The 57,671-nt window shown below is 30.0% G+C and carries 50 protein-coding genes (2 of these 50 only partly in view); 21 read left to right on the top strand and 29 right to left on the bottom strand.

The genetic code is table 11. The annotated features are described in order from the left end of the window. The 3 genes in view from AABJ49_RS03070 to AABJ49_RS03060 are tightly spaced (at most 30 nt apart) and all read left to right on the top strand, a layout consistent with a single transcriptional unit that may run on beyond the window. Positions 1-2,366, top strand: partial view of a DEAD/DEAH box helicase family protein gene (locus tag AABJ49_RS03070; RefSeq protein ID WP_338376038.1) — the 3' portion only. Its footprint begins 262 nt before the window's first position; the window shows 2,366 of its 2,628 coding nt (coding positions 263-2,628); its start codon lies off the left edge, out of view; it ends in the stop codon at positions 2,364-2,366. Between the two features lie 30 nt (positions 2,367-2,396). Beyond that, a complete protein-coding gene (locus tag AABJ49_RS03065) occupies positions 2,397-3,029 on the top strand; it encodes a hypothetical protein (protein WP_338376037.1) in 633 nt (210 codons plus the stop codon). Between the two features lie 8 nt (positions 3,030-3,037). Then, positions 3,038-4,882: a hypothetical protein gene (locus tag AABJ49_RS03060; protein WP_338376036.1), complete on the top strand. Its 1,845-nt coding sequence runs from the start codon at positions 3,038-3,040 to the stop codon at positions 4,880-4,882. A gap of 55 nt (positions 4,883-4,937) precedes the next feature. On the opposite strand, the gene hemF is transcribed toward AABJ49_RS03060, so the two are convergent. The 8 genes from hemF to hemA all read right to left on the bottom strand — a co-directional run bounded on the left by hemF (position 4,938) and on the right by hemA (position 12,930). Beyond that, the gene (hemF, locus tag AABJ49_RS03055) at positions 4,938-5,840 is read right to left on the bottom strand and encodes an oxygen-dependent coproporphyrinogen oxidase (protein ID WP_338376033.1); all 903 of its coding nucleotides are present in this window, start codon (positions 5,838-5,840) and stop codon (positions 4,938-4,940) included. 103 nt (positions 5,841-5,943) lie between these two features. Continuing rightward, entirely contained in the window at positions 5,944-6,495 is a 552-nt protein-coding gene (locus AABJ49_RS03050) for a transposase (RefSeq protein ID WP_338376031.1), read from the bottom strand. A 51-nt stretch (positions 6,496-6,546) separates the two neighbouring features. Then, complete coding sequence (gene hemE / locus AABJ49_RS03045; protein WP_338376029.1) at positions 6,547-7,572, bottom strand: uroporphyrinogen decarboxylase; 1,026 nt, start codon at positions 7,570-7,572, stop codon at positions 6,547-6,549. A 42-nt stretch (positions 7,573-7,614) separates the two neighbouring features. Further along, positions 7,615-8,271, bottom strand: coding sequence for a uroporphyrinogen-III synthase (locus tag AABJ49_RS03040; protein ID WP_338376028.1), 657 nt, complete (start codon positions 8,269-8,271; stop codon positions 7,615-7,617). Positions 8,272-8,274: 3 nt separating this feature from the next. Beyond that, a complete protein-coding gene (locus tag AABJ49_RS03035) occupies positions 8,275-8,982 on the bottom strand; it encodes a TrkA family potassium uptake protein (protein WP_338376026.1) in 708 nt (235 codons plus the stop codon). An 11-nt stretch (positions 8,983-8,993) separates the two neighbouring features. After that, complete coding sequence (locus tag AABJ49_RS03030; protein WP_338376024.1) at positions 8,994-10,736, bottom strand: potassium transporter TrkG; 1,743 nt, start codon at positions 10,734-10,736, stop codon at positions 8,994-8,996. A 9-nt stretch (positions 10,737-10,745) separates the two neighbouring features. Further along, positions 10,746-11,669, bottom strand: coding sequence for a hydroxymethylbilane synthase (gene hemC / locus AABJ49_RS03025; protein WP_338376022.1), 924 nt, complete (start codon positions 11,667-11,669; stop codon positions 10,746-10,748). A 4-nt stretch (positions 11,670-11,673) separates the two neighbouring features. Next, entirely contained in the window at positions 11,674-12,930 is a 1,257-nt protein-coding gene (hemA, locus tag AABJ49_RS03020) for a glutamyl-tRNA reductase (protein WP_338376020.1), read from the bottom strand. Positions 12,931-13,159: 229 nt separating this feature from the next. Between hemA and AABJ49_RS03015 the strand changes: the two genes are divergently transcribed. The 6 genes from AABJ49_RS03015 to AABJ49_RS02990 are packed head-to-tail and all read left to right on the top strand — an operon-like array spanning position 13,160 to position 19,269. After that, positions 13,160-14,032 carry an AraC family transcriptional regulator gene (locus tag AABJ49_RS03015; protein WP_338376018.1) on the top strand — a complete coding sequence of 291 codons (873 nt, stop codon included), beginning with the start codon at positions 13,160-13,162 and terminating at the stop codon, positions 14,030-14,032. Between the two features lie 18 nt (positions 14,033-14,050). Then, positions 14,051-15,088, top strand: coding sequence for a ferrochelatase (gene hemH, locus AABJ49_RS03010; RefSeq protein WP_338376017.1), 1,038 nt, complete (start codon positions 14,051-14,053; stop codon positions 15,086-15,088). Next, positions 15,088-16,440 carry an MATE family efflux transporter gene (locus AABJ49_RS03005; RefSeq protein WP_338376185.1) on the top strand — a complete coding sequence of 451 codons (1,353 nt, stop codon included), beginning with the start codon at positions 15,088-15,090 and terminating at the stop codon, positions 16,438-16,440. Before hemH ends, AABJ49_RS03005 begins: the two co-directional genes overlap by 1 nt. Beyond that, on the top strand, positions 16,430-16,972 hold the full coding sequence (locus AABJ49_RS03000) for a CopD family protein (RefSeq protein WP_338376015.1): 543 nt from the start codon (positions 16,430-16,432) through the stop codon (positions 16,970-16,972). Before AABJ49_RS03005 ends, AABJ49_RS03000 begins: the two co-directional genes overlap by 11 nt. Before the next feature lie 16 nt (positions 16,973-16,988). Then, complete coding sequence (locus AABJ49_RS02995) at positions 16,989-18,458, top strand: ATP-binding protein (protein ID WP_338376014.1); 1,470 nt, start codon at positions 16,989-16,991, stop codon at positions 18,456-18,458. 28 nt (positions 18,459-18,486) lie between these two features. Next, positions 18,487-19,269, top strand: coding sequence for an enoyl-CoA hydratase-related protein (locus tag AABJ49_RS02990; RefSeq protein ID WP_338376184.1), 783 nt, complete (start codon positions 18,487-18,489; stop codon positions 19,267-19,269). 55 nt (positions 19,270-19,324) lie between these two features. Here AABJ49_RS02990 and AABJ49_RS02985 read toward each other — a convergent pair whose 3' ends face one another. The 8 genes from AABJ49_RS02985 to AABJ49_RS02950 form a co-directional block, all read right to left on the bottom strand. After that, complete coding sequence (locus tag AABJ49_RS02985) at positions 19,325-20,203, bottom strand: T9SS type A sorting domain-containing protein (protein ID WP_338376012.1); 879 nt, start codon at positions 20,201-20,203, stop codon at positions 19,325-19,327. 45 nt (positions 20,204-20,248) lie between these two features. Next, positions 20,249-20,902 (bottom strand): HD domain-containing protein, encoded by a 654-nt coding sequence (locus AABJ49_RS02980; protein ID WP_338376183.1) that lies wholly within the window; start codon positions 20,900-20,902, stop codon positions 20,249-20,251. A 66-nt stretch (positions 20,903-20,968) separates the two neighbouring features. Then, positions 20,969-21,958, bottom strand: coding sequence for an acyl-ACP desaturase (locus tag AABJ49_RS02975; RefSeq protein WP_338376010.1), 990 nt, complete (start codon positions 21,956-21,958; stop codon positions 20,969-20,971). A gap of 4 nt (positions 21,959-21,962) precedes the next feature. Then, on the bottom strand, positions 21,963-22,697 hold the full coding sequence (locus AABJ49_RS02970) for a lysophospholipid acyltransferase family protein (RefSeq protein ID WP_338376008.1): 735 nt from the start codon (positions 22,695-22,697) through the stop codon (positions 21,963-21,965). Positions 22,698-22,794: 97 nt separating this feature from the next. Then, positions 22,795-23,238 (bottom strand): hypothetical protein, encoded by a 444-nt coding sequence (locus AABJ49_RS02965; RefSeq protein WP_338376006.1) that lies wholly within the window; start codon positions 23,236-23,238, stop codon positions 22,795-22,797. Between the two features lie 112 nt (positions 23,239-23,350). Next, positions 23,351-23,761 (bottom strand): BrxA/BrxB family bacilliredoxin, encoded by a 411-nt coding sequence (locus AABJ49_RS02960; protein ID WP_338376004.1) that lies wholly within the window; start codon positions 23,759-23,761, stop codon positions 23,351-23,353. Positions 23,762-23,863: 102 nt separating this feature from the next. Further along, complete coding sequence (locus AABJ49_RS02955; RefSeq protein WP_338376002.1) at positions 23,864-25,003, bottom strand: lycopene cyclase family protein; 1,140 nt, start codon at positions 25,001-25,003, stop codon at positions 23,864-23,866. A gap of 35 nt (positions 25,004-25,038) precedes the next feature. After that, complete coding sequence (locus AABJ49_RS02950) at positions 25,039-27,291, bottom strand: TonB-dependent receptor (RefSeq protein ID WP_338376000.1); 2,253 nt, start codon at positions 27,289-27,291, stop codon at positions 25,039-25,041. Between the two features lie 82 nt (positions 27,292-27,373). On the opposite strand from AABJ49_RS02950, the gene AABJ49_RS02945 reads away from it, so the two are divergent. The 4 genes from AABJ49_RS02945 (at position 27,374) to AABJ49_RS02930 (ending at position 33,340) form a co-directional block, all read left to right on the top strand. Then, on the top strand, positions 27,374-28,021 hold the full coding sequence (locus AABJ49_RS02945; RefSeq protein ID WP_338375998.1) for a metal-dependent transcriptional regulator: 648 nt from the start codon (positions 27,374-27,376) through the stop codon (positions 28,019-28,021). Between the two features lie 2 nt (positions 28,022-28,023). Further along, positions 28,024-28,842, top strand: a complete 819-nt coding sequence (locus AABJ49_RS02940) for a ZIP family metal transporter (protein ID WP_338375996.1) — start codon at positions 28,024-28,026, stop codon at positions 28,840-28,842. A gap of 39 nt (positions 28,843-28,881) precedes the next feature. Then, a complete protein-coding gene (locus tag AABJ49_RS02935; protein ID WP_338375995.1) occupies positions 28,882-29,289 on the top strand; it encodes a hypothetical protein in 408 nt (135 codons plus the stop codon). Positions 29,290-29,899: 610 nt separating this feature from the next. Next, positions 29,900-33,340 carry a T9SS type B sorting domain-containing protein gene (locus tag AABJ49_RS02930; RefSeq protein ID WP_338375994.1) on the top strand — a complete coding sequence of 1,147 codons (3,441 nt, stop codon included), beginning with the start codon at positions 29,900-29,902 and terminating at the stop codon, positions 33,338-33,340. Between the two features lie 17 nt (positions 33,341-33,357). Here the strand turns inward: AABJ49_RS02930 and AABJ49_RS02925 are convergent, their stop codons facing one another. The 4 genes from AABJ49_RS02925 to AABJ49_RS02910 form a co-directional block, all read right to left on the bottom strand. Beyond that, a complete protein-coding gene (locus AABJ49_RS02925; RefSeq protein WP_338375993.1) occupies positions 33,358-33,480 on the bottom strand; it encodes a FeoB-associated Cys-rich membrane protein in 123 nt (40 codons plus the stop codon). Then, the gene (feoB, locus tag AABJ49_RS02920; protein WP_338375992.1) at positions 33,480-35,597 is read right to left on the bottom strand and encodes a ferrous iron transport protein B; all 2,118 of its coding nucleotides are present in this window, start codon (positions 35,595-35,597) and stop codon (positions 33,480-33,482) included. The genes AABJ49_RS02925 and feoB overlap by 1 nt, the downstream gene beginning before the upstream one ends. Before the next feature lies 1 nt (position 35,598). Further along, a complete protein-coding gene (locus AABJ49_RS02915) occupies positions 35,599-35,832 on the bottom strand; it encodes a FeoA family protein (protein WP_338375990.1) in 234 nt (77 codons plus the stop codon). Between the two features lie 88 nt (positions 35,833-35,920). Next, positions 35,921-36,616, bottom strand: coding sequence for an SCO family protein (locus AABJ49_RS02910; RefSeq protein WP_338375988.1), 696 nt, complete (start codon positions 36,614-36,616; stop codon positions 35,921-35,923). 121 nt (positions 36,617-36,737) lie between these two features. Between AABJ49_RS02910 and AABJ49_RS02905 the strand changes: the two genes are divergently transcribed. Genes AABJ49_RS02905 through AABJ49_RS02895 form a run of 3 tightly spaced genes read left to right on the top strand, consistent with a single transcriptional unit; the run spans position 36,738 to position 45,039 of the window. After that, positions 36,738-40,130, top strand: coding sequence for a T9SS type A sorting domain-containing protein (locus AABJ49_RS02905; protein ID WP_338375986.1), 3,393 nt, complete (start codon positions 36,738-36,740; stop codon positions 40,128-40,130). Positions 40,131-40,132: 2 nt separating this feature from the next. After that, the gene (locus tag AABJ49_RS02900) at positions 40,133-42,952 is read left to right on the top strand and encodes a M4 family metallopeptidase (RefSeq protein ID WP_338375984.1); all 2,820 of its coding nucleotides are present in this window, start codon (positions 40,133-40,135) and stop codon (positions 42,950-42,952) included. 11 nt (positions 42,953-42,963) lie between these two features. Beyond that, a complete protein-coding gene (locus tag AABJ49_RS02895) occupies positions 42,964-45,039 on the top strand; it encodes a M13 family metallopeptidase (protein ID WP_338375982.1) in 2,076 nt (691 codons plus the stop codon). A gap of 55 nt (positions 45,040-45,094) precedes the next feature. Here the strand turns inward: AABJ49_RS02895 and AABJ49_RS02890 are convergent, their stop codons facing one another. The 4 genes from AABJ49_RS02890 to AABJ49_RS02875 are packed head-to-tail and all read right to left on the bottom strand — an operon-like array spanning position 45,095 to position 48,328. Then, positions 45,095-45,955, bottom strand: a complete 861-nt coding sequence (locus tag AABJ49_RS02890; RefSeq protein WP_338375981.1) for an SDR family NAD(P)-dependent oxidoreductase — start codon at positions 45,953-45,955, stop codon at positions 45,095-45,097. Between the two features lie 15 nt (positions 45,956-45,970). Next, positions 45,971-46,321, bottom strand: coding sequence for a hypothetical protein (locus AABJ49_RS02885; protein WP_338375979.1), 351 nt, complete (start codon positions 46,319-46,321; stop codon positions 45,971-45,973). A gap of 3 nt (positions 46,322-46,324) precedes the next feature. Beyond that, the gene (locus tag AABJ49_RS02880) at positions 46,325-46,801 is read right to left on the bottom strand and encodes a DUF6265 family protein (RefSeq protein WP_338375976.1); all 477 of its coding nucleotides are present in this window, start codon (positions 46,799-46,801) and stop codon (positions 46,325-46,327) included. Further along, entirely contained in the window at positions 46,802-48,328 is a 1,527-nt protein-coding gene (locus AABJ49_RS02875) for a carbon-nitrogen hydrolase family protein (protein ID WP_338375974.1), read from the bottom strand. It abuts the gene before it with no gap. 210 nt (positions 48,329-48,538) lie between these two features. On the opposite strand from AABJ49_RS02875, the gene ssb reads away from it, so the two are divergent. Then, positions 48,539-48,871, top strand: a complete 333-nt coding sequence (gene ssb / locus AABJ49_RS02870) for a single-stranded DNA-binding protein (protein ID WP_338375972.1) — start codon at positions 48,539-48,541, stop codon at positions 48,869-48,871. A 75-nt stretch (positions 48,872-48,946) separates the two neighbouring features. Further along, complete coding sequence (locus AABJ49_RS02865; protein WP_338375970.1) at positions 48,947-49,387, top strand: HRDC domain-containing protein; 441 nt, start codon at positions 48,947-48,949, stop codon at positions 49,385-49,387. On the opposite strand, the gene AABJ49_RS02860 is transcribed toward AABJ49_RS02865, so the two are convergent. The 4 genes from AABJ49_RS02860 to AABJ49_RS02845 all read right to left on the bottom strand — a co-directional run bounded on the left by AABJ49_RS02860 (position 49,384) and on the right by AABJ49_RS02845 (position 53,870). Further along, positions 49,384-50,283: a histone deacetylase gene (locus AABJ49_RS02860; RefSeq protein ID WP_338375969.1), complete on the bottom strand. Its 900-nt coding sequence runs from the start codon at positions 50,281-50,283 to the stop codon at positions 49,384-49,386. The genes AABJ49_RS02865 and AABJ49_RS02860 overlap by 4 nt on opposite strands. A gap of 8 nt (positions 50,284-50,291) precedes the next feature. After that, complete coding sequence (locus tag AABJ49_RS02855) at positions 50,292-50,978, bottom strand: HAD family hydrolase (RefSeq protein WP_338375967.1); 687 nt, start codon at positions 50,976-50,978, stop codon at positions 50,292-50,294. A gap of 63 nt (positions 50,979-51,041) precedes the next feature. Next, positions 51,042-53,096, bottom strand: coding sequence for a methionine--tRNA ligase (gene metG / locus AABJ49_RS02850; RefSeq protein WP_338375965.1), 2,055 nt, complete (start codon positions 53,094-53,096; stop codon positions 51,042-51,044). 147 nt (positions 53,097-53,243) lie between these two features. Next, on the bottom strand, positions 53,244-53,870 hold the full coding sequence (locus tag AABJ49_RS02845) for a metallophosphatase domain-containing protein (protein ID WP_338375963.1): 627 nt from the start codon (positions 53,868-53,870) through the stop codon (positions 53,244-53,246). Positions 53,871-54,070: 200 nt separating this feature from the next. On the opposite strand from AABJ49_RS02845, the gene AABJ49_RS02840 reads away from it, so the two are divergent. The 3 genes from AABJ49_RS02840 to AABJ49_RS02830 all read left to right on the top strand — a co-directional run bounded on the left by AABJ49_RS02840 (position 54,071) and on the right by AABJ49_RS02830 (position 56,126). Further along, on the top strand, positions 54,071-54,967 hold the full coding sequence (locus tag AABJ49_RS02840) for an LD-carboxypeptidase (RefSeq protein WP_338375961.1): 897 nt from the start codon (positions 54,071-54,073) through the stop codon (positions 54,965-54,967). Positions 54,968-55,043: 76 nt separating this feature from the next. Further along, positions 55,044-55,403 (top strand): YraN family protein, encoded by a 360-nt coding sequence (locus AABJ49_RS02835; RefSeq protein WP_338375959.1) that lies wholly within the window; start codon positions 55,044-55,046, stop codon positions 55,401-55,403. A 63-nt stretch (positions 55,404-55,466) separates the two neighbouring features. Then, the gene (locus AABJ49_RS02830) at positions 55,467-56,126 is read left to right on the top strand and encodes an aspartate kinase (RefSeq protein WP_338375957.1); all 660 of its coding nucleotides are present in this window, start codon (positions 55,467-55,469) and stop codon (positions 56,124-56,126) included. Here AABJ49_RS02830 and mfd read toward each other — a convergent pair whose 3' ends face one another. Further along, positions 56,127-57,671, bottom strand: partial view of a transcription-repair coupling factor gene (mfd, locus tag AABJ49_RS02825; RefSeq protein ID WP_338376182.1) — the 3' portion only. Its footprint extends 1,767 nt past the window's final position; 1,545 of the gene's 3,312 nt are visible here — the last part of the coding sequence; its start codon lies off the right edge, out of view; the stop codon is at positions 56,127-56,129.

The raw sequence follows: 57,671 nt of genomic DNA, 5'->3' as shown, positions 1-57,671 counted from the left end.
CATTTGATTTGAATAAACCAAATGTTGTAACTTTTTCTACTTATCAATCCTTACACTCTTTTTACAAAAAATTTGATTCGCCTACGGAATATTATGCTTTTTTTGAACGTGAGAATATAGAAGTTTTAATATTGGATGAAGCACATCATTTAAAAAATGAATGGTGGAAATGTTTATATCAATTAAAAGAAGAGAAAAAATTAATTGTAATTGCTTTAACAGCAACTCCACCTTATGATAGTGATGCATTAGAAGTTTCGAAATATTTTAAACTTTGTGGCAATATCGACGATGAAATAGCAGTGCCAGAATTGATTAAAGAAGGGGATTTATGTCCTCATCAAGATTATGTGTATTTTTCGAAACCCAGAGATTTAGAGATAAATTTCATTTTTGAATACCGAATGAAAATTTCAAATTTCATTGAAGAATTGAAACAGAATCAAGTTTTCATTTCATATATAAACTCACATCGTTTTATAACTCGAACGGAATATTGCCTTGATGAAATTTATAATAATCCTGAATATTTTTCTGCTATTTTAATATTCTTAAATGCTATACAACAAGAAATTCCAAAAGAAAAATTGTTAGTTTTAGGATTTGAAGAAAAAGAAAAAATAGAGTTTCCAGAATTTTCTAACAACTGGGCAGAGCTGTTATTTCAAAATTTATTAGTTTCTGATAGACTATCCTTGGTTGATGACGAAGAATATTTATCATCTTTAGAATTAAAATTAAGAAGATTAAATGTTTTTGAAAATAAAAAAGTAGATTTAATAGGAGGAGATTATTTATACAAGTCTTTAGCCAATAGTCCAAGTAAATTGGAAAGTATTACTAAAATAATCGAAAAGGAATACCATCATCTAAAAACAGACTTGAGAGCTGTAGTTTTGACTGACTATATTAAAAAAGAGTTCAAAAACATCAAAGAGGAAGATATAAAATCAATTGATAGATTGGGAGTAATTCCAATTTTTCATCATTTAAGAAGTAATGGAATTCCTAAAAAAGAAATTGCGGTTTTAACAGGAACATTAGTTATTATTCATGCTTTAACCATTGCTGCTTTTGAACAATTTGAAAATACAGATAACTATAGTTTTTTACCTTTGGATACAGATGCTGAATTTGTTGAAGTTATTCCTAAAACAGGTGCCAATCATATAGTAGACACAATTACAAAATTGTTTGAAAAGGGAAACATTAAAATATTAATTGGCACCAAATCCTTATTAGGAGAAGGTTGGGATGCTCCATCCATAAACACTTTGATTTTAGCGTCTTTTATTGGTTCATTTGTGTCCTCTAATCAAATGCGAGGAAGAGCCATTCGAACCCAAAAAGGAAATTTTAATAAAACAGGTAACATTTGGCATCTAGTCTGTCTTGATCCAACAGATCCAAATGGTGGAAAAGATATTGAAACTTTAAAAAGAAGATTTGATGCTTTTGTTGGGATTTCAAATTCGGAAACTCCCTATATAGAAAGCGGTATTGATAGACTTGATTTACCTAACAATTTTGAAGAAATTTCAATTGAAGATTTAAATAAAAAATCTCTTTTTGAAGCGAATAATAGACACCTTTTAAAAAACAAATGGGAAACTGCAATTCATAAAGGTACAGGAATTTCAAGAGAAATAAAACAATATTATGAAGGAAAGCAACCCTATATTGTTGAGAAAAAAGCCGCTTTTAAGGATGTCGTAAGTTATGGAATGCTTGAAATATCAGTAGCCGTTTCATTTTTTCTACCTCAATTTTTAATAAAAAATCTTCAAATTCTGATATCAAAAGGAATACTAGCATTTATCTATACACTTCTAGGTTCTTTAGCACTTACCTTTGGTTATAAATCTTATGTAGCCATAAAAAATTATATCCAATTTGGACTTTTACACAAGGATTTGGAAAATATTAGCAAGGCATTATTAGATAGTATGATTGATTTGGATATAATTCAAACAGAAAAGTCTAAAATAAAATTGACAACTCAAATTCAACAAAGAGGAGAAGTAGTTTGTTCAATTCAAGGAACTTCTGAAATAGAAAGTTCTTTATTTATCAATTCCTTACATGAAATAATTGAACCAATCAAAAATCCACGCTACATTATCATAAAAACAAATTGGTTAAGGGATAATTTTGAAATAGAAAATTACTATTCAGTTCCTCAATTGTTTGGTGATAAAAAAGAACGTTGCAATGTTTTTTTATATTATTGGAAGAAAAATGTAAGTTCATCAAAAGTGGTTTATACTAGAAATGTCAAAGGAAGAAAACTTCTTATAAAAGCTAGAATGTTACATTTATCAAATGCTTTTGAAAAAACCACAAAAAAAGCAGTCATTTGGAATTAAATTTGATAAAATAAATTATATTTTTGAGCGATGAAAAAATTTAGTCTTTTATTACTTTGTATTTTGGTTACCAGTTGTTTTCAAGTAACTGAAAAAATTAACCATAAAGCAGATCAAAGTGGTGATTATAGTTTGGTAATAGATTTTTCGGATTCTTGGATAAAGACAAGAGCTGCTATAATGTTAGGTGAAGTTGACGGTGAGAAAATACCCAGTGAAGCCGAAATGAAGCAAAAACTAGCTCAATTTAGAAGTGATGCTTCCAAAATAAAAGGAGCTACAAAAATTTCTACTTCCTATGACTTTAGCAATTATGTTTTTAAGTTAAATTTTACCTACAATTCTATTGAAACTTTAAATGCAGTTTTAAACACTATAGATAAAGAAACAAAACTTGATCATTTTAAAGAATCAAATGGAAAATTTGAACGCATTGCTTCTTATCCAATTCCAGAAAAATTAAAAGAAAAGAAAGATAAAAAAGAAGATTTACAAGAAGCAAAAATTACGGCTGTTTATAATTTTGATAAAGAAGTAAAAACGGTTCAAAATGCCAACAGTAAACTTTCAAAATCAAAAAAAACTGTTTTTTTGAAACATAATGTTTGGAATGTTTTAAATGACAACAGCCTGATGAATAACACAATTATTTTTACACCTTAATATTTAACATGAAAAAATTCTACGCTCTATTACTGTTACTACCCTTCTTTGTTTTCAGTCAAAACAATAAAGAAAATTATGATTATTTTGTTCAGTTCAACACCACACAATTTGCTAAAAAAGTAAATATAGATAGTTTGTTTAGTCACAAAATATTCAAAAGTTTCAACAAACAAAATTCAGATTTCAAATTAAAAGATTTTGTTTCTCTTTTGGATAAATCTAAAAACGCAACTATTCACGGAACATTTAAAGACAGTATTTCTTATACGCAAATTACGCTTCCAATTGTTGATGAAAAGAAAACTACAGAATTAGTGCAGCGTATGATTCAAAAAAATCAAGATTCAAAAAATGATAAAATTGTAAAAAAATCAAACTATTCAATGTATTCTCCAGCAAATGAAGATTACTCATTGGCTTGGAATAAAAAAGTTTTAGTTGTGTATATCAGTTATGAATCAAATCCAAGAAGTTATAACCCATATGGAAACGCTTATGAATTCGAAGAAACTGTTTATGATGAATCTTATGATGAAGAAGCAATTGAGGTTGAAGAAGTAATGATTGAAAGTACAGAAATAGTAGAAGAAGATTATGATGCTGTTGAAGTTGTTGAGGTAGAAGGAGAAGAAATGGAAGAAGACTATGATGATTATTATGACGATGAGTACTTCAAAAAAATGAGAGAAGACAACGAAAAAAGAGTAGCAGAAGAAAGAAAAATTAAACATGAAAGACAAGCCAATGAAATTGCTAAAATGTTTAAAAAAGGATTAGATATACCAACTTCTTTAAAAGTAAATAAGGATGCTGATATTTCTGCTTGGATGGATTATCAAGCTTTGACAGGGAAAATGACTTCATTATATGCTTTTTTTGGGAAAATGACTCCAAATGCGATTCCTTATGAGTCAACTTATAGTATTAAAGGAATGAACATGGATATGTTTTTTGAAAATGACAAAGCTAGAGTTACGCAAACACTTGAATATACAGATCCTTTAGCTAATGTGATGAAAAAAGTGATTTCAAGAGAACCAAACGAGAACATTTATAAGTATTTTCCAAAAAATGAACCTTTAGGATATTTTACTTATCACATGAGTACAGCAGAAATTCTGAAAAACTATCCAGCTATTATTGAGCAATCATTTTCTGCTTTGCCTATCGAAAAAGAAGGAATTGATATTGTAATGGATTTGATGACAACCATTGTTGATGAAGAAGCTACTGCAACCTTAATGGATGGAGATTTTGCCATGTTTTTTCATGGTATGGAAAAGTTCAAATACACTTTCAAAACAGTTGAATATGATGATGATTATGAAGAAATTGAAGTGGAAAAAACCATTGATAAAAACAAACCCGTATTTTCATTAATCTTAACATCAACTCATCCTAAAATGGCTGAAAAATTGATTAAATTAGGAATAAAGAAAGAAGTTTTAGTAGAAGAAAACGGAAATTATAAAATTAAAGGAACAAATGAATTTGGAGATATGTTTATCATGAAAGAAGGTGATGTCCTTGTCTTTACAAATGGATTAAACTACTTAGCTAAAGGTTCTCCATCTGATTTTTCTAAAAAAATGGCAAAAGAATCTGCGGATTATTATTTTTCAGGAAACTTCAACATCCAAGATTTTATTAAAAGTTATATGTTAGTAGAGGATTTTGGAAGAGAAACTGCAAAAGCGTTGCGTGTAGCAGATCAATTTAGAAATATTGAAATGAAATCTTCGAACAAATTTGATGGTAATAAAATGACAGTTGAAATGAATATGAATTCTAATTTTTCAAATAAAAACATCATTTTACAGACTTTAGATTTAATTGATTACATGAATTAATCTAAAAAGAAAATAAATAAAAAAGAGCAGTAGTTATTAAATTACTGCTCTTTTTTTAAACCCATTCTATAGGATTCATAAGTATTTTGATTAGCTTTTCTTCTTCACTTCCTTTTTCAGGATGATGGTCGTACACCCATTGCACATGTGGTGGTAGACTCATCAAAATACTTTCAATTCTTCCGTTAGTTTTTAGTCCAAAAAGTGTTCCTTTATCGTGAACCAAGTTGAATTCTACATAACGACCACGACGGATTTCTTGCCAATTTTTTTGAATATCTGTATAAGATAAATCTTTGCGTTTTTCAACAATTGGTAAATAAGCAGAGAGAAAACTATTTCCAACTTCAGTCACAAAGTTAAACCAATCTTCCATTTTCATGTCATCAGTTTCTTTGCAATAATCGAAAAATAAACCACCTATTCCACGAGCTTCATCACGATGTGCATTCCAAAAATAAGCATCACATTGTTTTTTATATTTTGGATAAAAATCAGGATTATGTTTGTCACAAGCTGTTTTACATGTTTGATGAAAATGAGTAGCATCTTCTTCAAATAAATAGTAAGGTGTTAAATCTTGTCCACCACCAAACCAGCTATTGATTACATTTCCATGATCATCATACATTTCGAAATATCTCCAATTGGCATGAACTGTTGGCACCAGTGGACTTTTGGGATGAATTACTAAACTCAAACCACAAGCAAAAAAATCAGCTTCTCCAACGTTGAACAATTTTTGCATAGAATCAGGTAATTTTCCATGAACAGCGGAAATATTTACACCACCTTTTTCAAAAACATTTCCGTTTTCGATAACGCGTGTTCTTCCACCACCACCTTCAGGACGATTCCATAAGTCTTCTTTGAAATAAGCTTTTCCATCAAGAGTTTCTAAACCTTTGCAGATTTGATCTTGTAAGGTTTGTATGTATGCGTAAAATTTATCTTTCATATTCCTTTCTCCTGCAAGGTTTTAAAAACCTTGTAGGTGTTTTTTATGTTATTTCTTCTTAAAATATACTGCAAGGTTTAAAAACCTTGCAGGAAATTAAACTCTATTCAAAAGTATATTTTTCTGTTAATTTATCATTTCTTTCATTATGACAAAAAATAAAAGTATCCTTTCCTCCAAATATATCAAGAACTGTTTTTCGTTCAATTTTAGTTTCTTTTTCTGATAAAATAGTTTGATATGAAGAAAACACAAATTCTTTAAAATCCATATCTAAATGATGTTTAGGATTCATATGAACATAAATTATTAAGTTCTTCAAGTATTCTTCATTTTCTAATCGAATTCTTTTAAAATGTTTTTCAAAAAGACTTCCTGTTCTACCAATATGTTTGTTATATGCTTTAGCGTAAGAGTTAAAAAAATTAGAAAAACTTTGTGTATCAATATCAGGTTCAGAATTTATTTTTATAACCAAATGAAAATGATTATCCATTAAACAATAAGCATAAATTGAAATTTGATCCTTTAAATATAACTTTAATTGTTTTAAAAAATATCTTTTATTATCATTGTTAGAAAATATACTAGTAGCATTTATTCCTTTGTTATAAATGTGATAAAACCTTTCTTTTTCTAATATTTCTAACTTCATTTATTAACTCACTATACCTACAAGGTTCTGGAAACCTTGCAGGAAATCAAACTACTGTTTATATTCCTTCACAGCTTCCACAAAAGCCTTAGCATGATCTACTGGAATATTTGGTAAAATTCCATGACCTAGATTTACAATGTAATTATCTTTTCCAAAATCATCTATCATTTGATGTACCATTTTCTTGATAACTGGAATTGGAGATAACAATCTTGATGGGTCAAAATTACCTTGTAAGGTTTTCTTTCCACCAGTTAAATATCTTGCATTTCTTGCTGTAATAGTCCAATCAACTCCTAATGCTGATGCTTTTGATTTTGCCATTTCGTCTAAAGCAAACCAACATCCTTTTCCGAAAACAATCACTTTTGTTTCTGGTGCTAAAGCTTCTACGATTTGGTTCATATAATTCCATGAAAACTCTTGATAATCTGCTGGAGAAAGCATTCCACCCCAAGAATCAAATACTTGAACCGCATTTACACCATGTTTTACTTTTTCTTTCAAATATAAAATGGTTGTATCTGTGATTTTTTGCAACAATAAATGAGCAGCAACAGGATTTGTAAAACAAAAACCTTTGGCTTTATCAAAACTTTTAGACCCTTTTCCTTCAACAGCATAACAAAAGATTGTCCAAGGTGAACCAGCGAAACCAATTAAAGGAACTTCATTTTCAAGTTTTTCTCGAGTCATGTCAATAGCATCCATAACATACCCTAAAGTTTCATTGATGTCAGGAATAAAAACGTTATCAACATCAGATGCTTTGCGAATTGGATTTGGTAAAACTGGTCCGATTCCGTCTTCTAATTCCACATCAATTCCCATGGCTTGAGGAATTACTAAAATGTCTGAAAACAAAATCGCAGCATCAGGTTTGATGATTCTAATGGGTTGAACCGTAATTTCAGAAGCTAATTCAGGCGTTTTACATCTGGTGAAAAAATCATATTTTTCTTTGATGGCCATAAATTCTGGCAAATATCTTCCAGCTTGACGCATCATCCAAACAGGTGGTCTTTCTACAGTTTCGTTATTTAAAGCTTTTAGGAATAAGTCGTTTTTAATCATTTTTTTAAGTTTCAAAGGAACTAAGTAACTGAGTTGCTAAGTTTATTTATAATATTTTAATACTTCTTTAATTACATTTTCAACGGTTGGTTGAGGTGCAATTTTTATATTTTTTGTTTTATGTTCTAATGCTTTTGCAGTTGTTGTTCCAATGCAAAAACAAGTTTGATTTTCTATTTTGTTTTCTATAAAATAACTTTCAACGGCTGATGGACTAAAAAATAAAATTCCATCGATTTTTGAAGTTACTTTTTTAGGTTTTAAAGCTGTTTCATAAACTACAACTTCATTCCATTTTATTTTGTTTTCATTTAACAGATTAGGTAAAGTATTTCTTCTGATATTACCTGAAAAAAATGTGAACGAATAATTTTTATATTTTTCTTCAATTATTAAACCCAAATCACTTGCATAATCTGCGGTTTCTTGAACTTTAAAATGTTTTTTTTCTAGAAATTTTTTGGTTTTTTGACCTACACAAACTATTTTTTTCTCTTTAATTTGGCTTTTAATGTTGCTTTTTAAAATGCTTTTAACCGAATTTTTACTAGTGAAAATCACAAATTCGTTTATAGTTTCAATTTGAAAATCAATAACTTTTGTCTTAATAAATTTTTCTTCTATTACATTAAAATTAGCATCGAAAAGTCTTAGTTTTGCTGTTTTGTTTAATTTTTTTGTAGATAGAATAGTTTTCAAAATCTATAGTTTTATTTCGCTTTCTTCTTGTCCTTCACAATAATATGAAATGTCTTTATTGTTTCCATAAACCACTAGAATATCACACTCTTTTAATACTGTTTCTGGAGTTGGACGACCAATAGTTTCTTTTACAATAGTTTTTTTACCTATTAAATTCTTTTTTTCTCTTTTTCTAATAATTGTTATCAATGTTAAATGATATTTATCAATGTCATTTAATTCAGCCAATGTTTTTCCGTGAAATTCAGGTCGAGATTTAACTTCAGAAATGGTATAATTGTTATCCAATTGATAGTTTTCTAAAGTAGTTCTGAAATTAATTTGCTTAGTTAATCTATCAGCAGAATCTTGTTCTGGATGAACAATACTATGAATTCCCATAGCTTCCAAAACCGTATCGTGAATTGGAGATAAAGCACGCGAAATAATTTTTACATCAGAAAGTTTTTTTATAATAGCTGTTGTAATAATAGCAGCACCTTCATTTTCACCAATGGCAACCACAACTTTATCAGCATCCTTTAAAGGCACAGCATCATAAGCTAATTCATTTGTTGAATCCATACAAATTACATGAGAAATTTTATCTTTTAAAAGATTTATCTTTTCCATGTTTTTATCAATTCCAATAACTTCGTTGCCAGTTTCCGTTAATGATAACGACAATGACATTCCGAAATTTCCTAATCCAAATACAATTACTTTCATTTTGTATAGTATTAATTTATCAATATATTTTCTTTTGGATACTCATAAAATTGATGATTCAATTGACGAAGTAATCCCACCATTAAATTGAGCATCCCAATTCTACCAATAAACATAGTTGCAATAATTACATATTTACTTGGTTCTGTTAATGTAGGTGTGAAATTCAAACTTAATCCAACTGTACTATAAGCAGAAAAGCACTCAAAAACAACCGTTAAAACAGGAGTGTCTTTTGGTTCAAATATCAACAAAGCCATTATAGAGATTCCAATAACAATCAAGGAAATACACAAAATAGCAAAAGCACGAGAAGTAGATTCAGTTGTAATTCTTCTGCCTAAAATTTGAATTCTGGTCTTTCCCATAGCAACAGCAAAAATATTTAAGGTTGCTAATGCAAAGGTACTAGTTTTTATTCCACCACCAGTTGATGCAGGTGAAGCTCCAATCCACATTAAAAATATCATAAATAATAATGAGGGAACAGTAAATTGGGTAAAATCTACAGTGTTAAAACCAGCAGTTCTTGGTGTTACAGAATTAAATGCAGCATTTGTAACTTTTCCAAAAGTGGTTTCATGCATTAATAAGGTGTTATTATACTCTGAAATGTATAAAAATACAAAACCAGATATTAATAATAATAAAGTAGTGTAGATAACTAATCTTGTATTTAATGTTATGACTCTAACTTGTTTATGAATTCTCTTTTTGTCAAAAAATTCTAAAACATACGTTTTCAGATACTGATAAAAATTGAAAACAATATTATGACCAAGACCACCAAAAATTACTAATGTCATAATTATCCATTGTAAAATGTAATCAAAACGTAAGCTTTCATCAAATAAACCTGCAGAGAAAATTGAAAAACCAGCATTACAAAATGCAGAAATAGAATGAAAAATAGAAAAGAAGAATTTATTACCAATCGAACTATTATCTAAAATTGAAAAATATATAAAAACGGCTCCAATTAATTCTACACTGATCGTAAAAATCACAACATTTAACGCAGCTCTAAATACATCTTTTAATCCTTCTTGAGCAATAAAATCCTTTGTGTTTAACCCTTCTTTAAATGACGAACTTCCTCTAAAAAAGAAAGCAAAGAAAGAAGTAAAAGTCAAAATACCTATTCCACCTAATTGTATTAAAACTAAAATTATGGATTGACCTATTAAGGTAAAATCTTTAGCAGTATCAACGACAGTTAAACCTGTAACACAAACAGCACTAATTGCAGTAAAAATGGCATTAGTAAAAGTTATTCCATTTGTTGTAGCACTTGGCAACATTAATAAAAAAGCACCAGTTAATCCTAAAATCATAAAACTTCCTACAAAAACAATTGCAGGGTTGAAATAAATATCATAGATATGACGTACTAAAACTAATAATCGAATTAAGAAATATATTATCAGTCCCCCTTCTAAAATAGGTTTAACTTTTTGGAGAATATAGTGTGTGCTAAAATCTAAGTGTAGTAATGAAATTACAAATGAACCAAATAATAGGACACTAAGTATTACAATATTTACTAGAGCAACCTTTTTATTGCTTTTAAATTTATAACGGATAAATTTAAAAATATTGAAACCTAGCAATAGAAAAGTCAAAACAATCAACCCAACAACATGTGGGGAATTATAATTTTCATTGAAATCATACCCAAAATCAAACACGATAAACAGCAAAACAATGATGTCAAAAAATCGGTAAAGGTAATTGAGTAATGATTCTTTTTCCATTTGGGAGTGTTATTTCACTTTTAATTCAGTTCGAAGTCTATCCATTAAAGGTCTTCCTCCTTGTTCTAAAATTTCTTTGGCACATTCTTGACCAAAGTTTAAATAAGAATCAAAATTACAACTTTTTTCAATGGAATACTTTTCTTTTCCATCTAATGAAAATAAAACACCTTGAAATTCGATTAGATTATCTTTTTTTACTGCCAAAGCACCAATTGGAGCTGTACAACCACCTTCTAAAGTGCGAAGAAATTGTCTTTCTATATAAGTGCAAATTTCAGATTCTGTATGGTTTAATTTAGCTAAAGCTTCTCTTGTAAAATTATCATTTTCCATAGCAACAACAACCATTGCACCTTGAGCAGGAGCAGGAATCATCCAATCTAAGTTTATAAAAGTATCTGGTTTTAAATTGATTCTTTCTAGACCAGCTGCGGCAAAAATAGCACCGTTCCAGTTATTGTCTTTTAGTTTTTGCATTCGGGTATTTACATTACCACGTAAATCTTCTACTTTATGAGTTGGGTATTTATTTAACCACTGTGCTTTTCTTCTCAAACTTCCTGAAGCAATAATTCCATCAGAATTTAAAAAATCAAGATTTCCTTTGTGAATTAAGATATCTAAAGTATTGGCTCTTTCTAAAACTGCTGCTTGAATAATCCCAATAGGCAAGGCAGTTGGAACATCTTTCATGGAATGAACGGCAATATCAACTTCACCTTTTAGCATTGCAATATCAAGAGTTTTGGTAAAAATTCCCGTGATTCCTAATTCGTATAATGGTTTATCAAGAATTATATCACCTGTGGATTTTACAGCAATAATTTCGGTTTTGTAGCCTAAATCATGAAGTTTTTTTTGAACCGTATGTGCTTGCCAAAGAGCTAATTCGCTATCACGTGTTCCTATTTTAATGACTTTTTTAGACATTTTGTTATTTTTCGACAGCTTCAATTTGGAAAATTTTGTTAATCCATTCAATACTTTCATCAACAACAGTGTCTTCACTTTTTAGATGATTGGCAAAATGATTGGTGATTTTTTGAATAATTCTATTGCTGATAATTTCAGCTTGTTCTTCGTTGAAGTTTTGTAGTTTCTTTCTTTGGTAATTTAATTCTGCTTGCTTAATAGTTCCTAACTTTTCTTTTAAAGAGTGAATTGTTGGAGCAAATTTTCTGGTTTTCGACCAAGTTAAGAATTCATTCATCACTTCTTCAATAATTAATTCTGCTGCAGGAATATGCTCTTTTCGTTTTTCAATCGTTTCATCAGTAACTTGTGATAAATGATCTAAATGAACTAAAGTAACATGTTCATTAGTTTTAACGTTATCATTTACGTTTTTAGGAATAGATAAATCTAAAATTAGCAATGGTTTTTTTAATTTTAAAATTTCAGCATCAACCGTTGGGTTTAATGCACCAGTTGCAACAACTAAAACGTCAGTTTTTTGAATTTCTAACTGTAAATCAGCATAATCTTTAACGATTAAATTGAATTTTCCAGCAACTTTTTCAGCAGTTTCTTTGGTTCTATTGATAAGAACTATATGTTCGTTTTTAGTATGTTTTACTAAGTTTTCACAAGTATTTCTTCCTATTTTTCCAGTTCCAAAAAGCAAAATGTTTTTGTTTCCAATATCAGGAACATTATTCATGATGTATTGAACAGAAGCAAAAGAAACAGAAGTAGCACCAGAGCTTATTTCGGTTTCATTTTTTACTTTTTTACTAGCTTGTATTACCGCATTTACCAATCTTTCAATATATGAATTGGCTAAACCTAAACTCTTACTTTCGTTAAAACTTTGTTTAATTTGTGAGATGATTTCAAAATCACCTAATATTTGACTGTCTAAACCAGTTCCAACACGAAACATATGATTTAGTGCTTCTTTGTTTTTATAAACATAAGCTACTTTTTGAAAATCTTCAACAGTTCCTTGACTATTTTCACAAAGCAACTTAATTAATTGAAAAGGGTGTTCTGCAAAACCATAGATTTCTGTTCTGTTACAAGTTGAAGTAACTAACAAACTTTCTATCCCATCATCTTTTGCTTGAAGTAATAAGTTGGTTTTGGCATTTTCATCTAAACTAAATTTACCTCTCATTTCGGCATCAGCTTTTTTATAGCTTAACCCAATGGCATAAAAAGAAAGATGTTTTCCTATTGTAAAAGTATCCATAAAATTTACTTTACCTTAAAGTGTTACAAATGTACTTTTATGAAGTTTATAAAAGTAACGCTAAAAGTACTTTTTGTGTCGATTGCAGATTTTTTCGTTAAAATTGTTTTTAAAAGATAAAAAACGTTTAAATTTGTAGTAAAATCAACGTTTGGATAATTTTTTGTTTAGAACCGTTCTAAATAAAACAACACAAAATACGGGGATTAAATTTAAAAAAAATATCGCTATGAGTACTGCTGAAGAAATTAAAATTGAACCCGATTTTATTTTATTGCGTTTTCAAAATGATACAAATGAAACGCAACGTTTTGAAAAACAGGTTAAAACGGGATTGATTCAATTTCATTTTAATGTCAAAGGAAAAGGGAAGTTTATTTTCAATAATGGAAGTTATGCATTGGATTTAAAAGAAGAGAAATCTCTTTTATTATACAATCCTCAAAAAGAATTGCCTTTACATTTAGAAGTTGCCCCAAAATCTTGGATCATTTCAGCTTTAATATCTATTAAAAAATTCCATACTTTATTCTCAGATGAAGCGGAATATATTCCATTTTTAAGTGAAGAAAATTTAGATAAAAAATATTATGGGGAAGAAGATATTAGTCCATCAATGGCAATTGTGTTAAATCAAATATTTCATTATAACCAAAATACGTCTATTAAAAACCTGTATTTAAAAGGAAAAGGTTATGAATTACTGAGTTTGTATTTTAATAGAAATGAAGATCCAAACGCAGAACAATGTCCGTTTTTAATTGATGAAGAAAATGTTTTAAAAATAAAAAAAGCCAAAGAAATTGTAATCGCTAATATGGCTGAGCCACCTGGTTTACAAGAATTAGCAGACCAAGTTGGTTTGAATATTAAAAAGTTAAAAGTTGGGTTCAAACAAATATATGGTGATAGTGTTTATAGTTTTTTATTTGATTATAAAATGGAATATTCACGTCATTTATTAGATAGTGGTTCATATAATGTAAATGAAGTGGGATTAAAAATTGGTTATAGCACATCAAGTCATTTTATAGCGGCTTTTAAAAAGAAGTTTGGAACAACACCCAAAAAATATCTGATGAGTTTAAATTTAAATGTATAAAAATTGCAACAATATATAATGAAAAAAGGAGTATTATTAGTGAATTTAGGCTCACCGGAAAGCCCAACACCAAAAGACGTAAAGCCTTATTTAGATGAATTTTTAATGGATAAATATGTTATTGACGTACCATTTTTATTGAGGGCATTATTGGTAAGAGGAATTATATTAAGAAAACGTCCAGAGAAATCAGCAGAAGCTTATAAAAAAATTTGGTGGGATGAAGGTTCACCGTTAATAGTTTTATCAAAAAGATTACAAGAAAAAATTCAAAAACAAGTAAGTGTTCCTGTTGAATTAGCAATGAGATATGGAAATCCAAGTATAGAAAGTGGATTACAAAAATTAAGTGATCAAGGAATCACTGAAGTTTTATTATTTCCTTTGTATCCTCAATATGCAATGGCATCTACACAGACTATTTTAGTTTTAGCTGAAAAGCTTCGTAAGGAGAAATTTCCTCATATGAGTTTTACAATAATTCCTGCTTTTTACAATCAAAAAGATTACATCAGAGATTTATCAAATTCTATCAAAAAGCATTTAGAAGGGTTTGAGTATGATCATTTATTATTTTCATATCACGGAATTCCAGAACGTCACATTCGTAAAACAGATATAACCAAAAGTCATTGTAAGATAGATGGAAGTTGTTGTAATACTCCTTCTCCAGCACATGAATTTTGCTACCGTCATCAATGTTATGAAACAACAAAACAAGTGGTTGAGTTTTTAGGAATTGAAGAAGGAAAATACAGTCAAACATTCCAATCTCGTTTAGCAGGAGATAAATGGTTAGAACCTTACACAGATATAGAAATAAACAAAATGCCAGAAAAAGGTATTAAAAAATTAGCCGTTGTAACACCAGCTTTTGTATCTGATTGTTTAGAAACTTTAGAAGAAATTGCTATGGAAGCTAATCACGAATTTAAGGCACATGGTGGTGAGGAATTTTTAGCTATTCCATGTTTAAATGATGATGATGATTGGGCAAAAACATTAAGTCGTTGGGTAGATCAATGGGCTTTTCAAAACCAAGAGCAAAAAGTTTAATGGCAGTTTCTTCAACAGAATTAGGTACTTTAAGTATTAAACAATTACTGATAAAACAATCGGTTCCCGCTTCAATAGGTATATTGTTTATGTCTGTCAATATCTTAATTGATACTATTTTTGTAGGACAATGGATTGGTTCTTTGGCTATTGCAGCAGTTTCCGTAGTTTTACCTATTACGTTTCTAATTTCTTCATTAGGAATGGCCTTAGGGATTGGAGGAAGCTCTATTATTTCTAGGGCTTTAGGAGCAAATAATAGAGAAAAAGCATTGCATACATTTGGCAATCAAATTTTGATGACACTTGGTTTGGCTTTAATTTCTGTTGTAGGAGGTTTACTTTACTCTGATGAAGTATTATTACTTTTTGGAGCCAATGGAGCCATTATGGAACCGGCTAAAGAGTTTTTTATTCCTGTTTTATATGGAGTGCCTTTTTTAGCACTTTGTATGATGGGAAATACGGTTATCAGAGCAGAAGGAAAGCCCAAATTTGCTATGATAGCCATGATTATTCCGGCTTTTAGTAATATAATTTTAGATATTGTTTTTATAAAACTTTTAAATTGGGGAATGTTTGGAGCTGCTTTGGCAACCTCAATTTCTTATTTTATGTGTTTTGCTTTTATTTTATGGTTTTTTATTTTTAAAAGTGAATTACGTTTACATCTAAAACATTATCTATTAGATTTTAAAATCGTTTCTGAAATTACTTCTTTAGGGTTTGTGACCTTTGCTCGTCAAGGAGTTGTGGCTATATTATCAATAATTTTAAATCATACTCTTTTTGTTTATGGAGGAGAACATTCGGTTGCTGTTTATGGAATTATTAGTCGAATGTTAATGTTTGCTTTGTTTCCAATTTTAGGTGTGACACAAGGTTTTTTGCCTGTTGCAGGATACAATTATGGAGCAAAAAAATTTGTTAGAGTAAGTGAAAGCATTTCAACATCCATAAAATGGGCAGGATTTTTGGCAACCCTTATATTTTTAGTTATTTTAGTTTTTGCAGAACCCATAGTTGCTGTTTTTTCTACTGATTCAGATATTATTAAAGAAACTCCAAATGCTTTAAGAATGGTTTTTGCAGCTTCACCAATTATTGCTATTCAGTTAATTGGAGCAGCTTATTTTCAAGCAGCGGGAAAAGCTATACCAGCACTATTACTAACATTAACCAAACAAGGATTTTTTCTAATTCCGTTAATTTTAATTTTACCAAATTATTATGGTATTTTTGGTGTATGGATTTCATTTCCAATTGCTGATATTTTATCTACAATTGTTACAGCTTTCTTTTTGAAAAGAGAGATGAAACGCAAATTAACACACGCATACGATGGAATATAATTACATAAAAGCGTTGCATTTAATCTTCGTAATCACTTGGTTTGCCGGACTTTTCTATATTGTTCGTTTATTTGTTTATCATGCTGAAGCTAAGCAGAAACCACAACCCGAGCAAGATATTTTAATTAAACAATATCAATTGATGCAGTATAGACTTTGGTACATAATCACTTGGCCAAGTGCAGTTTTAGCAAGTTTGTTTGCGTTTTATTTGTTGTATTTGAGTCCAGGTTGGTTGTCTCAATCTTGGATGCATGTAAAGTTGGCATTTGTTTTGTTGTTGTATGTTTATCATGCAAAATGCCATCAAATATTCAAGCAATTGCAAAATAATGAGGTAAAACATACTTCCAACTTTTATAGAATTTGGAATGAAGGAGCAACCATAATTTTATTTGCAGTGGTTTTTTTAGTAATCTTAAAAAGTGCAATAAATTGGATTTTTGGTGTCATTGGAATTTTTGTTTTTTCAATTTTAATTATGCTTGGATTTAAAATGTATAAAAGAATTAGAGAAAGAAATAAGAGTTAAAAAGCTTTATCAAAATATGGATAGAATTTTCTATATAAAACACCTTTCATTACGTTTAAGAATCTTTCTTTCCATGATTTTTTTAACGTTGATTGCCTCTATATTGATTGCTGCAGTTTCCATATACCAATTTAAAAAAGAAGCCAGAGAGTATCATCAAGATCGGTTAGAACGAAAAGAAAATGCTATTGTTGAACATATAAACTATGTCCTTCAAAACACAACTTATCCTTTATCAACTCAGAATATTCCATTAATTTTAAAAGAAAAAATTGGTGAAATATCAGATGTTCATAGCATGGAATTGAATTTTTATGATTTAGATGGAAATTTACTATTGTCATCAAAAGCTATTTTTAAACAAGATAAAGAACTCCCAAAAATAAACCCTTCAACCCTAAAAATTCTAGAGTCTACTATCGATAAAAGATATGTGGAATTCAAAACAATTGATAGTTTGAAGATGCGATATTCGTATACTTATGTAAAAGACAATAAGTTTAAACCATTGGCTATATTAAATTTGCCTTATGAAGAAGACACTGAATTTTATGACAATGAGTTGAAAAATTTTCTGATTCGATTTGGACAAGTTTATGCATTTATGTTTTTAATTGCGATTACTTTGTCTTATTTTTTATCGAGTTATATTACCAAATCTTTAAAAGTCATTAGTGATAAAATCAAAGAAACGGAATTGAATCAATTAAACGAACGTATTGTTTTAGAAGAAGGAAGCAAAGAAATCAATTTATTAGTTCAGGCTTACAATAGCATGGTAGACAAATTAGAAGATAGTGCTACAAAATTAGCTCATAGCGAAAGAGAACAAGCTTGGAGAGAAATGGCTAAACAAGTAGCCCATGAAATTAAAAATCCATTGACTCCAATGCGATTAACCGTTCAAAGTTTTCAAATGCGTTTTAACGAAAATGATCCTGATGTAAAGAAAAAACTAGATGATTATTCCAAAACATTAATTCAACAAATTGACACAATGAGTTCTGTTGCTAATGCTTTTTCTAATTTTGCGTCTATGCCTGCTCAACAAAACGAAACCTTAAATGTGGTTAAAATTGTAGAATTATCATTAGAAATTTTTAATGAAAACTTCATACAATTTTCAAGCATTGAAAAAGAAATTATTGCTCGTTTAGATAGAACTCAGTTGATTAGAGTTATCACTAATTTGGTTAAGAATGCTATTCAATCAATTCCAGATGAGCAAGAAAATAAACAAGTACAAGTAAGTGTTTTTAGAGAAAATGAAAATGTAAAAATAACCGTTAAAGATAATGGAAAAGGGATTTCTGAAGAAAATAAAGCTAGAATATTTGAACCAAAATTTACTACAAAATCAAGTGGAATGGGTTTAGGTTTAGCAATTATCAAAAATATCATTGAAAATTATAACGGAACTATTACTTTTGAAAGTGAAGAAAATAATGGAACTACCTTTTTTGTTTCATTTCCAATAACAAATTAATAAATCAACTAAATAATTAAAATCACATATAAAAATGGAAAACATTTTAATAGAAAAACAAGACAGTATTGCAATTGTAACCATCAATAGACCTGAAAAATTAAATGCCTTAAACAAAGCCACTATTCAAGAATTACATGATGGCTTTAAATCTTTAAGTGAAGATAAAGCTGTAAAAGTTATTATTGTTACAGGAAGTGGTGAAAAAGCGTTTGTAGCTGGTGCAGATATTTCTGAATTTGCCAATTTCTCTGTTGAAAATGGAGGTTTATTAGCAGCAAAAGGTCAAGAATTGTTATTTGATTACGTTCAAAATCTTACAACACCAGTTATTGCTGCTGTAAATGGATTTGCTCTTGGTGGTGGATTAGAATTAGCTATGGCTTGCCATTTTAGAGTAGCTTCAGACAATGCAAAAATGGGATTGCCAGAAGTAACTTTAGGAGTAATTCCAGGTTATGGAGGAACACAACGTTTACCTCAGTTAGTTGGAAAAGGTAGAGCTATGGAAATGATTATGACAGCCGCAATGATTGATGCTGAAACAGCAAAAAATTATGGTTTAGTAAATCATGTTGTATCTCAAACAGAACTTTTAGAATTTACAAAAGGAATTGCTTCAAAAATTGTAAGAAATTCATCGGTAGCTATTGCAAAAGCCATTGAATCAATAAATGCAAATTATGAAGATGGTGTAAATGGTTTTGAATCGGAAATTAAGAATTTTGGAGCTTGCTTTGGAACAGAAGATTTTAAGGAAGGAACAACTGCTTTTTTAGAAAAGCGAAAACCAGTATTTCCGGGAAAATAAATACAGAATGAATAAAAAAGCGATATTTCACGATATCGCTTTTTTTATTATGATACTATTCTACAAGTATTTTAAATGTCTTTTTTCTATTAAAATCATCGAAAGCAGTAATAAAATAAAGACCTTTTGGATAGTTTTCTAAAGAGAAAATAATAGAATTATCATTTTTGTCAATTATTAAATTCAATTTATCACCTTTTAAACTGTAGAGTTCAATTTTATTAATACTAGATGAATTTGAAAGTATAAATTGATTTTTAAAATCTTTTTTAAAGAGTTTAATTTCAACATTATTAAATGTTTCTTTTTTAAGTACAAAATTACAAGCACTTATAGAATCTAATTGTGAGTAAACCAAATTGGAATTTTTAAAAAAACAACTCAATTGTCCAGCTCCATTTATGTTTACTTCTCCAGCTGGAGCATTTATTAACGATTTTGAGCCCATACCTTCAACCCAAACCACATTTGCACTACTAATTGTATTAGTTGCTGTTGGTGAAAAATAAAAGTGTTTGTAATTCACATTATTCAATAATGGTTTCATCCGAATAGAATCCAATATAAAAGAACCACCATTTTGAGGAAAAGGACTAATCGGATTTACCATATTAAAAGTGTCTCCTTCATTAAGTGAAAAGTCATATAACAAATATTCTGAAATAGAGTTGGTATTAATTTTTGTTAAATATACTTTTTTGGCAACTACATCCTCTTTTAGTAAGAATGTTCTAGATATATAATGAAATCCATCTAATATTTTGTGAGAAACACCATTTACTAACGTATCACCATCTGTATAATAAACATCTGTAATGCAACCAAAATTACAACTTGTAAAATGCCATTGATTAGTTTGATCTAATAATGGAGTATAAGTTTGTGAAAAACTGTAATTAAAAATAATAAGAAATAATAGGGATAGATTCCTCATTTTATGTTTTTATCAAATATAAGTTAAAATGAATTAAAATAAAATTTATAATTCACCATCCCATTCGGTATAAAATTGCGACAAGAATTTTTCCATAAAAACATGTCTTTCTTGTGCAATTTTTTTTCCAGAAATTGTGTTCATTTTGTCTTTTAACAGTAATAATTTTTCGTAAAAATGATTTAAAGTTGGGGCTTCACTATTTTTATATTCATCTTTACTCATATTAAGGTTGGGAGCAATATTTGGATTATAAATAGCTCTATTTTTGAATCCACCATAATTAAAAGTCCTAGCAATACCAATTGCACCTAATGCATCAAGTCTGTCGGCATCTTGTACAATATCTAGTTCTTTTGAATTGAAATTTTTATCAAAATTTCCTCCTTTAAAAGAAATATTTTCGATGATATTGAGTACGTGAATTACTGTTTCTTCATTTACTTTTTCGCTTTCTAGGAATTTTCTCGCTACTTTTGGACCAAGAGTTTCATCACCGTCATGAAATTTACTATCAGCAATATCATGCAAAAGAGCACCCAATTTTACAACTTCAAGATTACAAGTTTCATTTTGTGCAATTAAAACAGCATTTTTATAAACTCGTTCAACATGAAACCAATCATGACCACCTTCGGCATTTTGAAGTTGTTCTTTCACAAATAGAATAGTTTTATCGATAATACTCATGGTGTGTATATTTAAAAAAATCCCAAACTCTTTTGAAGTTTGGAATTTTTATATTTTATATTTTGAATTTTTATATTATTTAATCGAAGCTGGCTGAACCCATTTGAAAACATGACTTTCCTCAGGAATAATAAGTCTTTCAGAAACTCTAGTCATTCGAGCTGGTAATTTCATAAGAAAATCTCTAGCTTTTTCAGCTTCATCGGTTAAATTAGTAACTTTATCAATTTCCCATTTATCGATTAACTTTTGCATAATATCAATATAATCAGCAGAAGTATAAACTCCTATTCGCTGAGCAGAATCTGAAAAATTTTCAAAAGCAGAACTTATTTTTTGACCACTTTCTCTTAAAAATCCGGCTGGCATTGTTATTTTATGTTTCATCATGTGTTGGAAAGCCAACATCATTTCGCTTGGATCCACTTTAAAAATTTGATTTACAAACTCACTATATGCATGATGATGACGCATTTCGTCACCAGCAATTAAACGACACATTTTCGCTAATTTATTATCACCATATTTTTTGGCCATTTGAGCCACACGGTTGTGCGAAACATAAGTAGCTAATTCCTGAAAACTGGTGTAAACAAAGTTCTTATAAGGGTCTGTTCCTGTTCCGATATCAAAACCATCAGCAATTAAATGTTGGGTTGTCATTTCAATTTCTCTCATGTTTACCCTTCCAGATAAATAAAGATATTTGTTCAAAACATCTCCATGACGATTTTCTTCAGCGGTCCATTGTCTTACCCATTGACTCCATCCGTTTCTTCCTTCATTATCAACACCTTCTACTTCCATCAACCAAGATTCATAAGTTGGTAAAGCTTCTTCAGTAATTGTATCACCTACTAAAGTTACCCAAAAATCATAAGGTAAATCTTTAGCTATTTCTCTTAACTCTCTAACTTCTTCATAGAAATTTTCGTTTTGAGAATCAGGTAATAAATCAGTTGGTTGCCAAATTGTTTCAACTGGAATTAAGTAGTCTTCAACAAAGCTGTCAATTCTTTTTTCCAAAAATTGCATCACTTCTAATCTAACATTTTTTATAGACATAAATTTATATTTTAATAGCGTTAACTATTGTTTTTTCTGTTTTTTCGAAAATTTCTTCAAAAGAATAATCGGATATTTTTAATGGTTCATGAATTTGGAAATTTATTCTATTTCCTAAACCTAGAGGGAATTGTCCAAATTTAGTCATTTTCCATGAATTATTAATAGTAATTGGCACAAAGTAAGCATCTGGAGCAAATTTGTAAAGCATTTTTAACCCATTGACTGAAAAAGGTTTAGGTGTTCCTGTTTTACTTCTTGTTCCTTCTGGAAAAATCGTAACCGAATAATTATTTTTATTGATGAATTCACCACATTTTTTAATTTCACCTAAAGCTTGTTTTGGATCTTTTCTATCAATTAGGGCAGAACCACCTTTTCTTAAATTATAAGACACACTTGGAATACCTTTTCCTAATTCTTTTTTGCTGATAAATTTTGGATGCCAATCTCTCATGAACCAAATTATTGCCGGAATATCATATAAACTTTGATGGTTTGCAATAATGATTAAAGGAACATTTTTAGGCAATTTTTCTCTTCCTTTGAAAGAATAGGTTGTTCCTAAAATATGAGTATTTCTTACTAAGAACCAATTTAATACAAAAACACTAATTCTGTGGGCATTATAGCCAAACACATTATAACAAATCCATTGAATGGGATGAAAAAGCACTAACCAAAACAAGAATAGTGCATAATATAAAATAGAAAGTGGATATGAAATTAACTTTTCCATCAAAAAATATTTTGCACAAATGTACTATTATTATCATAAAAAACACCACTAAACATAGGGATTTAGTATGCTTGCATAGTGTTTTATTTTTCGATAATTATTGAAAAACAATTGGTTTTGTTGTTTTCGGAATTATTACAATATGAAATGGATGAGCAACATCAGTAGTTAAACCAACTTGGAGGTTTTCAATACTAACAGTAATATTGTTTGCATTTTCTTGAATATTTGTAATATCAAGTGTTGTACTGCTATTTTTTACTTCTATAACGAAAAGAATCATGTAGTTTTGAAAATCAATGTTTGTTTCCGAAAAAGGAATGTTATTAATAACTCCAATAGTTGAAAAATTAGCCATTAAAGTCTGCCAATCAGCTGTATTGGAAATTACAATATTTTCGTTTCCATAAGTATTATTGTAATTTAATTGGCCTTTTATAATTTGGGTTGGAATTATAGTTTGAGTAGCAACCGTTGCATCATCATCGTTAGAACAACTCATTGTAAAAAACAAAATCAGGAATAAAAAAGAAATCTTCATAATGTTTGGTTTTATATAATTAAGATGAATGTTTTTAAAAAGGGTTGCGTAAAAATAAAAAATCCCTAACTAATTGCTTAGAAAGGGATTAATTTTTTTAACGAAAAAGGGATTAGCAATATTCGTTGTAAGCATCTTGTAAATTTTCTGCAATTAATTCAGCTGGACGACCTTCAATATGATGACGTTCTAACATGTGCACTAATTCACCATTTTTAAATAAAGCCATACTTGGTGATGAAGGTGGAAAAGGGAACATTTGTTCTCTTGCTGCATCAACAGCTTCTTTGTCAACACCTGCAAATACAGTAACTAATTTTGAAGGTTTTTTAGCACCTGCTAAACTCATTTTAGCACCAGGACGAGCATTTCTTGCAGCACAACCACAAACCGAATTTACAACTACTAAAGTTGTTCCTTCTGATTGAATTGCATTTTTTACTTCGTCAGCACTATATAAATCTTGAAAACCAGCGTCATTTAATTCAGCACGCATTGGTTTAACCATTTCTTCTGGATACATAATAATTTTGTTAAAAGTTAACGAGTTGCAAAGTTACAAAGTTTTTTTGGAGTCTACTCTTTTGAAATCATAAAGATTTGTTATGATAAGATAGATAAAATATTATCGAAATATTCTATTAAATAAAGTTTTAATAAATGGAATTTTTGGACATCTTAAAATCACTTTTAAATCTTCAAATAACGAAGTTTCTTCATCCAAAAACTTTAAAATTAAACCCGAATTTTTATCTTTAAACAATCCTGAAAATAATTCTGAACCGATTGAATTATCTTGGTATAAAACATCAATAAAAAGCAAATCATAAAACCAAAACTTGTCTTTTTTATGAAATTTAGTAAAGTCAGCATTTGGTTCTAAAAAGTCAATCAGTTGTTTAGATTTTTTTGTCACATTTTTAAGCGTAAAACCTGTACTTGCTTTTGTCCAACCACCAGCAGAACCAATATTAATGATGTTTTTTGTATTGTTCTTCCAAAAAGGATAACTTGTCATAGGAATGTTTCCTTGTTCTTTTTCTACTATTTCATATTCAGTTATGCCTAAATTTTGAATATAAAGTTGAATTTCGTTTTCGTATTCTTCTTTAGCAAGTAAATCTTTTGAAAAGAGTGTATATTCTAATAGAGCTTCATTTTTTGAAGTTGGTAAAACATACATAAATCGCGTATTTCCTTTCTGATTGACTGAAAAATCCATGAATGTTGCGGCATTTTCATTAAAAACTGGTTCTTTACTTTTTATAAACCAACCTATGAAATGCTGCTGTAATAAAGGATATTTTTTTTGCGAAGTAACTAAATTTAGGTTAAAAATTGAATTAAAGACCTTATTGCAAGTAAACCTATTTTGTTCCGTTTTTACCAAACAATGATGACCTAATTCTGAAAAGTCGACTACTTTTTCTTGTAAAAAATGAATGTTTTTATGTTTAGAAATTTCACCAAAAACAAAATTATAAAAATCTAAACCTTCAATCATTTTGTAGTGATATGGTTCAATATTTAGTTGTTTCCTGAAATTTTCATTAGCAAAAAGAGTATTTTTCCATTCTTTAGAAATTATTTCTTCAAAAAGGGTTGATTTATCCCAAAAACACCATGTTCTATCGTTTGTTTTTTTGGCATCACTATCAATTAGAAGGATTGTTTTATCTGCAATTTTATTAGACGAAATCATTTCATAGACAGTCATCAAAGCTGCTAATCCTGTTCCTGTAAAAATGTAATTGTAGTGTTTCATTTTTCAAAGATAGAGAATTTTGACAGTGATAAATATCAATCTAGTTTAAATCTAACTCCTAAAAACGCTCTTATTCCTTGGTTTGGTCCATAAACATAACTTGAGTCAAATGTTAAAGCATACGGATTATTTGGTGTAGAAGTTGCGTTTCCATTAATGTCAAAAACAACATTTTTGTCAAAAGGGTCGTTTGCTCTTGCAATTATAAAAGGAGTACTTTTATTAGGAGTCCAATTCAAAAGGTTTTTTATACCTCCATAAATTTCAAATCTGTTTATTTTTTTATATGTAAACTGGATGTTTTGAATACTCCAAAGAGGAGAATATTCTGGTCGTGGATCTAAATCACTTAACAAAGGTAATCGCATTGGACCATATAAATTTCCAGTATAATCAATAGACAAAAACCATTTTGAAACATCATAAGTAATTCCCCAAGTTGCACTATACTTTTCTGTTAGGATTGGAGTTGATAAAACTTCATCTCTTTTTATTTTAGACTCTAAAACCGTAAAACCAACCATTGATTTTAATCCAAAAGGGAAAATGAATTCAACATTTCCTGTTATACCATACGTTTTTGAATATCCATTTAAATTAGAATATATTATTTGATTAGGGTTTGTGTCATAATCAGGAAGAATTTGATTTTCAAAATGAGTATACCAAGTAGAAAACTCTAAAACAGTATGTGTTCCGCTATCAAATTGAAACTTTTTTAAATAATTCAGATTAACATTATAAGATGTTTCCGGATTTAAATTTTCGGTTATGATTACATCTCTAGAGCCAGTTAAAGCAGCATGTTCTTCAGTAAATAAATTCACCACTCTAAAACCAGTTCCAGCATTTATTCTGAAAATATCATTTTTTGTAGGTTTCCATTTGTAAGCTATTCTTGGTGTATAAATTAAACCATGAATGGAATTATAATCTAGGCGTGAACCCAATAAAACACTTTGTGATTCTGTAAACTTAATCTCATCTTGAATGAATAAACTACTTATTTTCGTTTTTTCAGGTTTTATGGTTGCTGTTGTATTGTCATTGTAAAATTGATATCTAAAAGCAGTTCCCAATAAAAAATTATGATTATTAAAGGTTTTATCCCATATTAGTTGTCCAAATGCAATTTCTTGTTGAGCCAAAAACAAAGTATTTCCATATACAGAATTTTGATTGTGATTTGTATAAGAAAAAGAAGCAAACATATTTTCCAAAACGGGTAATTGATATTTTCCTAAAGCTTCATACCTTGTAGTGTAAATACTTTCACCATAAATTTCATTTCCACCTCTAAAATTTTTGTTCCATTGCAATTCTCCACCCCAACGATCTTCATAAAAAAATCGACCAGCAAAACTTAATTCTTTACCACTTTTTCTATCAATACTAAATTTGTTAAAAATTGAAATTCTATCTTGAAGCGTAACATCAGTAAAATTATCATGATTGTTATCAACTGGATTGTTGTAGTTGAAATAATTTATTCCTAAAAGAGAATTAACCTTTTTCCCAATACCATATTTTGCACCAATATCTATGTTGTTTTCCAACCAAGAAGTACTAAACACATCGGCGAAAAATAAGGGAGCTGTTTCAGGACGTTTTGTAATAATATTTATTAAACCACCCACAGCTTCACTTCCGTATAATGATGATGCTGGACCTTTTACAATTTCAATTCTATCGATTAATGAATTAGGAATTCCTGACAAACCATAAACTGTTGAAAGACCACTAACAATTGGCATTCCATCTATTGTAACCATAGTATATGGACCTTCTAAACCATTAATATGTATGTCTCCAGTATTGCAAATGTTACAATTTAATTGAGGACGAACACCATTCACATTTTGAAGGGCTTCAAATAAGTTTGAAGTTGGATTTTTCTTTAAAAATACAGCAGAATATACTTCTATAGGAACTGGAGATTCTAATCTTGAAACAGCTTTTAAGGTTCCAGTAAGAACAACTTCATCAAGAGTATCCATTTCATTCAATTCACAATTTAAAAGTATTTCAGTTTGATTTGAAACGATTATAGTTTTTGTAACAACTTTGTAACCTGTGTATGAAAATTGCATTATATATTTACCATCAGGAATATTTTCAAACAGATATAATCCATTTTCATCTGCACTAGTTCCTTTATTCAACTCTTTAAGAACAATCGTAGCAAAAGGCAAAGCTTTATTTAACGACGTTATTTTTCCTTTAATATTTGTTTGTGAAAAAGAAATTACCGTAAAAAAGAGCAGTATAAAATATTTTTTATAAACCATTAAATTAATTTTTAGACAAAACTAAAAATATAATTAACCGAATCAAAATAAAAAGTTATATATTTGTTTAAAATAATATTTAATGACTACTTCAGAAGAAAATTATTTGAAAGTAATTTATCATTTATCTTTAGTTTCACCAAAAGGAGTGAATACTAATGCTATTGCAGGAATGTTAGAAACAAAAGCGTCTTCTGTAACCGATATGTTAAAGAAATTATCTGAAAAAGATTTAGTAATTTATAAAAAATACCAAGGAGCTTCATTAACTGAAAAAGGTATGTTAACAGCTAAAATGATAGTAAGAAAGCATCGTTTGTGGGAAGTTTTTTTGGTAGAAAAATTAAATTTTACTTGGGATGAGGTTCATGAAATTGCAGAAGAATTAGAACATATTCAATCCGAAAAATTGATTAATAAATTAGATGCTTTTTTAAATTTTCCTGATTTTGATCCTCATGGTGACCCAATTCCAAATGCTGATGGAGAAATTAAAAAAGTGCAAAAGCAGCTTTTGTCTGATGCTAAAATAAATGTAGCCTATAAATGTGTTGGTGTAAAAGATTCTTCAGCTGAATTTTTACAGTATTTAGACAAACAAAAAATTGCTTTAGGATCAACTTTTAAAATAATTGAGATTGATACCTTTGATGATATTCTTCAGGTTGAAATTAATGGTAATGTTCTAACCATTTCCGATAAAATTGCGTCTAACTTATATGTACAATAATTATGTTCCAAGAAATTTTAACTTATTTAGAAAGCATTGACCCAGTTTTGGCTGCTTTTTACGCTACACTTTTCACATGGTTTTTAACCGCTTTAGGAGCTTCATTTGTGTTCTTTTTTAAAGGCATGAACCGAACTTTTTTTGATGGAATGCTTGGTTTTACAGGTGGAGTTATGGTTGCTGCCAGTTTTTGGAGTTTGTTAGCACCATCTATTGAAATGAGCGAAGGAGAAGGATTTGTAAAAGTAATTCCAGCTGTTGTTGGTTTTGCTTTGGGAGCTTTGTTTATTTTTATGTTAGACAAAACCTTACCTCATTTACACATCAATTTTAAAGAAACAGAAGGGATAAAATCACCTTGGCAACGAACAACACTATTAACGTTAGCCATTACTTTGCACAACATTCCTGAAGGATTGGCAGTTGGAGTATTATTTGGAGGAGTTGCAGCAGGAATTCCAGAAGCCTCAATAGCTGGAGCAGTTACATTAGCAATAGGAATAGGAATACAAAATTTTCCAGAAGGAATTGCGGTTTCCATGCCTTTGCGTAGAATGGGAATGAGCAGAAGAAAAAGTTTTATGTACGGACAAGCTTCGGCTTTAGTTGAACCAATTGCTGGAGTTTTGGGAGCTGCAGCTGTAATGTTTTTTACTCCAATATTGCCTTATGCTTTAGCTTTTGCTGCTGGTGCGATGATTTATGTGGTTGTTGAAGAAGTAATCCCAGAAACACAATTAGAGAAAAATACAGATATTGCCACTTTAGGATTTATAGGTGGATTTATTGTAATGATGACTTTAGATGTTGCTTTAGGATAAAAAACTTTGTGTAACTTTGGGAATTAAACCCATACACAAATGAAATATTTTACACCAATTATAGTTCTTTTTATTTTTATTAGTTGTGCTTCAAAGCAAGTTGTTAATGAAAATGAAATCCTTATTAATTCAAATTCTTTAACTAATGTTGGAAATGATTACGAAATGAAAATTTCTAAAATTATTTCAGATTCTCGTTGTCCTGAAGGAGTTAGTTGTGTTTGGGCTGGAGAAGTTCAGTTGGAACTAGAAATTTATAAAAATCAGAAACTAGAAAGATCAGAAGCACTTTCTATTAACTACAAAACATTAGAACAAAACAAGCAGTTTTTTGCGGATTACATTTCAACAAATAAAAAAATAAAAGATATTTTGGTTCAACCTACAAAAAAGGAAGGCCAAAATATTGAGTTGAAAGAGTATGTTTTGAGGGTTGGTTTGGAGTAGATAGTAGATTAATTTTTTAAATAATAGTGAATGAAATTTTTTTATGAAGCTTTGTTTTTTAGTGTTTATAAGAGTTTATATAGATATAATAAGAATGATACTGAGATAAAAACTGTTATTATTAATTCTTTTTATTTAACACTAACCTTTTATATTCTCCCACTTCAAATATTAGGATGGTTTAATTATGAAATTTATTATTCTCAAACTGTATATATTGTTTTATTGACTTTTTTTTTAATTTTTAATTTTAATTTTTTTGTAAGTAAAAAGCATTACTTGAATATCATTTGTAAATATAAATCATATAAAAAAGATGCTATTTTTACATTGCTTGGATTTTTTTATTCAACTTTAGCAATTTCCATGTTATTATTGTATGCAGAATTTGAATTAAGCAGTATAATATATTTTATTTTATTTTCACTAATTTTTGAAGGTTTTAGTTTATATTTTGGAAATAAACTTTAATGACAAGCACAATCATCACCACAAGACTTTGATTTCTTGACAGATTTTTTCCAGAAGAATTTTTTAACTAAAAATCCAACAGAATAAATAAATTTATACTTAATTAAAATAAATAGTATTTTTGTTTATTGAAAATTTTATGAAGAATTTACTTTTAATTTTTTTACTACTTATCACTAGTTTAGGTTATTCACAAAATGAGGCCAACAACTGGTATTTTGGTTATAATGCTGGGTTAGACTTTAGTAGTGGTGCTCCAGTATTATTACCACCAAGTTCAATGTTCTCTGAGGAGGGTTGTACTAGTATTTCAAATCCTGCAGGTCAGTTGTTGTTTTATTCTAATGGTATGCAAATTTGGAACAGTAACCACCAACTAATGCCAAATGGTTCAGGTTTATTAGGTCATGATAACAGTGGTCAATCCTGTATTGCAGTTCCAAAACCTAATGCTTCTAATATTTATTATCTCTTTACTACAGATGCAGAAGGCCACCCTCAAGGTTTACGCTATTCAGAAATCGACATGAACTTAGATGGAGGACTTGGAGATGTAACCGCAACAAAAAATGTACTTTTGCAAACTCCTGTTGGGGAAAAACTAACAGCAATTAGAACACCTAGTGGAGATTACTGGGTTGTAAGTATGCTAGTTGGGTATGCAGATTTTGTTGCTTATAAAGTTACTAGCAGTGGGGTGGATACAGCTAATCCCGTAATTACAAATGTAACGCAATTAAATCTTGAAGACGTTTCAATGGGAAACATTAAATTTTCACCAGATGGGACAAAGTTGTTGATGGCTAACAGTCATGGAAAGGTTTTTTTGTTAGACTTTAATAGCAATACAGGAGTCTTTAGTAACCCAAAATTAGTATATAATTTCACAGGAGTTTATGGTGTTGAGTTTTCACCTTCTGGTAATATTGGATATGTAACAAGAGGCCAACTTGTTTTACAATTTGATTTAACAGCAGCCAATATTCCTAGTACTCAAACTGTTATACATGATACAGGTGTAGGAATAATGGGGGTATTACAATTAGCTCCAGATTTAAAAATTTATTGTTGTCTAGTAAATACACAGTATATTAGTGCAATTCAAGATCCAGATGTTTTAGGTGTAGGATGTAATTTTGATTTTCACAATATAGATGTGAGTCCTATGTTGGTTGGTTGTGAAGCCGGTCTTCCTCAATTTATCTATTCCTATTTCAACTCAGGTATTTTAGCTCAAAATAATTGTTTGGGAGAGTCAACAAATTTTGAGTTATCAAATAGTCAATCTGTTATATCGGTGGTTTGGGATTTTGGAGATGGTTCAACTACGTCTTCAGTATTGAATCCTTCACATACGTATGCAAATTCAGGGACTTTTACTGTTTCTGCTACTATTTCAACGACAACAGAAACTATTACTAGAACAAAACAAATAACCATATCAGAAATCCCAGTCGTAGCTAATACTGTTGCTAATCAAGACTTTTGTGGAACAGCTGCAATGAGTTATGATTTGGAACAATTTAATGCAACGGTTATTGGTAGTCAATCAACCACAACTTTTGGAGTAGCTTATTTTTCCTCCCAAACCAATGCAGAAAACCACACAAATATCTTAACAAATACTCAAAACCTACCTTTAGGAACTACAACTTATTATGCTAAAATTTATAATTTGGACAATCCAAACTGTTATGCAATTACTAGTTTTGAGGTAACATTATATAATCAACCAATTGCCAACACAGTATCAGATTATATCATTTGTGAAGCGATACCTTATGACGGCATAGAACAATTTGATTTGCAAACTAAAAACGCATTAGTTTTAGGAAGTCAGTCAGCAACTAATTTTTCAATATCATACCATACATCTCAAAATGATGCTGATACCAATAATACTGCACTGCCATTTTTGTACACAAATACTTTACCACAAGAAACAATTTATGTAAGGATTGAAAACAACTTAAATGCAGATTGTTTTGCTACCACAAGTTTTAACATAGAGGTTATTCAACAACCAACTGTATCAACAGTTACCGATTATGTATTGTGTGATGATGCTTCTAATAATGGTATTGAACAATTTGATTTAACTACAAAAACCAATGAAATTTTAAACGGTCAATCAACAACAGTTTTTGAAGTTAGTTATTATTTAACATTGAGCGATGCTCAAAATAATACAAATGCAATTATAACTCCAATAAACAACGCCACAAACAATCAAGATATTTATTATAGTATAACAGCTATTGGTAATGCTAATTGTAAAGTGATTGATAGTTTTAAAATAGTGGTTTCAAATCTTCCGATAGCCAATATTCCAAATGATATTTTCATTTGTGATGATATAACCAACGATGGATTTGGAACTTTTGACTTAACTCAAAATAATTCCGTTATATTAGGCAATCAAAGTGCAGCAAATTTTACAGTTACCTACTATGAAAATCAGAATGATGCTGAAAATGCTGTTAATCCATTAAATACATCTTACAGCAACACTTCCAATCCTCAAACTATTTTTGTTAGAATTGAAAACAATAACAACTCAGATTGCTATGACACAACTAGTTTTCAAATAGGTTTGTATGAATTACCAATTGCCTACCAACCTCAAAACATGCATTCATGCGATACCGCAAATGATGTTACAGAAATTTTTGACTTATCACAGCAAACAGCAATTGTATTAGGAAGTCAAAGTCCTACAGACTTTACAGTGTCTTATCATCAAACACAACAAGAAGCAGACAATAACACCAATCCATTACCTGCCAATTATTCCAGTACGCAACCTTCAAAAACAATTTATGTAAGGATTGAAAATGTATTAAGTACAACTTGTTATAATACAACTTCATTCCAATTGATTATTCATCCAAATCCAGTATTAAATATTAATCAAACCTATACAATTTGTGAAGGTAATCCAATAGTTATTTCTGCTCCTTCAGGCTTTAGTAGTTATAATTGGTCCACAGGTTCTACATCAAACCAAGCAATTATTTCACAAGCAGGACAATATACTTTAACAGTAACAAAAGATTATGGAACAATAATTTGTTCAACAACAGAAAATATAACAGTTGTAAATTCTAATGTTGCAACAATAACAGAAATAACAACCGAAGATTGGACAGATAATAACAATGTAATATCAATTTTCGCAAATGGTGATGGAGATTATGAATATTCTTTAAATGGAATTACCTACCAAGATAGTTCCGTTTTTACAAATTTAGTAAGTGGTCAATATACAGTTTTTGTTAGAGATAAAAACGGCTGTGGAATTCAAACAGATAGTATCTATTTATTAATTTACCCAAAATTTTTCACACCAAATAATGATGGTTACAATGATTATTGGAAAATTAAATTTTCAAATGATGAGCCAAATATAAAGACAGAGATATTTGATCGTTATGGTAAATTAATTCATGTAATAAATGGAAATTTGAATTCTTGGGACGGAACTTTTAATGGAACAACTTTACCAGCAACGGATTATTGGTTCATAGTTACCCGTGAAAATGGCAAAGAATTTAGAGGTCATTTTACTTTGAAAAGATAGGTATAACTTCTGAATTTTTAATGACAAGCACAATCATCACCACAAGATTTTGATTTCTTGGCAGATTTTTTCCAAAAGAATTTTTTGACTAAAAATCCAACGGCTATAAAAAGAGCTATGTAAACTAATATTTCTTGCATTATTTTAAAAATTGATAAGCAATTAAAGCCACAATATAAGCAAATCCACTCATAACTACAAGTTGGATTATAGGCCATTTCCATGAATTCGTTTCTTTCTTCACAATTGCTAAAGTACTAATGCATTGCATCGCAAATGCATAAAACAACAATAACGAAATTCCGGTAGCAAAATTAAAAACCTTTTCACCAGTTACAGGGTTTACTTCGGCTTGCATTCTTTTTTTAATCGTGTTTTCCATATCACCTTCATCGTCATTTGCACCAACACTGTAAATTGTAGCTAGTGTTCCAACAAAAACTTCTCTTGCAGCAAAGGAAGTAACAACTGCAATTCCGATTTTCCAATCATATCCTAAAGGTTTTATAGCTGGTTCAATGGCTTTACCCACAATACCTATATAAGAATTTTCTAATTTATAAGTATTGACTTTAGCTTCAATTAAACTTGGATTTAAATCTAAATTATTAGCTATAACTTCATTTTGAACAATTTCTTCAGCATTGTCAAACTCTTTTGTTGGACCATGAGAACCTAAAAACCATAGTATAACTGATAAAGCTAAAATGATTTTTCCAGCTCCAAATACAAATGCTTTAGTTTTTTCTAAGACGTTAATTCCAACATTTTTGAACATCGGAATTTTATAACTTGGCATTTCCACTACGAAATAGGTTTTGCAACTTAATTTTAGGAATTTATCTAACAACCATGAAGAAAAAATAGCCATAAAAAATCCTATTAAATAAAGAAACATTAAGGCTAAACCTTGTAAACTTAGGAATCCTAAAACTTTTTCTTCTGGAATAATTAGCGAAATTATAATCGCATAAACAGGTAATCTAGCAGAACATGTAGTAAATGGAGTTACTAAAATTGTGATAAGACGTTCTTTCCAGTTTTCAATATTTCTAGCACTCATAATTGCAGGAATTGCACAGGCTGTTCCCGAAATTAAAGGCACAATACTTTTTCCAGACAAACCATATCTTCGCATGATTTTGTCCATTAAAAAAACAACGCGACTCATATAACCACTTTCTTCTAAAACAGAAATAAACAGAAATAAAAAGGCTATTTGTGGAATAAAAATTACGATTCCACCAATTCCAGGAATAATTCCTTCACTGATTAAATCCGTAAATTTTCCGACAGGTAAATGTGTCTTTGTATAATTGGCAAAATTGGCAAAAGATTCATCTATAAAGTCCATTGGAATGGTTGACCATTCAAAAATAGATTGAAAAATTGCGAATAATATGAAGAAGAAAATTACATAACCAAAAACCTTATGAGTTAAAACTCTATCTAGTTTTGCTTGTAAATCTGATGCTTTAGATTTGTCAATATTTTGACCAATTTTCAACGTATCATTTATAAATTGATAGCGTTTGATGGTTTCTTTTTGCTGTAAACGTTTTAAATCTGAATGTGATTTAGTGAACGAACTTTTGATTTCATTTCGTTCTAAATTCAAGAAATTTACATCTTGTGTAATTACCAACCAAAGTTTGTACAACAACTGATTTGGAAAAGCTTTCCTTAATTTGTCGAAATATTCTGGATCAATTGACGAAGCATTTAAACAAGGTTCAACAGATAAATCTTCATAATTTAAGATTAGGCTTTTTAGTTCTAAAATTCCCAATTTTTTTCTAGAACTTACTAAAGCAATTTTAGTTTTCAATTCTTGTTCCAAAAAGGGAATATCAAGTTCAATTCCTTTTAGCTTCATTCGATCACTCATGTTGATGACCAAAATAGTTGGAATAGCTAAATCTTTGATTTGAGTAAAAAGTAGTAAATTTCGTTTCAGATTTTCAACATCAGAGATCACAACAGCCACATCTGGATAATCTTTATCTTTTTTGTTTAAAAGTAATTCAATAACTACATTTTCATCAATTGAACTTGCATTTAAACTATAAGTTCCAGGTAAATCAATGATTTTTGCTCTAACATCAGGAGATAGTTTAGAAAATCCCATTTTCTTTTCAACGGTAATTCCAGGATAATTTCCCACTTGTTGATTTAAACCAGTAAGTTGATTGAAAACAGAAGTTTTCCCAACATTAGGATTTCCAATTAAAGCAACTTTGATGTTTTTTTGAACCATATTAATTTTGCTCTTTTAAAATGCTAATTTCTTGAGCAGTTTCTAAACGAATTGCAACGTGTGAATCATTTATCGTGTAGTATAATGGATCGCCAAGAGGTGCAATTTGAATTAATTCAATACTATTTCCGGGCAAACAACCCATTTCGAGTAACTTTAACGGAATAACGTCAATATTTACATCGATAATGATAGCTTTTTCACCTTTTTTTAGTTGTGACAAATTAATTTCCACGGCTTATTTAGATTGAATTAAAATACAAAAGTAAAAATTTATTACCGATTATTACTGATAATTGTCATATTTTAACTTTATAATGGTTTTATTTTTCTTTTTCTGAAAGCCATTTAATGTCTTCAAGAAGTTGGGATACGTTTTTTGTACCGTCTTCGGTTGGTTTATCAAGGTTTGTTCCATCATAAAAACCTCTAATTCTACCTTTTTTATCAATAAGTACAAAATTTTCAGTGTGAACCATATCATATAATTCATCAGGTTTACCAGTTTCAACGGCCAAATAAGATTTTCTTGCTATGAAATATATGTCTTTTTTATTTCCAGTAACTAAATTCCATTTTTTGTCTAAAACCCCTTTTTCAATAGCATATTTTTTTAAAACAGCAACACTATCAATGTCTGGTGTTACACTATGAGAAAGCAATAAAACATCAGGCATATCTTTAATTTTATCTTGTAACCAAACTAAATTATCTGTCATAATTGGACATATTGTTGGACAAGTAGTAAAGAAAAATTCAGCCACATAAATTTTGTCTTTATAATCTTCTTGAGTGATTGTTTTTCCGTTTTGATTGGTGAATTTAAAATCAGCAATTCTATGGTTATAACCTACATGTTGAATTGTTGTGTCAACTAATTGAGGATTAACATCTTTAGGTGTAAATATTGGAAGTGTTTTTTGTGGTTGTAATAGAGTATAAATACCAATAAAAATTAGAATTGAAATACTCAAAAAGATAAAAATAAACGTTTTATATTTTTTAATTGTAGAAAGCATTTTTTTTTTGCAAAAATACAAAACCTAGCAACACTAATGTTATCTATCTAACAAACAGATGTTAAAAATCAGTTTTTTATAATTTGTTTATATATATTTGTCAACTATACAATACTTTATAATGAAAAATACAATTACTTTATTGATTTTGTTAATTTCTTTTTTAGGATTTTCTCAATATAATTCTTCTGCACCTTGGATTTTAAACAAAGAAGCGGCAAAACAAGGAAATTTAACAATAGAACAACTAAAAGAGTCTTTTGATGCTTATTGGTTAACCCATGACAAGAATAAAAAAGGTTCAGGTTATAAACCTTTTATGCGTTGGGAATATCATTGGCAAAATAAAACTAACGATCAAGGAGAATTAATTACTCCGGCTCAAATGTGGGAGGCTCTTAATCAAAAAAATCAGGCAATTTTAAATAAAAATTCAACTTCTTCAACTGTGGTTGGTGAATGGAGTCCAATAGGCCCTTTTTCTCATTTAAATACAGGTTCGTGGTCTTCGGGTCAAGGAAGAGTTAATATAGTTCATGTGGATCCTTCAAATTCTAATATAATTTACATGGGAACTCCTGCAGGAGGAATTTGGAAATCAAATGATTCTGGTAATTCTTGGTTACCTATGTCAGATAATTTACCTCAAATAGGTGTTTCTGGTATAGCAGTAGATTATTCAAACTCTAATACTATTTATATTTCTACAGGTGATAAAGACGGTTCTGACACTTATTCAATTGGTGTAATGAAGTCAACTGATGGAGGTGTAACATGGAATACAACAGGTCTAAGTTTTACAAATACTTCAACTTATTCAGGAGACTTACTTATTCACCCACTTAATAATCAAATCTTATGGTGCGCTACAAATTTGGGAATTTATAAAACTACAAATGCAGGAGTAAGTTGGAATTTAGTTCAAGCAGGTGATTTTTCTTCAGGTTCGTTGAGATTGAAGCCTAATAATTATTCGGTTTTACACGCAGTTTCGAATAACACATATTTTCGTTCAACAAATTCAGGAGATTCATTTACATCAATAACCTCAGGGTTGCCTACAAGCTCAAGCAGAATGTTACTTGATGTTACGGCTGCTAATTCGGAATATGCTTATATTTTAAGTGCAAATACTTCAGGTAGTTTTCAAGGTGTTTACAAATCAATTAATGGAGGAACAACTTGGACTAAGACTTCCGGAAGCACAGATGTTTTTGATGGCTCTGGACAAGCATATTATGATTTAGCTTTAGCAGTATCAGATACTAATGAAAACGAAATTTATACGGGTTGTTTAAATATTTGGAAATCGAATAATGGAGGAGGAATATTTTTTAAACTTAATAATTGGAGCTCTCCAAATTCTGCTTCTTATACGCACGCTGATATTCATTATTTAGGGTTTCATGGAGGAAAATTATACTGTGGAAGTGATGGAGGAATATATGTTTCTAGTAATGGAGGAATGTTGTTTACAGATAAAACAAGTGGAGCTCAAATAAGTCAATTTTACAAAGTTTCAGTGTCAAAACAAACTTCTGCTAATATAGTAGGAGGTTTACAAGATAATGGTGGCCATGCATTTAGTGGTGGAGTTTGGAAAAACTATTATGGTGCTGATGGGATGGATGCAGCAGTTAGTAAAGTGGACCAAAATAAATATTATGGTTTCATTCAAAATGGAAGTAGTTTGTATATAAGTAACAATGCAGGAAATTCAATAGGATCAAATGTTTCGGCTCCTTCAGGTGAAAGTGGAAATTGGGTTACTCCTTTAAAAGGGAATAATGCAGGTGAAATTTTTTCTGGCTATAGTAACTTTTATAGATTAAACGGAAATTCTTGGGTGCAACAATCAACAAGTAATACAGGTTCTGGAAATATAGATCTAATTGAGATAGATCCTTCAAATGATGATATTATATATGTAGTAAATGGCTCTGTCATATACAAAAGTATTGACCATGGTGTAACTTTCTCTCAAATTTATAATGGGTTTGTTCAAATACGAGCAATAGCTGTGCATTCAAGTGATAGTAATATAGTTTATATAGTTACTAATGGTATAAATGGACAAGTTAGAAAGTCTGTAGATGGTGGAAATACTTTTACTAGTATCTCAACAGGTTTACCAAGTATTGGTAAAAACACTATAGTTCATCAAGGAAGAAATACAAATAATCCACTCTATGTAGGTACAAGTTTAGGGGTTTATTATATAGATGACACAATGACTTCTTGGCAACCATTTAATGTTAATTTACCTAATGTGGCAGTAACTGATTTAGAAATAAACTTAGAAGATAATAAATTAATTGCCGCAACCTATGGTAGAGGAATTTGGCAAACAGATATTCCCGTTCAAATTCCACCAAATGACATTAAATTTGAACAAGTTATCACTCCTAATAATGACATATATTGTAGTGGAATAATAATTCCAAAAATAGGTGTTAAAAATAATGGTTTAAATTCCATTACAGAAATTACAATAAATTACACTATCGATGGTAATAATAATACTTTTCAATGGAACGGATCATTAACTTCTCAAAGTACTACAATAATTGATTTACCTCAAGTAAATTTACCAAGAGGAATTCATACATTAGACGTTGTCTTAGCTACTACAAATGATGCATTTAACGATAACAATGATGGAAGTATAATTTTTACTACCAATGATTCCGGTGTTGTAGGTGTAACAAATGGTTTTTCAACAGTTTCCGACGAATTAATTTCTTATAATGAAGGAGCATTAAATCAATCACAATGGATAAGAGGAACAAGATCTGGAGATGCTTTAGCTACAGGAGGTAACATGGTTTACACTACTAACTTGTCAGGCAATTATCCAGATAATATTAAATCTTATTTAGTATCGCAATGCTATGATTTAACATCAATAAGTAACCCTCAAATAAGCTTTAATTTAGCTTATGATTTAGAATTAAATTGGGATATTTTATATGTAGAATATTCAACTAACTTTGGGCAAACATGGAATGTTTTAGGTGATATGGGAAATAATTGGTATAATAGTGATAGAACTCCACTTACATCTGGAACAAATTGTAATAACTGTGTAGGAGCCCAATGGACGGGTACAAATACAAATTCAAATAATTATTTTTATCCATTAAATGCTTTAACTTCTGAATCAAATGTAATTTTTAGATTCGTATTTCATTCAGATCAAAACACTAATGAGTTAGGAGTTACAGTAGATAATTTTGTAATAAATGGAGTTTTGTCAACTGAAAACTTTGAATTAAATGATATAACTATTTATCCAAACCCTTCTAATGGTGTGTTTCATATTTCTTTAGGTAACATCCAACCTTCTTTAATTGACGTATATGATTTAACAGGAAAAGTTGTTTCTTCACAAAAAGAACTTACAGTTACAAACCTTGAAACAACTTTAGATTTATCAAATTTAGCTCAAGGTGTTTATTTTGTGAAAATAACAGCTGATAATCAAAATATTGTAAAAAGAATTATAAAAAAATAAAAATGCGTTTAAAATTAATTGCTATAATCTTATTTTTTTCACTGTCAATCTTTGCTCAAAATAGAGATGGAACAAGACAGAAAAGTATAAGACTTAGTTCTTTAAATACTTCGGTTAAAGATGCTATAGAAATTTTCTCTAATGAACACAACCTTACTAAGCATTATACCTACAAAACCATTTATAAGAATGTAGACAAAGGCAATTTATCTCATGAAAAATTTCAACAATACTATAAAAACCTAAAAATTGAATTTGGAACAATCATCACGCATTCAAATGATCAAGGAGTTTATTTAATAAATGGAGAATTATACAACACTAATGAGTTGGATGTAATGCCAACCTTATCAAGCGATGAGGCTTTACAAGAAGCAATTAATGAATTAAATGCAACAGTTTATTTATGGGAAGACAAAGATCAATCTCTAATAATGGACTATAAAAAGCCTGTTGGAGAATTACTTTTATTTCCAGATATTTACTCTAATAAGGTATATCTAGCTTATAAATTTGATATATATAGTTTAATTCCCCACAAAAGAGAAGAAGTATATGTTGATGCAAAAACAGGAGTTTTATTATTCAAAAATCCTATTATAAAACACACTAAAAACGACATAACACACAACCGAAACTTAAATTATACTTCGACAGAGAATAAAGTAAATAATACGTTCATCACAGCTTCTGCTGCAACAAGATATAGTGGAATTAAACAAATTGAAACTACATCATTGGGTTCAGATTATATTTTACACGACAATACTCGTGGAAACGGAATACAAACTTTTAACTGTGAAAACGGAAGTATTCAAAATGTAAACTTTACAGACGCTGATAACGTTTGGTCTGCTGCAGAATATGATAACGCTCAAAAAGATAATGCTGCTTTAGATGCTCATTGGGGAGCCGAAAAAACCTATGATTTTTGGAATGTCTATTTCAACAGAAATAGTTTTGATGGTAATGGAGGAACAATTAAAAGTTACGTGCATTTTAGTACAAATTATGTAAATGCTAGTTGGAACGGCTCTTTTATGATATATGGAGATGGAAGTGCCTCTATTCAACCTTTAACTTCAATAGATATTTGTGCACATGAAATTGGTCATGCAATTTGTACTTATACAGCTGGTTTAGTTTACCAAAATGAATCAGGAGCATTGAATGAAGGTTTCTCTGATATTTGGGGAGCTTGTGTGGAACAATATGGAAAAAATGGAACATTATCAGGAACGATATCACCATCAGTTTGGTTAATTGCAGAAGAAATAGGTGCTTCACCTTTTAGATCAATGAGCGATCCAAATTCTAAAGGTGATCCTGATACTTATTTGGGAACAAATTGGTATTCTGGAGCAGGTGATAATGGTGGCGTTCATACAAATTCAGGAGTTTTAAATCATTGGTTTTATATTTTAACTGAAGGTAAATCTGGGACTAATAATGCACCAACACCTGATACTTACAATGTAACTGGAATAGGAATGCAAAAAGCAGCCGAAATAGCATATATTGCTGAAAGAGATTATTTAACTCCAAATTCTACTTACGCTGATGCAAGAGTGGCTACAATTGAAGCAGCAAGTTCTATATATTGCGCAAATAGCCCAGAGGTCATTGCCGTTACCAATGCTTGGTATGCAGTAAATGTTGGGGATCAATACACTTTAGTTTCTGATGATATTGCTTTACAAACAATTACAGGAACAAATACTGTTTCGTGTGATGCAACTTTAAATCCTGTCTTAAACCTGAAAAATCAAGGATTAAATCCAATTTCTACTATTTCAATCTCTTATACTATTGATGGTGGAGTTGCTACTAACTTAAACTGGACAGGTAATTTAAACCCATGTTCAAGCACAACTTTTCCATTAACTTTAACTGGATTATCTAGAGGAAAACATATCTTAGAAGTTACCTCTACAATTACAAATGATGGAAAATCAGAAAACAACACAAAATCAGTTGTAATCTTAGTTAATGATTCAGGATCAGTTGGAATTGTAAATCCATTTTCAAATAGTTCAGACGAATTAATTACTTATGATTTATCTGGAACAACCACTACTTGGAAAAGAGGAATTCGTTCGTCAGGTAATTTAAGTTCAAATGGCAACACAGTTTACACAACAAATCTTACAGGAAATTATGCAAATAATAAAAAATCGTATATTGTTTCACAATGTTATGATTTAACGAGCGTTTCTAATCCTCAAATTAGTTTTGCTATGAAGTTTGATTTAGAACAAGATTGGGATATTGTTTATGTAGAATACACAACAGATTTTGGATTGAATTGGTCTGTTTTAGGACAAATGGGTGCAAATTGGTACAATAGCGATAGAACACTTCATACAGCAGGAAACGATTGCTATAATTGTGTAGGAGCTCAATGGACAGGTACAGATTTTAATCTTAACACCTATTCGTATCCGTTAACGTCTTTAGTTGGACAATCTAATGTGATTTTTAGAATTGTATTTCATTCAGATCAAGCATTAAATCAATTGGGAGTAAACATAGATGATTTTGTAATTAGTGGAGTTTTGTCAAATGAAAGCTTTAATCAAAGCAGTATTTCAATATATCCAAATCCTTCTAAAGGAATTTATAACATTTCATTTTCTGAGCAAATTCCAACATCAATTGAAGTTTTTGATTTAACGGGTAAAATTATTGTAACAAAAGACCCTATTTATACTACTAATGATAATGAAGTTAGCTTAGACCTATCAGCGGTAGCTCAAGGAATTTACTTTGTAAAAATTTTAGCTGATGACAAACAAGTTGTAAAAAGAATTATAAAAGAATAATATATTAAATAATGAAAAACAAAACTATAAAAATTGGACTTAGTCTTTTGGCTGTTTCAATTGTTTTTTATTCGTGTAAAACGACTAAAGAAGCAACAGTGAAAAAAGAAGAAACACCTATTGGAATTAACACATCTTTCATGGATAAATCTGTGAAACCTTCAGATGATTTTTTCAGGTATGTTAACGGAAGCTGGATGGATAACACAGAAATTCCAGCCGATAGAACACGTTGGGGAAGTTTTGATGAACTTCGTAAAAACACTGACAAAGATGTTATGGCTATTTTAAAAGAAGCTATAAATGATAAGTCAATTGATGCAAATTCTGATCAAGCAAAAGCGATTAACTTATACAAATCGGTTTTAGATACAGTTACTAGAGACAAACAAGGAATTGAGCCTTTAAAACCTTATTTAGCAAAAATAGACGCTGTTAAAAACTCAACGGAAGTTGTGAATTTAATTGCTGAATTAGACGATGAAATTAATTTAGGTTTCTTCGGAGTTTATGTTGGAACAGATGCAAAAAATAGTAAAAGAAATGTAGTCTATGTTGGAACCGGTAGTCTAGGATTACCAGATAGAGATTACTATGTTTCTGATGCACCTGATAATGTTGAAAAACGTCAAAAATATCAAGAGCATACAGCAAGAATGTTGCAATTCTTAGGACAAAGTGAAAGTTCAGCAAAATCAGACGCTGCAAAAATTTTGGCATTAGAAACTAAAATGTCAACTGCAACTTTAGATAGAGTTGAAAGAAGAGACAGAAGAAAAACATATAATCCAATGACTGTTGCAGAATTGCAAAAAATGGTTCCTTCCGTTAATTGGGATAATTATCTTCAAACCATTGGAATTGGAAAATTAGATTCTATAGTAGTTTCTCAACCAAAATATTTAGAAACTTTAGAAACAATTTTTAAAGAAAATCAATTAGCAGACTGGAAAGCGTACATGAAATGGACTTTATTAAGAGGTTCTGCAGGATCACTTTCATCTGAAATTGATAATGCAAATTGGGAGTTTTATGGTAAAACTTTAACTGGAGCTGTAAAGCAAAGACCAGCTGACGAAAGAGCATTAGCAACTGTAAACGGAAGACTAGGAGAAGCTTTAGGAAAATTATATGTTGCTAAAAAGTTTCCACCGGAAGCAAAAGCCAAAGCAGAAGCAATGATTAAAAATGTGTTTTTAGCCTTTGAAAATCGTATTGATAATTTGCCTTGGATGACTAAGGCAACAAAAGAAAACGCTAAATTAAAATTAAGAAAATCTACCGTAAAAATAGGTTATCCTGATAAGTGGAAAGATTATTCAAAATTGGAAGTTGTTAGTCCAGAAAATGGAGGAACTTATTTTGAAAATTCAAGATTGTATGCAAAATGGTCTCATCAAAGAAACATTGAAAAATTAAATAAACCAGTTGATAAAACAGAATGGGGAATGAGTCCACAAACAGTGAATGCTTATTTCAACCCTTCAAACAACGAAATTGTATTTCCGGCAGCAATATTACAACCACCTTTCTACGATTACAGAGCTGATGAAGCCGTTAATTATGGAGGAATTGGAGCTGTAATTGGTCACGAAATCTCTCATGGATTTGACGATTCGGGTTCAAGATATGATTCAGATGGAAATTTAGTAAATTGGTGGAGCGATGAAGATTTAAATCAATTTACAGGTTTAGGAACAGCGTTAGCAGAACAATATTCAAACTTGCAACCTTTACCAGGGATTTTTGTAGATGGTAAATTTACTTTAGGAGAAAACATTGGAGATTTAGGTGGAGTTAATGCAGCTTTTGATGGTTTGCAAATTTATTTAAAAGAAAATGGTAATCCAGGATTAATTGACGGATTTACTCCAGAACAACGTTTCTTTATTTCTTGGTCAACCATTTGGAGAAGTAAAATGCGTGATGAAGCCATCAAAAACCAAGTAAAAACAGATCCACATTCACCAGGAATGTATAGAGCTTATGTTCCATTACAAAATGTTGATGCTTTCTACGAAGCTTTTGATATTAAAGAAGGTGACGGAATGTACATTGCTCCAGAAAACAGAGTAAAGATTTGGTAAACAAGATACAATAAATAAAAAAATCCCGTTCAGAAATAGACTGCAACGGGATTTTTTATACTTCTTTATTAAATTTATACTTCAAAATTTCTTCAATTTTCTTACTACTAATCCATTTTCCAACAGATTCTTTTGAATTATCAAATTCTGGTAAAGACAAATTGTTTTCAATGGCTTTTTGAGTGTAATATTCTTTTCTTGTTGGGTGTTGAGGTGCAACAGCATTAAAAACATTATTCTTTAACGAATTGTCAAACTGAGCATGTCGAAGTCCTTTGTCGTGCTGAACTTGATTCAGCATCTCAATAATAATTCCAATACAATCTTCTTGATGAATTAAATTTATTGGTGCATCAGGATTTTCTACATTCGTTTTTCCAGCTAAGAATTTTATAGGATGTCTATCTTCACCAATTAAACCACCAAAACGTAGAATTGTAGATTGAAAAATGTTATTCGAAAGCAATAATTTTTCAGTTTGAAGCAATTGTTTGCCACTTTCAGAATCTGGATTTGGAACCGAACTTTCGTCAATTTCAACTATTGGAAACACATCAGCATAAACACTTGTAGAACTCACAAAAAGCACCTTTTTTACAGTTGATTTTTCAATTTGAGTAATTAAATGCTTTATTTTTACTACAAAATTTTCTTTTGGATTACTTCGTAATTTGGGTGGAATATCAATTATTAAAATTTCTGATTCATCTAAAAAGCCTTTAATATTTCCTTTAATTTCTTTTTCAGAAAGTTCAATTTGAAAGGGCTGAATGGAATTGGTTTTTAAAACCTCTAGTTTACTTTCAGAAGTTGTTGAACCTTTTACATCAAAACCTTTTTCAATTAACTTTTTCGCTAAAGGAAACCCAAGCCAACCGATTCCTAATATGGAGATTTTTCTTCTTTCTTCTTGCATCTTATTAATAAAAATCTAAACTTCTTTCTTCACCAACATTATAAACTCATCTTCTAACAATCGATAGCCTTGATCGTATAAAAAGTAATAGGTGTTTCCGGTTTTTGTTTGTAAAATGCTTGTAAAAAATTCCATATCAAAACCTTTACTTAGCAATTTAGTTTTTGTTGTTTTTCCTTTTCCATCTGGATTTAAATCACAAAGAATTCTGTAATTTTTGCGCAATTTGTTATTAATATTACGCATCAAATTGTTTTGATCTTTGTTCATTTTGTTGTTGTAAGCATTTCTGCATCCATCTGAACAAAACTTTTTGTCTTCTCTACCTATGATTTTATCACCACATTCTAAACAGTTTTTACTCATAATTTACCTCTTAAAATTAAAAACCACTTCTTCTTTAGAATCTTCAAAATAAGCATAGAGTTTCAATTCATTTTCTGAAATATATTCAAATGTAAAATTGTCAAAATACATTCTATTGCCATCTTTTTTGATGAATCTAAAATCATCAGATTGGTCTTTTTCTTCCCAACCTTTTAAATTTTGATCAAAATGTTTTATTTGATATAAAAGTGTTCCGTCTTTTTCTACAATATGTCCAAGTTCATAGAAAACTACTTTTTCTTTTACGACTAATTTGAAGTTAAACATCATGGAACCACCAAAAGGAGTACTCCAATTTTCTTCATAAGTGCCTCCAAAAGCTTCTCCTTTCCAATTTCCGGCTAACCATTTTATATCTTGTAAGGTTGCCTTTTCAGAACCTTTTTCATCGTTATAATGCAAGGTGTTTTGGGCAAAACAAAATGTAGAAAAGGTTAAAAATAAAAAAAGTGTTTTCATCTATTTCAGTTTTTTAAGTTGGTATAAATCTTTTCTTCGGTCTTTCATAGTTCTTACACTTCCATGTTGGTGTAACTCTTTTAGTAAATTCATATCAACATCAACAATTAAAGTCATTTCCGTATTTGGAGTAGCTTCAGCTTTAATTCCATTACTCGGAAAAGCAAAATCAGAAGGTGTAAAAACAGCAGCTTGTGCGTACTGGATATCCATGTTATTTACTTTTGGTAAATTTCCAACACAACCAGCAATTGCAACATAACATTCGTTTTCAATGGCTCTAGCTTGAGCACAATGTTTTACTCTTGTGTATCCATTTTGCGTATCGGTTAAGAATGGAACAAATAAAATATTCATACCTTCATCAGCCATTAATCGAGATAATTCTGGAAATTCTACATCATAACAAATTACAATTCCAATTTTTCCACAATCGGTATCAAATGTCTGAATCACATCTCCACCTGTAATTCCCCAATGGAAAATTTCGTTTGGAGTAATATGTATTTTGCGATACATTTCGTTCGTACCATCACGTTTACAAAGGAAACCAACATTATAAACATGGCCATCTTCAATGAAAGGCATACTACCTGTGATAATGTTTATATTATATGAAATTGCAAATTCTTGAAATTTTAATTTTACAGCTTCTGTGTGTCGAGCTAGTTCTTTGATAGCTTCAGCTTCTGATAAATGATTGTAATCAGCCATTAATGGAGCTGTGAATAATTCAGGAAATAAAGCAAAATCACTACCGTAACCAGAAACTGCATCAATGAAAAATTCAGCTTGTTCAAACAAAGCTTCTAAATTTCCTAGAGAACGCATTTGCCATTGAATTAAACCCAATCGCACAACACTTTTTGTAGTGTTAATTAATTTTGGACTATCATCATAATACACATTATTCCATTCTAATAAAACGGCATATTCTTGAGATTCTTTGTCTCCTTCCAAATAATTTTTTAGAACACGAACTTCATGAAAATCATTGCTTAATTGAAAAGATAAAACAGGATCGTAGATTTCTTTTTTCTTGACTTTATCAATGTAAACTTTTGGTGTGATTTCATCTTTATATTTTCCATAATTAGGAATTCTACCAGCAAAAATGATGGATTTCAAATTCAATTGATCACCCAATTCTTTTCTCGCATCATATAATCTTCTTCCCAATCGAAGTCCACGATATTTCGGATTGATAAAAACATCAATTCCATAAATAACTTCTCCATCATCATTGTGCGTAGAAAAAGTATAATTGCCAGTAATACCTTTATAAGTTCTCGTTTTAAAAGCAAAGTCTTCTGTAACTAAAATAGATAAAGCTGAACCGACCACAATTCCATCAACCACAATTACTAATTGTCCTTCAGGAAATTTTTGTAATAATTTTTCAATTTGATCTTCTTGCCAAAAAGAATCTTCCATTTCAGGATAAGATTCTATCATGGATTTTTTTAATTCTTTGTAATCTTCTATTTTTAAATTTCTTAATTCAACAGATTGTATTGTACTTGGCATATTTTATTGATTTTCAACAAATATAATAAAAATATTATCCGTTTACAAACGTTTACAAACATTTACAACCGAAAGTAAACAGCTAATTACCGAATAATTTTTGAAAGCCGTCTAATCTTTGCACTGTCGAAATGAAACACTGACAATTACAATTTCAAGTTTCAATAGACAAAAAACATTTTATATAAACCATTTAAATTTTTACACGCCATGAATGCATTAAGAAACAAAGTACAGTTAATCGGTCACGTAGGACAAGAACCAGAAATCAAAACTTTTGAAGGAGGAAAAAAATTAGCTAATATCACGCTAGCAACAAACGAAAGCTACACCAACGCAAAAGGTGAGAAAGTTGAACAAACAGAATGGCATCGTTTAACCGCTTGGGGAAAAACAGCTGATTTAATCGAAAGCTACGTTATCAAAGGTAAAGAAATTGCAATCGAAGGAAAGTTAACACACAGAAGTTATGACGACAAAGATGGTGTAAAACGTTTTATTACTGAAGTTGTGATTAGTGAGTTGCTTTTATTAGGAAAGTAATTTTTAGTAAAGATTGCACGGATTTCTTAATTGAGGTTCGTGCAATTCTTTTTTTAACCTTTAAAATTTAAGAATATGAATATCAGAGTTTTCAATATCCGATTAAGTAAAGAGTTTTGCATTGTAGATCAAAATCGAATGAATGAATTTTTAGATTCAGTAGAAGTTAAATTAACTTCAACTAATTTTGTAACAACTGGAACTACAGATTATTGGTCAGCTGTAGTTTTTTATGACACTAAAAAAAGTGCAGATAAGCCAAAAGAAGAAAAAATAACTTTTGAAGATTTATCGCAACATGAAAAAGAAATTTTTTCAGCTTTAAAGCAATGGAGAAATGATATGGCAACAAAATTAGGTTGGTCAGCTTTTAGAGTTTGTCATAATTCACATTTAATGGCAATTGCTGGTGCTAAACCAGAAAGTTTAGATGAATTATCAAAAGTAAAAGGATTTGGAGAAGTTAGAACCGAAAAATATGGTGAAGATATTTTAGCCATTTTAAATGCTTTTTAGAAAATATTTTTAGCAACTCTATACGTATTTGCGTGAGCTTCAATAATGGTTTTAATTTCTGGAGAATAGCCACCACCCATAGAAACTTGAACAGGAATTTGGTATTTGGAACACTGTTCAAAAACAATTTCATCTCTTTTTTTACAACCATCTAAAGTGCAGCCTAATTTTCCCAATTTGTCGGAAATTAAAATATCAACACCAGCTAAATAGAAGATAAAATCAGGTTTTTGGGTTTCAATGAGTTTTGGAATTACTTCGGAAATTGTTTTTAAAAAGACATCATCAGAAGTGTTATCCTCAAAAGGAATATCTAAATCAGAAGTTTCTTTTTTGAAAGGATAATTTGTTTTTCCATGGGTGGAAGAGGTAAATACTTTGGAATTATTATGAAAAATTTCAGCTGTTCCATTGCCTTGATGAACGTCTAAATCTACAATTAGAATCTTTTTAGCAAGATTGTTGTCTAATAAATATTGTGAAGCAATAGCTTGATCATTCAACAAACAAAAAGCTTCACCATGAGTAGAATAAGCGTGATGTGTTCCACCAGCAATATTAAAAGACACTTTAGTTTCAAAGGATTTTTGAGCACCAATTATTGTTCCTTGTGCAATTCGAAGTTCTCTTTCTACTAATTCTTTTGAAAGTGGAAAACCGATTTTTCGAGCTGCTCTTGCATTTAAAGTCAGATTCAGTAAATCATCCACATATTCTTTTGTATGAATTGTTAAAACGGAATTGATATCGCAAATTTCAGGTTCAAAGAAGTCTGATTTTAATGCTGTTCCTTCAAGTAAAAGTTGTTCAGGAATCAATTCATATTTTAACATTGGAAAACGGTGTCCTTCTGGTAAAGGATGTTTGTAAATGGGGTGAAATGCTATTGGAAACATAGTAAAAACTATTCTAAAACACTCAAAACTTCTTTGATATTAGAAAGTGCTAAGAAGTTTTCATGTTTAATTTCGAAATCAATTTTTTCGTATTCCCAAGTGGTGTGATAGGGAATATGAATGCCAAAACCACCTAAATTTAAAATGGGTAAAACATCCGATTTTAAGGAATTTCCAATCATTAAAATGTCTTCGGCTTTGCATTCTAAACGGCCAAACATTTTTTCGTAATCTAATTCTGTTTTATCACTCAAAACTTCAATATGGTGAAAATAATGTCCTATTCCAGAATCGTGTAGTTTTCTGTGCTGGTCTTTTAAATCACCTTTTGTGGCAACTACTAATTTGTATTTACCTTGAAGCTCTTTTAAAACACCTTCTACATTTGGAAGTAATTCAACCGGTTTTTGCAATAAATCTTTACCAATGGCAATAATTTTTTCAATGCCTTTTCCAGAAATTTGGTGATTGGTTAATTCCAAAGCAGATTCAATCATCGAAAGGGTAAAAGCTTTAATTCCAAAGCCATACAAAGGTAAATTCTTAACTTGATGATTCAATATCAAACCCAAAATCTCTTGACTAGAAGCATAATCTTGAAACAATTGACAAAATCGTTCTTGAGCTTCATCGAAATACGGTTCGTTATGCCAAAGGGTATCGTCTGCGTCGAAAGCTATTATTTTTGGGTTCATATTAAATTATATCAAACTCTACTATGGTTTTAAACCTTAGTAGAGTTGTTAAATCTATTTTTTTTAAGAAATCAAAGCACCATTCATTACACCATCAGCATCAGGATTTACGAAAACTAATTTTCCTTCTGCGTTGTTGGTCATTAAAATCATACCAGCACTTTCAACACCACGAAGAGCTCTTGGTGCTAAATTCACTAAAACAGTCACACGTTTTCCAATAATTTCTTCAGGAGAAAAATGTTCAGCAATTCCAGAAACTATGGTTCTTACGTCAATTCCAGTATCTACTTTTAAAACTAAAAGTTTATTGGCTTTTGGCATTTTCTCAGCTTCTAAAATCGTTCCAACTCTGATGTCTAATTTTGTAAAATCATCAAAAGTTGAAACTTCTTTTTGTGGTTCTGCTTTGGCATTTTCCATTTCGTTTGCTTTTTTAGTCGCTAGTAATTTATCAACTTGTTTTTGAACTTCTTCGTCTTCAATTTTTGAGAAAAGTAATTCGGCTTGTCCAATTTTACTTCCAGCTGGCAATAAATCAGAATTAGTTGAAAAATCATTCCAATTCAATTTGCATTGCAACATATTTTCTAATTTAGCTGAAGTAAAAGGCAAGAAAGGTTCAGCTAAAACACTCAAAGCAGCAGCAATTTGTAAAGCTACATACATTTGGGTTTGTACCCTTTCTGGATTTTCTTTTACCATTTTCCATGGTTCTTCGTCTGCTAAATATTTATTTCCTAAACGAGCTACGTTCATCATTTCTCCTAAAGCTTCTCTAAAACGATAACGTTCAATTGAACTTGAAATTACATTAGGGTAAGCTTTTAATTCAGCTAAAGTGGCTTCATCTACTTCAGTAAATTCATTTGGACTTGGTACAATTCCATCATAATATTTGTTGGTTAAAACCACAACACGATTGATGAAGTTTCCAAAAACAGCTACTAATTCATTATTATTTCTGGCTTGAAAATCTTTCCAAGTAAAATCATTGTCTTTTGTCTCAGGAGCATTTGCCGTTAAAGCATAACGCAAAACGTCTTGTTGGTTTGGAAAATCTTGTAAATATTCGTGTAACCAAACGGCCCAATTTTTAGAAGTCGAAAGTTTGTTTCCTTCTAAATTTAAAAATTCATTGGCTGGAACATTATCAGGTAAAATATAACTTCCTTCAGCTTTCAACATCGCTGGAAAAATAATACAATGAAATACAATATTATCTTTTCCGATGAAATGTACTAATTTTGTATCAGCATTTTTCCAATAGGGTTCCCAGTCTTTACCTTCTTTGGCTGCACATTCTTTCGTTGAAGAAATGTAACCAATAGGAGCATCAAACCAAACGTATAATTTTTTTCCTTCTGCACCTTCAACAGGAACATCAATTCCCCAATCTAAATCACGTGTTACAGCTCTTGGCTTTAAACCGTCATCTAACCACGATTTTACTTGACCTAAAACATTTGTTTTCCAATCTTTTGCGTGGTCTTGAAGAATCCATTTTTCAAGAAAATCTTGGTATCTATCTAAAGGCAAAAACCAGTGTTTAGTTTTTTTTAAAATTGGAGTTTCACCTGTAATTGTTGATTTTGGATTAATTAAATCAGTTGCATTCAAAGTAGAACCACAACGTTCACATTGGTCTCCATATGCTTCAGGATTGTCACATTTTGGACAAGTTCCTGTAACGAATCGGTCAGCCAAAAACTGATCTGCTTTTGCATCGTATAATTGTTCCGTTACTTCTTCAATAAAATCACCTTGCTTATATAATTTTTTAAAGAATTCCTGTGCTGTATCGTGATGGATTTTAGAAGATGTTCTTGAATAATTATCAAAGGATATTCCAAAATCTATAAAAGATTGACGAATAATACCATCATATTTATCAATGACTTGCTGAGGTGTAATACCTTCTTTTTTGGCTTTCATGGAAATCGCAACACCATGTTCGTCACTTCCACAAATAAAAGCAACATCTTTTCCTTGTAATCTTAAATATCTTGAATAAATATCACTTGGCACATAAACACCTGCTAAATGACCAATATGTATTGGACCATTAGTATATGGTAAGGCTGCTGTAATTGTATATCTTTTCGGATTTTGAATCATTATAAAATTGTTTTTTAACAAAAAATAGTCAGAATATGTGCAAAAATAATTGTTTAGAACCGAATTGATGCACTTAAGTTCAAATTATTACAATTAAACCTGAATTTTTTTCTTTAAGAAGTATATTGCGGTTTAAAAATTTCGAAATTATAGGTTGATTTCAAAATCGTAATACGGAAGATTTCTGATTTTATATTTCAAATCAACTGATGATGCATTAATATAAGTAACATTATCTTTTTTAACCACTCCAAAAGCTTCATGTATGTGACCAAAAATGTGGTATTTTAAATTTAATTGATTTATCTTTTCTAATAAGTTTTTGCAACCAGCCTTAAAATATGTTTCCGTTTCATCTAAAATTCCAAAAGGAGGACCATGAGTTATTAAAATATTGGTATTTATAGGAATTTTATTCCAGTGAAAATCAATTTCTTCACCTCTACTTCGGTTAAAAGCTAAATTACAAAATGTTGGAGTTATGGGTGATCCCCAAATGTGCAAACCTTCAATTTCTACACCACTATCGTTAAGATAAGTTATAGAATCAGGAATAATAATATCTTGAAATTGATTTTCAAAACAAAAATCATGATTTCCTGATATGAAAATTTTATGCTTAAAATTTTGATTTGAAAACCAAACTAAAAAACAATTAACTTCCTCTTTATTTCCAAAAGAGCTTATGTCACCTGCATGAATTAAAAGATCACCACTATTCAACTTTAGTTGTTTGTGTTTTCCATGAGTGTCTGAAATGGCTGTGATTTTCATTTAGTCTTTTTTTGAAAATTTCTATTAGATTTTTATAAGATTAACTTCATCAAAAGTTCTTTTAAACCAATATAAGAATTGTTTTGAAAAGAAGCATAAAATTTAATTTGATTTTATGTATTTTTGAAATAAATAATTTGATTATGTATCGATTTATTTTAATTATCATCATATTTTTTAATTACTCTCATTCACAAAAAATGAAAATCCCACCTTATTTAAAAAAAGGCGACACCGCTGCTATTGTTTGTACAGCTCGAAAATTTTTTCCAGAAGACGCCATTCCCGCTAAAGAATTACTAGAATCTTGGGGTTTGAAAATAAAATTGGGTGCAACAATAGGTTTAGATACTTGTCAATTAGGTGGAACAGATTTAGAGAGAGCTGCTGATTTTCAAGACATGATGGATAATGAAAATATCAAAGCCATTTGGTGTGCTCGTGGTGGTTATGGAACAGTTCGAATAGTTGATTTATTAGATTTTACCAAATTCAAGAAAAATCCAAAATGGATTATGGGTTTTAGTGACGTGACTGTTTTACACTCACAAGTTAATGTTGAACGAATTGCTTCTTTACATTGCATTATGCCCTTTACAGTTCCAAAAGCTTCTGATGAAGTTAAAGAAACCTTGCGAAAAGCTTTATTTGGAGAAAAAATTGAATATACAGTTCCTTCAAAATCATATGACATTAAAGGAAAAGCTTCAGGAGAATTAGTTGGTGGGAATTTATCAATTTTGTATAGTTTGTTAGGTTCAAAATCCTCTTTAGACACTAAAAATAAGATACTTTATATTGAAGATTTAGACGAATATTTATATCATATTGATAGAATGATGCAAAATATAAAACGAAATGGATACTTTGAAAACTTAAAAGGATTAGTAGTTGGTGGAATGACTGATATGCATGATAATGAAATCCCTTTTGGACAAAATGCTGTTCAAATTATTACAGCTATTGCCAAAGAATATAACATTCCTGTTTGTTTTGATTTTCCTGCTGGACATTTAAAAGACAATCGAACACTTCAATTGGGAAAGCAAGTCGAATTTGAAGTGAATGAAAAAGAAATCAAATTAAAATTTGATTAAATCACAATATTTAAAAGACCAAATTTTTAATTAACGTATTTGGAATTTGGAATTTAATTTTTGGAATTTTAAAAACATGGCCGAACACAACGATTTAGGAAAATTAGGAGAAGATTTAGCTGTTGATTTCTTGCAAAAAAACGGTTATGAAATTTTAGATAGAAATTGGCGTTTTCAAAAAGCAGAAATTGATATAATTGTAAAAAAAAATAGTATCTTAGCTATTGTAGAAGTTAAAACACGATCTAGTTTAGAATTTGGATTGCCACAAGATTTTGTAAAACCAAAAAAAATTCAATTATTAGTTAAAGCAGTTAATGAATATGTTGTTAGTAAAGACTTAGATGTAACAGTTCGTTTTGACATTATTGCGATTCATTACCAAAAAGACAACATTGAAATAGAACATATAGAGGAAGCTTTTTATTATTTTTAAAAATAATTTGTTATAATTGTAACATTTTGTTTTTTTTGTATATTTTTGCAAAAATTTTTTCAAATGAAAACAGTATCATCTTTTGTAGAACATTATTTAAAAACTAAACCGTTTTTGTTAAGCTCGTTATCTGAAGGGATAATTAATCTTACTTCTTTAGCTCGAATAATGATGCCTGAAGTTGAGAAACAATTGGGTAAAGATATTAAACAAGGAGCTGTTGTAATGTCTTTAAAAAGGCTTACAGAAGAATTGGATTTCAAAATTAATCATAAGATTTCTAAGGTGATTAAGAATATTGGAGAAATTACAGTACGTTCTTCTTTGAATGATTATACCTATATGCTTTCTGATTCATTACTAAGTAGACATGCTGAATTAATTTCGAAAATTAACCTTCGAAAAGATGTTTTTTATACTTCATCAAGAGGTGTTAATGAGGTTAATATTGTTTTAAGTGATAGTATGGATTCTGTTATGGAAGAGCTTTTTAAATCAGAAAAGCAAATTCAAAAAATGGTTGATTTATCATCAATTACTATAAAATTACCACATGAAAATGTAAATGTTCCGGGTGTTTATTACTATATTTTTCAACGTTTAGCTTGGGAAGGAATTGTACTTTATGAAGTAATTTCTACCTCAAATGAGTTTACATTTTTAGTAAGTGAACAGCAAGTTGACACTGCTTTTAGAGTGATTAAAGATTTGAAAAATGTTTAGTTAAAACCTTTGCATCAACTCCAATGCTTTACTAACACTTTTCACATTGTCAAAAGTAAGTAACAATCTTAAACCATTTTTGGTGTCTTTTTCTTTTAGTTTACAAAGATTTCCATTGTGTTGCACAAACTGCATCACTTTTATAAATCGATTAGATTGATAGAAATTCGATTGTTGGTCACTGATGAAATACCCAATCATTTTGCCTTGTTTCATGATTAGTTTTTCGAGTCCAATTCTTGTTGCAATCCATTTTATTCTAACACTATTTAATAAAGCGGTGGCTTGTTTTGGTAAAGCACCAAATCGATCCATTAATTTTTGTTCAAAAGCTTGTAATTGCTCTTCGGTTTTTAAAGTTCCTAATTCGTTATACAAAGCCAATCGTTCCGAAACACTATTGATATAATCATCGGGAAATAGTAATTCAAAATCAGCATCAATCAAAATATCTTTGACAAATTCTTTGGTTTCAATATCATTATCAGCTTCGTATAAATCTTTGAATTCGTTTTCTTTCAATTCATCAATCGCTTCATTCATGATTTTTTGATAAGTGTCAAAACCAATATCATTAATAAATCCACTTTGTTCACCACCTAATAAATCTCCAGCACCACGAATTTCCAAATCTTTCATAGCAATGTTAAAACCACTTCCCAATTCACTAAATTGTTCTAAAGCATTAATACGTTTTTGAGCTTCACTTGTCATCATCGAATAAGGTGGCGTGATGAAATAACAAAACGCTTTTTTATTACTTCGACCTACTCGTCCACGCATTTGATGCAAATCAGACAATCCAAAATTATTGGCATTATTGATGAAAATCGTATTAGCATTTGGAACATCTAAACCACTTTCTATAATAGTTGTAGCAACCAGAACATCAAATTCTCCTTCCATGAAAGCCAGCATCAATTCTTCTAGTTTTTTGCCATCCATTTGTCCGTGACCAATTCCAACTCGTGCATCAGGCACTAATCGTTGAATCATTCCAGCCACTTCTTTAATGTTTTCAATTCGATTATTGATGAAGAAAACTTGACCGTTTCTCTGAATTTCATAAGAAATAGCATCACGAACTAATTCTTCACTAAAACGAATGACCTGTGTTTCGATAGGATACCTATTTGGTGGTGGTGTCGTAATTACAGACAAATCTCGAGCAGCCATCAATGAAAACTGCAAAGTTCTCGGAATTGGAGTTGCCGTCAAAGTCAATGTGTCCACGTTTGAAGCAATGGTTTTCAACTTATCTTTTACGTTTACACCAAATTTTTGTTCTTCATCCACAATCAACAAGCCTAAATCTTTAAAAACAACATTTTTATTAACCAGTTGATGGGTACCAATGATGATATCCACTTTTCCTTCAGCCAAATCTTTTAAGGTTTCTGTTTTTTGTTTTGCAGTTCTAAATCGGTTTAAATAACTTACTGTTACAGGCATTTCTTTCAAACGTTCTGAAAAAGTTCGATAATGTTGGTAAGCTAAAATGGTTGTTGGAACCAAAACAGCGACTTGTTTTCCATTATCAACAGC

The organism is uncultured Flavobacterium sp. (genome assembly GCF_963922255.1).
Lineage (GTDB): Bacteria > Bacteroidota > Bacteroidia > Flavobacteriales > Flavobacteriaceae > Flavobacterium.
The sequence above is the reverse complement of the archived record's forward strand: the minus strand, read 5'-3'. Positions and strand labels throughout refer to the sequence as shown.

Coding starts and splice junctions, on each gene's coding strand:
- AABJ49_RS03065 (WP_338376037.1), top strand. CDS start 2,397: ATGAAAAAATTTAGTCTTTTATTACTTTGTATTTTGGTTACCAGTTGT.
- AABJ49_RS03060 (WP_338376036.1), top strand. CDS start 3,038: ATGAAAAAATTCTACGCTCTATTACTGTTACTACCCTTCTTTGTTTTC.
- hemF (WP_338376033.1), bottom strand. CDS start 5,840: ATGAAAGATAAATTTTACGCATACATACAAACCTTACAAGATCAAATC.
- AABJ49_RS03050 (WP_338376031.1), bottom strand. CDS start 6,495: ATGAAGTTAGAAATATTAGAAAAAGAAAGGTTTTATCACATTTATAAC.
- hemE (WP_338376029.1), bottom strand. CDS start 7,572: ATGATTAAAAACGACTTATTCCTAAAAGCTTTAAATAACGAAACTGTA.
- AABJ49_RS03035 (WP_338376026.1), bottom strand. CDS start 8,982: ATGAAAGTAATTGTATTTGGATTAGGAAATTTCGGAATGTCATTGTCG.
- AABJ49_RS03030 (WP_338376024.1), bottom strand. CDS start 10,736: ATGGAAAAAGAATCATTACTCAATTACCTTTACCGATTTTTTGACATC.
- hemC (WP_338376022.1), bottom strand. CDS start 11,669: ATGTCTAAAAAAGTCATTAAAATAGGAACACGTGATAGCGAATTAGCT.
- hemA (WP_338376020.1), bottom strand. CDS start 12,930: ATGGATACTTTTACAATAGGAAAACATCTTTCTTTTTATGCCATTGGG.
- AABJ49_RS03015 (WP_338376018.1), top strand. CDS start 13,160: ATGAGTACTGCTGAAGAAATTAAAATTGAACCCGATTTTATTTTATTG.
- hemH (WP_338376017.1), top strand. CDS start 14,051: ATGAAAAAAGGAGTATTATTAGTGAATTTAGGCTCACCGGAAAGCCCA.
- AABJ49_RS03005 (WP_338376185.1), top strand. CDS start 15,088: ATGGCAGTTTCTTCAACAGAATTAGGTACTTTAAGTATTAAACAATTA.
- AABJ49_RS03000 (WP_338376015.1), top strand. CDS start 16,430: ATGGAATATAATTACATAAAAGCGTTGCATTTAATCTTCGTAATCACT.
- AABJ49_RS02995 (WP_338376014.1), top strand. CDS start 16,989: ATGGATAGAATTTTCTATATAAAACACCTTTCATTACGTTTAAGAATC.
- AABJ49_RS02985 (WP_338376012.1), bottom strand. CDS start 20,203: ATGAGGAATCTATCCCTATTATTTCTTATTATTTTTAATTACAGTTTT.
- AABJ49_RS02975 (WP_338376010.1), bottom strand. CDS start 21,958: ATGTCTATAAAAAATGTTAGATTAGAAGTGATGCAATTTTTGGAAAAA.
- AABJ49_RS02970 (WP_338376008.1), bottom strand. CDS start 22,697: ATGGAAAAGTTAATTTCATATCCACTTTCTATTTTATATTATGCACTA.
- AABJ49_RS02965 (WP_338376006.1), bottom strand. CDS start 23,238: ATGAAGATTTCTTTTTTATTCCTGATTTTGTTTTTTACAATGAGTTGT.
- AABJ49_RS02960 (WP_338376004.1), bottom strand. CDS start 23,761: ATGTATCCAGAAGAAATGGTTAAACCAATGCGTGCTGAATTAAATGAC.
- AABJ49_RS02955 (WP_338376002.1), bottom strand. CDS start 25,003: ATGAAACACTACAATTACATTTTTACAGGAACAGGATTAGCAGCTTTG.
- AABJ49_RS02950 (WP_338376000.1), bottom strand. CDS start 27,291: ATGGTTTATAAAAAATATTTTATACTGCTCTTTTTTACGGTAATTTCT.
- AABJ49_RS02945 (WP_338375998.1), top strand. CDS start 27,374: ATGACTACTTCAGAAGAAAATTATTTGAAAGTAATTTATCATTTATCT.
- AABJ49_RS02940 (WP_338375996.1), top strand. CDS start 28,024: ATGTTCCAAGAAATTTTAACTTATTTAGAAAGCATTGACCCAGTTTTG.
- AABJ49_RS02935 (WP_338375995.1), top strand. CDS start 28,882: ATGAAATATTTTACACCAATTATAGTTCTTTTTATTTTTATTAGTTGT.
- AABJ49_RS02930 (WP_338375994.1), top strand. CDS start 29,900: ATGAAGAATTTACTTTTAATTTTTTTACTACTTATCACTAGTTTAGGT.
- AABJ49_RS02925 (WP_338375993.1), bottom strand. CDS start 33,480: ATGCAAGAAATATTAGTTTACATAGCTCTTTTTATAGCCGTTGGATTT.
- feoB (WP_338375992.1), bottom strand. CDS start 35,597: ATGGTTCAAAAAAACATCAAAGTTGCTTTAATTGGAAATCCTAATGTT.
- AABJ49_RS02910 (WP_338375988.1), bottom strand. CDS start 36,616: ATGCTTTCTACAATTAAAAAATATAAAACGTTTATTTTTATCTTTTTG.
- AABJ49_RS02905 (WP_338375986.1), top strand. CDS start 36,738: ATGAAAAATACAATTACTTTATTGATTTTGTTAATTTCTTTTTTAGGA.
- AABJ49_RS02900 (WP_338375984.1), top strand. CDS start 40,133: ATGCGTTTAAAATTAATTGCTATAATCTTATTTTTTTCACTGTCAATC.
- AABJ49_RS02895 (WP_338375982.1), top strand. CDS start 42,964: ATGAAAAACAAAACTATAAAAATTGGACTTAGTCTTTTGGCTGTTTCA.
- AABJ49_RS02890 (WP_338375981.1), bottom strand. CDS start 45,955: ATGCAAGAAGAAAGAAGAAAAATCTCCATATTAGGAATCGGTTGGCTT.
- AABJ49_RS02885 (WP_338375979.1), bottom strand. CDS start 46,321: ATGAGTAAAAACTGTTTAGAATGTGGTGATAAAATCATAGGTAGAGAA.
- AABJ49_RS02880 (WP_338375976.1), bottom strand. CDS start 46,801: ATGAAAACACTTTTTTTATTTTTAACCTTTTCTACATTTTGTTTTGCC.
- AABJ49_RS02875 (WP_338375974.1), bottom strand. CDS start 48,328: ATGCCAAGTACAATACAATCTGTTGAATTAAGAAATTTAAAAATAGAA.
- ssb (WP_338375972.1), top strand. CDS start 48,539: ATGAATGCATTAAGAAACAAAGTACAGTTAATCGGTCACGTAGGACAA.
- AABJ49_RS02865 (WP_338375970.1), top strand. CDS start 48,947: ATGAATATCAGAGTTTTCAATATCCGATTAAGTAAAGAGTTTTGCATT.
- AABJ49_RS02860 (WP_338375969.1), bottom strand. CDS start 50,283: ATGTTTCCAATAGCATTTCACCCCATTTACAAACATCCTTTACCAGAA.
- AABJ49_RS02855 (WP_338375967.1), bottom strand. CDS start 50,978: ATGAACCCAAAAATAATAGCTTTCGACGCAGACGATACCCTTTGGCAT.
- metG (WP_338375965.1), bottom strand. CDS start 53,096: ATGATTCAAAATCCGAAAAGATATACAATTACAGCAGCCTTACCATAT.
- AABJ49_RS02845 (WP_338375963.1), bottom strand. CDS start 53,870: ATGAAAATCACAGCCATTTCAGACACTCATGGAAAACACAAACAACTA.
- AABJ49_RS02840 (WP_338375961.1), top strand. CDS start 54,071: ATGAAAATCCCACCTTATTTAAAAAAAGGCGACACCGCTGCTATTGTT.
- AABJ49_RS02835 (WP_338375959.1), top strand. CDS start 55,044: ATGGCCGAACACAACGATTTAGGAAAATTAGGAGAAGATTTAGCTGTT.
- AABJ49_RS02830 (WP_338375957.1), top strand. CDS start 55,467: ATGAAAACAGTATCATCTTTTGTAGAACATTATTTAAAAACTAAACCG.